Source organism: Escherichia sp. MAL-1 (genome assembly GCF_052948035.1).
On record NZ_CM129609.1, the window covers coordinates 2,809,750 to 2,863,570 of the forward strand.

Below are 53,821 nucleotides of genomic sequence, written 5' to 3' on the forward strand. Positions count from 1 at the left end.
GCCATAAAGCTGCTTGTCCCATGCCCAGCGACCGCCAGTGTCTGACAGGAACTCCTTCATCACATTCAACGAGGTTGTATCGTCGTAAGGGTTGATGATGAAATCGAATGTCCGATCCTGCAGGTTTGCCAGCGCGCCGGTAATATCCGGAGCCCCGACTCCGTTAGACATAGCAGTAATCGTCAGTTCCAGGCCTGCAGGTGTGGACTCGCCTCCAGGTAAGCCGAGGAAGTTCAGGCGAATGTCGATCCCATTACCCGTAGCACCAAGATTCTTCGCGGTCAGGGTTACGGTATCCGTAGTCGCACTGGCGGTTACAGGTAGCGTGGTTTTTGCGTTAATCGCCGCGGCCAGAGAGGTGGCGATCGCTGCCACCGTATCTGTTGCTACAACGGTCAACTGAATGCGCTCACCAGCAATATAAAGGGAGATCACTCCGGTTGCCGTCGGTGCGCTGCTCACTTTAATGGTGCCGGTTGCAGCCACCATGGAATCGGAGTCTTCCTCCAGCGGCAGGATCCAGACTTCGGCTGCGGTATCATTTTTCTGATACGCCGCCATCATGGCCTGCAGAATTCCCCCTTTTCCTGTCAGCTCACCGACGGTATCCGAAGAGGAAACTCGCTGCGGAATACCAGGGAGGGTTGAGCCGGTACTGAGCATCCCACCGATAAGCAGGGTGCGCTGCGTGGCAGTGGCGTTATTCGCCATTGAGTTATCAAACTCAACGAAGAAAAGCCCTACCCGCAGGTTATCGGGAACACGAGCGAAAGGTACGGTCATTCATTTTCTCCCGCTTTTTTAGGTAATGATTGTTTCTCTGGCGCGCCCTCATCCTTTTTAGAGAGGATCACGTCCCCATCGCTCAGACGGCGACGCCAGAAAATATTGTCAGGTACTTCAGCACCCTCTTTAGGCAATGGGATGCCCTTGACGGGGCAGCGAACGCTGAGCCCGTTGTTCGGCTTAACAAACATGGATTACTCCTGAAGATTGAGGCTGATACCCGGTTTAACTGTGCCGTCTGGCATATCGACCGCAATATCCATGCCCTCAAGGGGAACCGACTGGACAGGATAAAAATCTTCCGGCCCCTGGTAATGCTCTATGTCGATCTCGAAAAGAAGCTGCCCCATATGGGCCTCTCCTTCTGAATCAACATTGATGGTTGAACGAACTTCCGCGTATTTCTGAATATTCCGCGTCAGTTCGTAGCTGTTGATCACCGCGCGCTCCACCTGCTCGCGAAGGCTTTCAAGCGCCAGCTCTGCCCGCATGGCTCCATCATCCACTGTATCGCCGTCATACTCCTGAACGCGCCCAGTGATCCTGACAGTGGTGAGGGTGGTAAAAGCAGGGGTATTACGCCCCTGTGATTTTTTCTGTTCAAAAGGCGTCTGAACCAACAACACAGGATACATATCTGGTGAAGTTGACCAGTCGCGTGGAGAGAATACGCGGTCGCCCGCGCTGGTTGTCCCGGTTAGTGCAGTGACAACCATTTGCCGTATCGCTGCTGAATTCATCGCGGTTTTACCACATTGAGGACAAGACGAGATCCGCCATGACTGTCGGGTTCGACGTTTGACACAACAAATAACTGATTGATGATGTGACCACCGACCGTCTTTATAAATACCCGGTCAGATACAGCAGGTTGCGATTTACCCAGCTTGCGAAATTCAGCATCGCGCACACCCAACATCGGGCTGGAGGTGTTAATTTCTGAATCGCCATCAAGGTTTTCAGCAACCTGCGCATAACCACGGTCAAAAATCCCGTTAATTGTAAAAGGAGTACCGTTACGTGGACGGTACTCGTGCTCATCGCCAAAGACATCATGCAGCGGACTCAGAAGATGAGAATCCCAGTCCACGCCCATGTCATTACCCTGTCGTAACTGAAACTGATGGCTGAGAAGCAAGAACTCGCTTACGAAGCACATCAACATCAGCAATAACGCCGGACTGCAGAAGACGCTCAGCATCTTTGCCGGTTACAGGGATGCGCATATTTTCGCGGTACATCTCCCCGTCATGACGAATGCAATTCCCTTTCAACACCACATACTCCTGCGATTCAGTGTCTCCGGATTTTTCGTCACCACCATCGTCATCAACAGACAATTCGGCATCATCTGTTTTGCTCAAAGGCTGTTTTTCCTGGGTGTTATCGCCAGCATTCAGGTTGTCAACGCTCAGGCCGTCTTTGGCAGATCCTTCTGCATTCAGATCATCAGCCAGCCCGGTATTAGGTTGTTTTGCCATATCAGACCACCGTTGCGCAGAGGGATGCATTTACCCGGCTCGGAATAACCAGCGGGGAGGATTGCATCAGGATAAGACGCTGGGCTGGATCTTCTTTCACCCAGGATTTTGGCGCATAAGCCAGCGGACCGTAGTTGAAAGCCGGGTCCAGGATAACGCCAAAGGCGCGGGTACCCATCAGATCGGCACCACTCATAATGACAGCGCCATCGGGGATCATAGGCTTCTCGACGTTGTCCAGCGGGTCAATAAACCAGTCGTTATATAACCAGAGGTCAAAGTTACCCCAGCGCCCTTTATAAATTGCGCCCTTCATTACCTGTGGGCCGGCGTTAATCTGGTTACCAAACGGGCTCAGCGCCGGGAATGTAATGGCGTTATCCTTGATGGTGGTATCCAGTCGGAATGCACGCCATGACTTATTCGTAAAGACCAGATCCGTGGCGACAGAGCCGGACTCTTTCAGGAAAGTAGTCTGCCAGATTTCAATGTCATCTGATGGCTGGGTATTGGTAGCGCCAGCTGCAACGGTCAGTGGCCATTTATCCGAGCCGCTAAGAGTGATGGTCAGATCCGAAGCACGCCCGAAATCCACCACCTTAGTTTCATAGCCCTCCCCGGCGACGGTTACGGTCCCAGACACCAGCGCACTCGCCGCCATCCATTCCAGACGACGGTTGATCATGTCAATCTGGTCAGTCATTTCAAACTGAAGGTTCAGCATTTCGCGCTCGGCAGCGGTATATTCCCCGCCAATACGCTCACCAATCTGGCGGCGGATAGGTTTGCGCAGGTCCGGAGCGCGCTTATCTTTGATGTATGCCGGTTTGAAGGTATTGGTCTGGTATTTACGGGATTCGACCAGCTTACCTTCCACCAGCGGGGAGACGAACGGCGCCATACGACGCAGGCCGACATCAACATCAATCGCCACTTCTTCAGTCTCGTAAGTCACGACATTCGGGAAGAAGCGATCGAGCAGCCAGTTCTGACTGGTTTTCAGGTTAGGAACAACCTGCACCAGCACGCTGGTATCAAAAATATTTTCCATATTCAGTCTCTTGATAGTGCCAGCCGCAGCTGGCAAAAAATTTAAACGAGCCAGCCCCTGCCGGTTAAAGCATTCGTCAGGAGAGCCGTGGGGGAAATCAGGAGGTGGTTACAGGTGCCTGGTCACTGTCTTTCAGGAAGATAGCCAGCGGTCGGAGCGCTTTTTTCAGGTCAGCGGTCGTCCAGGAGTTATCAAAAATAATTCGGTGCTGGTTGAATTCCCCCATCAGATACAGGCCGCCGTTCTGATCGGAAGACGATGCATCAACATCATCAACCAGAATAGCAACGGGTAACTGACTGCCATCTTCAGCCGTTTTCACACATTGCGTGTATTTCCCGCTGGCAGCCACCAGGCCCAGGACAGTACCACGCTTAAAGGCACCGCCCGTAATGATCCCGGTGTCAGTCACCAGCTGGAGCGTGCCAGCGACAAGCTGATCCGGAACAAACAGCGCGCTCTTCATGCCAGGCGCAAACGCATTCTGACCAAACTGATCCATTATTTCTCTCCTCTTGTGGAGTTGTAGAGGCCGGTCATTTTACTTACCAGCGCAGACTTTCCGGTCTCTTTCTGTCCGCTATCCGGATTAAGCCGGACCTGGTGGCTTTCCTGCATACGCTGATCGAGAGAGCGTTTACGGGATGGCTGAGATGCGGCTGCGGCCGGAGCCGAAGAGGCTAGGACATTAATTGCTGCCGCAGAACTCATCCCGGTATTGAAAGCCAGTGACGCGGCCAGTGAAGGATTCGCAGCTGCATGCTTACTGCCGAAAATACGGGCGCAGCGTTTACGCTCAGCAGCGCGTGCATTTTTTACCGCCTTACTCTCTTTGCGATCGTCGTCGCCGTCGTCTTCAGAATCATCATCTTCTGACGCATCCGGATCATCGCCGTCATCTTCAGCATCATCGTCGCGTTCGTCTTCTTCCGCGTCGTCGTCGCGCTCATCATCATCGGCATCATCTTCGCGCTCGTCCTCTTCCGCGCGACGAGCTTTCGCTTTTTTGGCTTTTTTATCCTCTTCTTCCTCAGAAGCGGAAGGGCCAAGACCAATGAGGTGAGCAAAACTAAACGTCTTTTTCTTTGCCATTTCAGGCTCCTGTTTTTTCAAGTAAGTTTTTGAACGCAGCGTCAGGAGGACACACCTCATCAGCCAGTCCAATTTCAACGCCATCAGCAGCCATAAAACAGGCGGCCTGGGTACTTTTTATAACCTTTGCGCTAATCCCCCGGTTTCTGGCAACAGTGTTCACAAACAATTCGCCCATGGTGTTAATGTCCTGCTGGATGGCGGCCAGAGCTTCATCTGACAACTCTCTCAGCGGCGAACCTTCAGCCTTGCGGGATCCATAGGTGATGATCGTAACTTTAAGACCGTCATCTTTAATCCGCTGCGTCCAGTCAAGGTGCATGGTGATCACACCCACAGAACCCACTCCGCCGGTGCGCGGAACAGAAATCCGGTCCGCTGCACTGGCAATGGCATACGCAGCGGAATAAGCGCTTTCCGTCAGAATGGCATGGATAGGCTTTTTCCCCCGGGAGCCGTAAATGACATCAACCAGATCGAAGCATCCAGCGACCTCGCCGCCGGGTGAGTCGATATCCAGGCAAATGCCCGAAATGTCGGGATCTTCCATCGCAGTAAGAAACGCCTGACGAATGCCGTCATACCCTGTCATTCCACTGTACGGACGCAGACTGCCCAGTTTTTGCACCAGCGTTCCGCATATCGGGATGACGGCGACACCCAGCACATTGTCATAACCCGGATCACTACGGGATTCACGTCCCCGGTTATCGTCATATCCGTACCAGTCATCCTCCATGGCAAGAGAAGATTCGATTTTACTGATACCAAATCGGTCCATTACGGATGCCATGATGACTTCGGCTTTACTCGGGTGCAGCGCCAGCGGGGTGTTAAATAATCGCTGGGCCAGATGGGGTAGATTCACTTTTCCTCCGGATCGGTAATGGTCTGGCTCGCAAACTGGTCAGCCTGTGCCCAGCTCGGAAGCGGTAATCCGCGTTTAAGACATGACTCAATTTCTCTCTGGCGCTGATCAAGCACTTCTTCCCAGTCTTCACCGACGTTTTCACCCACCTCAATCTCGAGGGTGGAAAGTCCGGCATCCAGACCAAGAATGGCGCCTTTTTTCTCTGCAACCGGATCCACCCAGCCGCGCCCTGGCCCCATCCAGCGCGCGCGAGAATACGCGGCTCTGGCGTCAACAAAATCAGGTGCGCCTGCGGGCAGGGGTAAATCCTCATTGTCGTGAACTTCTTCAACAAAGGCGGTGAGAATGGGCTGAGCGAAGCCGGTAGAAAAATCGTCCCGGCGGCGAGTCAGTGTTTTCCATGCCTCCAGCAACGAGGAGCGTGCAGAACTGTAGTTAACGTCAGACCAGTCCTGGGTGACCTGCTGTGGGGACAACCCTGTTCCTGAAGAAAAATTACGGAGAACAGCAGATTCGAAGACTTCAAAATTGCTGTAGGGCCGCGCCGCGTTAACCGTCGTGATTTTCTCACCAGGATAAAGAATGGGCATTCGGGCACCATTCTGAAGTGTCAGACGCCGATCGTTATGGAACTCAACACGCCCGTCCTGATAAGTGCCTAACTCCGACTCGTCATAGGTCTCGCCCAGGGCAGACTGAACCATCGCAGGGTCATAGGGTGACTCAATGTAAGCGGCAAATATGGCATTAAGAATTGCTGCCTCAAGCTCACTCTGGTCATACTTCACCAGCATTTTCAGACGCTGAATAACCGGAGTCAGGATGCCGTTACCACGGTGCTGCGCGCCACGCTCATGATCAAAATCGTGAACCACATGCGGGCGGCCCCAGTCAGTTTCACGCGGGATACGCTGCCACGTCATGGTTTTAGCCCCGCTCCACCAGTCACCGATATGGGCCTCCCTGATGTGGTAAGCAACCGGCGCACCGTCCGCATCAATTTCAACGCCACCACGGACATTTGGCATATCGAAATTCTGCTGAGGATTACTGAGGCGGTCAGGATCGACAATCTGTACCGTGGTGGCGTAACGCCCTCTTCCGGGACCAAGCCTGTCAGTTCTGTACTGGAGAATGGCCAGAGCATCCCCGTCAATAAGCTTGTGACGAAATCCCAGGCGTAACATCTGCGACACGGTGAGTTTTCGTTCAACATCACAATACCGGCCAGGATCGTTACTCCAGGTCCGCCAGTGCCCGTCCAGTGCTTTTCCGTACTCTTCCGCCCAGGACGCATCAAACGCCTTGTTTCCGGTGATCATTCTGAGAACACGGTAATCGGGTTTCATGATGGGGCGGAAGTTGGCACCAACCGCATTATCCAGCAGACGTGTGACCGCACCGTTTGCCCAGCCGTCATTACGGACCAGATCGCGTGCGCGGGACACGATGCGATCCCGGTAAATGTTAATTTCATTGTCCGGGGACCACAGCGCGGGTTGCCAGTTCGCCAGTTGATCGCTGAAAGAGTCAGCTGCGTCATAAGGTACGCGGCTCCCCCCCACCAGCATAGAGGGACGCTGCTGTCGCAACGGCTGCCCATCAGAGCCCAGTATCTGTACTTTATTCATCAGAATCTAAACCTCGCTGGTTTCCGGGGACGAGAGATAATCCCCAGTTGCGCCTGCAGAAGTTGAATCAGGGCCAGCAGATCAGCCAGGGTGCTTTGCTGATAGGACACTGATCGCGTCCCGTCTCCCTGCGTATAGGAAAACGAAACACCGTGGCTCCCGGTTGCTAAATCAATGTACGCCTGCTGAGCTTTCGCAAGCGCATCCCTGAGCTGATCGTCAGTCATTGCGCCGGCAAGCAGGCTGGTGTTCCGGTTGAACATGATTTTCCTTATTTCGGCAGGAGTTGCGATATTCGCTTACGTTTGACCGGCGCTGGTTCTTCAATAACCGCACCCGGCAGCTCGTAATTGATTTTTTCTTCCTGTCCAACTGGCGCTGGCAGGAACTTATCCGGATCGGCTTCGAGGTTGGCGGCCCGGACGTTGAGTTTTAACCCCATATGTTTGAGACCGCACAGCGCGGCATAGCTGTAAACGAGGCAGTCAAGCGCTTCGTTAGCTCGTCCTGGTATTGCTTCCCAGATACTGTACCGCTGCCCGGAAATGACTTTGTAAACCAGTCGCTCCGCCAGCAGCTGATTGAAGTACCCGAGATCGCGATCGTCAGGAAAATGCATATAACCCGCAGCGGCGGCGCCAGGTTTGGGTGGCTCAAGATGCAGGCGACCGCGTATCACGTCTTTCGCTGAGTTAACCCCCAGAATGACAGGGCGGAAACTGGCTTTGCTTTTCGATGATGGTCGTTTGGTCGGCCAGACAGGATTGCGTTTGCCTCCCTGTGCAGACTCCCCCTTAATTGCCCAGACACGACGGCCAAGACGCTCTTTGGCGAATTCGTATACCTTCTGCGTATGGTGGCCGCCGGAGTCCATGCACGTTGCCATGATATTCAGGCCGCGCCCGTCACCACGTCGCCAGATCTGTTTCAGGTATGCATCCAGTCGCTTCCAGGGTTCTTCCGTCTCAAGGTCACCATAAATAACGTCATGCGCGACCGACCACGATTCTTCATCTCTCCCCCAGCCGGTGATCGTAATTTCGAAGCGATCGTCCTGGGTATCAACTCCAGCTGTTAACAATGCCACCCCGTCCGGAACGACGGCCGGAAATATTTCCCGGCGCGCCAGCAGAACATCAACAGGGAGCTGTTTCCCATGATTAGGTCGGTGCGGAAGCCCCATCTGGGTATTCCACCACGCCTGTTCCTTATCCGGATCGCCCTTCGCATCGATATATTTTTTCGCAATATCCGACGGCTTATCTTTTTGCCAGGGGCTGAAAAGCTTGGATGCCTGGTACCCCGCGTGGTGGTTATCGACTGCCTCCTTTCCACAGGAGGGGCAGATTGCGCGATAGACCGCATGCCGTTCCGACTCTGACCATTGCCAGACCTTTTCAACGCTGCCCTCGTCTGCCGCCCGCCAGGCAAGGTCATAATCCATCAGCGGTGAGTGCCGCTCCCCGCAGCACTCAAATGGGCGCGTCTGATGCCATCGAATAGTGTGCAGAGCTCTGAGGCGCTGTCCTTCGGACCAGCCACTACCACAGCATTCGCAATAGAGCATCGCCGATTTAGTCAGGTGTTTATCTCCCTCTTTCGGCCACTGAACGTGTTTGAAAAAGTCGGGGAACTGGCGGTGGCCACAGTGCGGGCAAACCACAGATGCCCGGCGCTGATCGGAGTCGGCGTAGCTGTCAGCAATGCGGCTCTCATCCTCCACCGTCGGCGAACAGGCGCGTACAGACAGCCAGGTCAGGCCAAATGTCGCTGTACGCTCTTCGGCCAGCGCAATTGGATCGCCTTCGCGGGTTATCGGGTACTTGTCCACTTCATCCGCCAGCAGGACACGAATCGGACGACGCGCAAGGTTATCAGGGCTACCAGCACCCGCCAGCGCCAGAAATCCGCCAGTGAACGCCTTGTAAAGAATGGTTTCTTTCGAGCTTTTCTGTTTCGAATCACCGATGATTTTACGCAGTACCGGCGTCACCCTTACCAGCGGGCTAATACGCTCTTTCGAAAACTGTTCAGCGGCTTCTTCTTTCGGCTGCAGCAGCAGTATCGGACAAGGATCGAGGTGGGCAAAATAGCCAAAAAGGTTTTCCAGCAGTGCTGTCTTCATCAACTGGGTACAGCACATTACAGTGATGATATGAACCCCGGACTCCGTCGCGGCAAGCATCGGTCCGCGGGCAATTTCTACCGTCGATGTTTCCCAGTTTCCCGAAGTGCTCCCAGCCTCTTTTGCCAGCTTACGATAGTCATCTGCCCACTGCGGCACACTGATACGCGGCGGGGGTGTCCAGCCTTTGCGGACGCTTAATTCAAGACGCTCAATCTTCTGCCGGGTTAAACTCTGGCTCTCCGAGGACTGAGATGTGTTTGTGGACATGTTCAATCAGCACCTCTGTCATCCTGTCCGCCGGTACATCCAGATCAGCAGCCATTAGCGGCGCCACCCTGGACGGCCAGTTAAGCCAGGCATCACGCTGTTGGCGAAAGGCGTTGAATAAAACCTCCTCGGCTGCTGTCAGCTCAATAAGCTGGCCGCTGTCTTTTTCATACTGCAGCTTTGCCTGCAGGGCCATGTAATTCTCGCGGATACGTCCCGCTTCCTCTCTCGAAAGATCTGCCCCTTCAGTGAGCATTATCTGGCGGACAGTTTTATTGATTTCATCACCGTCATCATCGTTATCGCTAACGACGGGAGTTTTCTTTTTCTTCGCGTTCGAGGCGCGCGGGTCTTTGCCATCGCGGTTTTTCTTCAATGCCGCATCGCTGGCCTCTACGTCAATCAGGTCTCCGTCCATCACAATGAAGCGCCCGGCTTTAATCCACCGACCAATTGTTTTGCGATCCACACCTGAATGTTGTGCGTACTGACTCTGGTTCATCGTGGTCATGGGACATCACCTGGGACATTTTCTGGGGTGGGACATTCGCCTGGGACATTTTTGCCATGTCCCACCAGAATGTCCCACTGGAATAAACTGGAATAGCCAGAGCTGGCGAGGTGTCCGTAATGATCGCCAGAGGTGGGACATGGGACACAAATCTGAAAGTTGTAGCTAGGAAAACACCGCGGCGCGCAATGCCCGTACCTTACAAAAGTCTCAGGAAGGACCCATTTTTTTAATGGCTTCGACCATTCGCTCCGACTATGATTATTCCTATTCAATACAAGGAGAATGTAATGGGTAACAATATAATCAAAATAACTTTCGTAGCCGCAGTGCTGGCATCACCAATTGCTCATGCCCAGTGGGTGACTAATACTGAAGATGACCTTTTCTCTGGTGGTAAGAAAGCAATGATGCTTGGCGAAGTTTCATCCGACAATGGCGCCATTGTGTTTGACTGCACTAAAGAAAAGCTATCGGCGGCATACGTTGAAATGGATAAAAGCACCGAATCACTATCAGAGGTACCAATGGACCTGATAATGAAGGTCGACGGGAATACCGCAGTGAAGCTCGATGCTACCCTTTCAAGACGTAATGTTCAGAGCCTCCAGATTCAATCGGATGACGCGGACCAACTAAAAACAGTGCTTAAGCAGCTTCAGGGGGCGAAATCCAAAGTGTTAGTTGGTGTGCAAACAAAGGATGGCGGAAACCAGCATTCCATGTCAGCCAATGTTTCTGGATCGACAACTGCAGTAAACAGCTTCATAAAAGCTTGCGAAATTAACTTATAAGTTACTGCTTTTATTTTGCCGTCCTGATGGCTTCTGCTATCGCCTGATTTAAAGCAGACGGTAGCAGTGCGTTCGCCATGGTACGGGCCCTATCCATATACCCCAGCACTGGAGTCACAGGTAGCGCATCACCAAACCGGATCAAAAGCTTTGGAGAACGCTGTTTACGTTTCGGCCTTCGCGTCCCATTAGCGGAGCGCTTGGCCCGTCGCTTCTTAGCTTTCATCGGCTTCTTACGCTGCCAGACAGCGTTAATGCCATCCACCTCACCTACGAATACATTTTCCTTTGCTTTAAGCTGTGAGAGCTTATTGCGCGGCATGTTGCCGTATTTGTTCAGTTTGACGTTCTTGGGGTTCAAAAGAGCCTGGCTATTGAGCTTGTGCTCTCCACCAAACTCGAATGGTTCCAGATAGCCAGCCGCAGTATCACGGACAAAAACCTTTGCGGTCAGGTTGTTCTTTCTCGCAGCAACCGAACCAACTGATTTAACAGTAAACGGTGTAGGGCTCTCCAGATGACGTTCAAACGCTGTTTTCTGTGCCGTCTCTATCTGGCGTACAACTTTGGTCATAGCCTGAGCTGTCGCAAATGGAATTTGCTTTTGCATTTGATTCAACTGCTGAATAAGGTTCTTAAGAGCAGCCATAATTTCTTCCCCATGCAGAAACAAAAAACCGCCCGGAGGCGGTTACAGTGTTTTATATGGCTTAGGCTTGGGATCGCAATGCTGGATGTGGGACTTAATCACATCATCGCTTGGCTTATTCCCATGGCAGCCAACCAGATAAATTTCATCACCCAGTTGATATTCGAAAACCTCAAACTCTGCATCCTCGAAGATCGGGGTACCCCCAGAGCTTTTAAGAAGTCGAAATGTCTGATCAGGAGCCTTAATAACGGGACTGTAACCCTCAAGATCCCAAACATCGCCTTCCCATCCAGCACCAAACAAAATTATTGTCAGCATATTAACCTCTCATCACCGGAACGAATTAATTATACCAACAACAAAATAACCTATGCAAATCAGTTAATTATGTCAACCACAATGAAATCGCAATTATTTTTCCATTATCAAGCCCACCCGTAGATGGGCTTTGTAATGGATAGCCGTTGCTCAGTTCTCGTAATGCTTTGATTTTTCCGATAACGCAGTTTTGCGTTTGCCATCAGCACGCGATATCGAGAGTCAACTGCAGTTGCTCGCGCCAGTACTCAACATTTGCTTCAATAACCGGCTTATCCCATCGCCAGCGAGCCATCTCTCTTGCCCCATTGCTGGCTTTTGATTTCCGGTCATCGCGAATGCGACATGCTTGCTCATATTTCTGCTGCTCAGTCAGTTCACCGCGAAGCAGACTATCAATGTGCAGGTCGCACCATACGGAGAATTTCGGATCGCACCATCTTGCAAAGGCAACTGATAACTTTGGATGCAGCCATGTTCCGCCGCCCCTGTCCTTTCGTGCCTTGCTTGTTTTTACATACCCGGAATCACGGGTATGTAGAATTTTCGATGGCTCACCTGAATAAACCTCATCCATAGCTCTAACGTATTCGAGAGTTTCAGCGTTGGACAACCAGTGATCCAGACGTTTCCCGAAACGTTTTGCAATATCAGTGGCATTAATCCAGCCATCAGTATTGAAGCGGATAGGTTCGCCTTTGTAATTTAGTGGAACGATATTCATAGCGTCTTACCTTTTAGAAAGATGAGCCTGTTCGCACAGAAAAGCCGCCCCGAGATGGTCGCCACCATATACGGCAGTTCTCAGGCTCAGCTTTCTGAAAGACTCGGGATTGTTACGCGCTGCGATGCGCGGTTTACTGCAGATGTAAAAAAGCCCCGCATAGGCGAGGCTGGAATCAGACAGGGGGGATTAAGACTGGATATTCCAAATCATTGCGTTACCGTTATGATTTTCAATGATTTTTGCCAGTGGTGCTCCACCAAAAGAATGCATGTAGCTGTGATGTATAGTCAAAACCAAATCTTGAAGTACTTGATCACTTTCAAGTTCGGTAACATTCAACCCAATTTTCTGCGCCTTATCAAAATGAATATGACGCGAGTGGGTATAGGTTGTGTGATGGTTGTTTAACTCTGAACAAACATGTGTTGCTTTTGATTCTGCCTCAGGATCATTATCAAACATGCCTGTCATAAGCCAATGCTTAACAATCTCATTTGCCCATTTGATTGCTTTCTCACACTCGCCGATGATCGTCGGGTTTAGCTTTTGAAGAATGAACTGCCACATCTGAACAGCTGCGGGATTTTGAAAAATTTCCGTCTGCGCACGATTCCATTCTTCAATGATGGCATGGGTGGAGAAACCGTTGAACTGAGGATCAATTGGGCCAATGTTGGACTGTTTACCCATGATGATTTCATTGGCACAACATGCAAGCATAGTTCCGCAGGACATTGAAATCATAGGAACAATTGCTCTGATGTTAGTTCCAAACTTCGACCTTAAGTAATGCCCGATTGATTCCAAAGCGGCAATATCACCACCTGGAGTATGAAGTATCAAATCCAACCCTTTTGATACATCTAAACCATTGATGGCTGTCATCAACCCGTTCTTATCATCATCAGTCATCTGAGTAAGATGGCGTACTTCTGCACCACCATGCTGTAACCACCCTGAGTAATATGTGATTACATTTCTTCCAGTATGATTCGAAAGTTGAGATAAGTATTTACGGCGAACCTCATCCATAGGACTTTTATGGGCGAGAGCCGTTATCTCGCCCAGTACGTCGCTCCAATTAGGCATAAATCAGTACGTGTAAAGTTGATGACTTGTAGTTTGGTTTTGCTTCGATTGTGTAGCGGTACCTTGTGAGTACCAAACACCTGTGTTTCCACTCGTACTAGTTTGCTGTGCCATTACACGAGAAGCGAAGTTGTTAACAGTTTCACCAGTCAACATTTCTGCCGGTTTGATATTGTAAACATCGTAGAACTCAGCTGGGGTCATAATGATAGCTCCTTTTATAGCGCTACATATAGTGCCTGTGCCAAGGGGGACATACTATATGTGCCATTGTTGTCATATCTAAATGTGCAAAAAGCCTCAAAAGAGGCTTGAAAAAGATGCAAAAATACTATCTATGACGTGACTATAGCTACTTACCCACAGTTTATACAAGCCAAAAATGCTAAATTCAGATAATCCTATTCGCTGAAAAACTACACAAAAGCTACGTTCATCTTGTCATTAGATAACGTCAGTAACTTTCACTGGATCTAAGCCATTGGTGAAAAAGCTAATTGCATGATGAAGCACTGTAATGTAGCAGTTGAGGTTGTTAAATGAGAATCACCCTAACAATGTCAACGGACATTATTCATTTTCGTAACTTCTCAATCTCTCGTATACCCGCCAGGTTATTGTTGCCCTTCTCAATAACAGCCAGCAAAGGTTCAATCCAGAGGACGGCCTGGCAATACGTCATTGAGCTGGCGGCAGCGGTACTATCATCGGTTGCGTTAGTGTTCCCGGTATCGGGGTGCATTGCGCTGGCACGTAAACGGTACGCGTATTTGAGCAGCCCACCAGCGACATCAGCAGGAACAGGCAGATCACAGGTCTTTTCACGTCGGAGAATCTCCCGGTATTCGATGACAGTTTTCTCAGTACCGGCATCGATCAGCGAGTTAAGGCGGTTGGCGTTCTCTGCTATCTGGTTAAACCGATTGAAGTTGAAAGCCTGTGTAGTTATCACCGTCGCCTGCAGCGCGTTATCATTACGTAATACCCGATTCTCACTCTGTTCTGTTTCAAGAGCTGAGCGGCTACGAACCAGTAATACGCTAAGCACTGCAATAATGATTACGACAGCCACCAGCAGAACCGCAACAATCGTAATTTTTCTGGGTTTCATCAGAATACCCCCGGAACTGATACCGGAATGCCAGGGTTAAGCGGCCCGAGTCCATCCCCCAGAACCTGAGGTTTCTCTGCCCACAGGCAAACTTCACGCTCAATCTCACGCCTCGTGATTAAACCCTTCCACTGTTTGTCACCAGCATAGATCCAGCGCCGCAGTTGTTCGCATGCGCCTTTCGAATCACCCTGGTTGATTTTTCGTAACAGTGTGGAGGTTTTGAAGTTTCCCGCGCCTACGTTATACGCAAATGAGTACAGCGCCCCTCTCATCGTTTCGGGGATCGGAGCATTGATATATGGGTTAATCTGTCGGGCGACAATATTCAGGTCTTTATCCAGCAGCGCCTGGCACTCTGCTTTGGTGTAGGTCTTGCCGAGGATAATATCTTTACCAGTATGGCCCCAGCATACAGTCCACACTCCAACAACATCCCGATAAGGCTGATAGCGTACACCTTCAAGGCCATCATTACCCGTTGGGCCAGTAATCAACGCCGCAGCGATAGCAATAGCGCCAGCGGGTATCGCTGCAATAACGCTATTCTTCAGCTTTGGTGGCATAGCCATTGCGCCGATCCTCCCGTTCTTTCCAGCGGAAATACCAGTTCACTGCACAGGTAATAACAGTGCATGCGATACCGACAATAATTGCCCAGTCGCTCAGGCTTAACCCCGCAATTCTGTCGGCCAACATCCAGGACACCTCTTTTGCTGTTTTAGCTGTTTCGGCATATGCCTTCGCTGATACACCGCAGCCGGTCAGCGTGGTTCCTGTTCCATATGAAAGTCTGCTGTAAATGGTGCTCATTCTGGTCATAGCCTCACCTCCGATTTTTCGGATGGCGCTGTGTGTGTGTGTTTGAAAAGGGTCAGGCTTCACGGGCTGGATTTATCAACAAAGCACGTAGCGGATGATTCCCGTGAGCCTGAAATTGATGAATATGTCTGAAATAACTAGACCATTAGTAAAACAACTCGATAAATGTGGTTAAATGAGACTACGTTCTCACAACTTAATTAGTACCAATGATTATCAAGCCCTGCCCCTACTGCGGAAAGTTAATTAACCCAGAATCACTTGTGTGTAGCCACTGCCGGATAGTGAATCCTTTTGTGAAGGCCAGCAGAAGAGAAAAAGCGAAGAATGTATTAGTAATCGCTCTCGTTGCTGCTTTTTTAATTTGGATGATTCTCTGAGTTGCCAGTTTTCAATGAAGATAATGCGGGCAAAAAAAGCCTGCTCGGACGAACAGGCATGAAAAATAACAATACCGTCAAGGAGGTGGCGCCGGGTGCCTCCCGGTGAGCATGTCCCAGTCGACATGGCCCGCGCTGCATTTACAGATCACTGTAAGTGACTGGTCGCCCCTCCGCATAGGGGGATTCACCACACTAAAAATTTAACATCTGATGAAACTCGTTTCAATGCTCTACGACGATGTGACAGGGGTATTGATGCAATGCAAATAGACCTACTCTCGGAGCAAGGATAACAACTTTTCCGTACTCTCTTCTGTAAGTTCGAAGTGGATCAATTCTTCGCCATTCTTGAGAATGTAGAGTTCTTTACTCCCTTTATCATCAGTAGTGATATCAAGGGCATAAATATCAGGCTTGCATAGCGTAATGCCGCCTGTCGTAACTAGCGTCTTATTAACGAGGTGACTCATGGGGATACTCTCCGAACTGGATTCTTTACTGGAAAAAATCCCACTGTGGAAAAGGTTAAAAACAGTACCCGACGAAGTGGATCGTCTCAAACAGCAGGTCGCCGAGCTTGAGGCATACATCAAATCCAGCGGTGGGGAGAAATGCCCCAGATGCTCACAGATGAGCTATAGCCTTGACCGAACCGTAGATGACCCCGATTTCATTGGGCTGGGAGTTCAGAGAGACTATTACAAATGCTCCAGCTGTGGGTACGAAACCTTTAAACAGCGCTGAGATTGCAGAAACGACAAAGCCCAAGGCGTTAACCTCGGGCTTGTATTTTTGCTCACTTTCGAGCCGTTACGTTGCTTTTAAAGACTGCCGCTGTCTAACTGCTTTTTACTGATGGCTTGCCGACCAACTTTTTTCAAACTTCATGCCGCCACTTAAAGTTAAGGCAGCATATCAAAGTAGACTCAAATATGACGCATTTAATCCAGTTTTGCAAGACTTGAGTCTAAATTTGTCGCCTTTTGTTGTGAACGTGATCGCGTTACCTGCAAAAGAGAATCGCTATCAAGGCGCCGCAAGGTGGTTTTCATCTCCTCCCACCGTTCTGTAAACGTTTCTGACCAGTTCTTCGGGGTCACTCCGACCATGGCGGCAAGCTTTTGGTATTCATACGTCTCACGCCCTGCCAGCTCTGCTTTCACGTCCTGAGCCGCGAGCCAGACAAGCTTCTTCAGGCGCTCCATCGTTTTGCCGGCCACCTTCTTCGCGCCGAGCTGCTCCCGGAACTCTGCCCACGCCCATTGAGTGATTTCCACCTGATAGCACCAGCGCACGTTCTCGCTATAGTTCCATAGCAGCCACGCTTTCTGGTGTTCTTCGAGTGACATCAGTGCGCGGCGCCACGATGCGCTGGAGTATTCAACCGGCTGCACCAGGGGAATATGCGAACCCTTGGCATGCGACTGCTTGCCCGGTATTGGCGGGTTATCCAGCGTAATCATTTCCCCGGTCACTTCATCCAGCACTCGAGGCTTTTTACGTTTAAACGTTCCCGTATCGAACTGCGCGTTTTCAAGCCACGCCATCAACTGCCCTTTCGTCGCACCACTTAAATCGGCGGTGGCCACCATCAACTGCTGGCGCACGTATTCGAGAAATTGAGTATTCATACTGCACCGCCTATGGTTTTGATGTAGTTCTTCAGTATCCGGTAGTCCGTTAGCACAGAGCCGGGAAAGTGGTATAAGCGAAGCCGCTGCCAGCGAACGCGGAGGTGATCGGAAAAACAGGATTCAAATGTCATACGGCCTCCAGCCCGGTGATTGTCAGTTCCAGCTTTCCACCTTTGGTAACGGGCATCTTCACAACGCGATAATCAACGACCTGAGCATCGTCCAGCCAGAAACCTGCTTTGGTGAGTGCGTCAAAAGCGGCCTTTTGCAGATTATCCAGGTCACGGCGACGGCGATCCGGCATGTGGCACTCAATGCGGATTTTCACAGGCATAGCCAGACCGATATCCAGCATTGCGTTTTTAATGATTCGGGCGACGTTATCGCGGTATGCCTGCCCTTCTGCGCTGATGTGCGTGCGCCCGCGATTATGGCGGTAGTAGCGGTTATTGCTCGGCGGCCAGGGCAATGTGATGTTGTAAGTATTCACGCCTTGATTACCCCCTCTTTCAGCCAGATAACCTGCGTTCTCGCCATACCTTCCAGCGCGCATTCTTTAGCATACTCAGCATCGACAAAATGTGTACGGCGGTCGATCTCGTCGTGACAGGCAGAGCATGCAATGGTGGCAATCAGATCAGGCGGTTTGATTCCGGTGCCACATAACCCGGCCAGGCGAATGTGCGCCAGTACAGACGTTTCCGGGTTACCGTTGCAGACGCCGGGAATTCGAACCTGACAATCACGACCACGAGCCTCTTTGCGTAAATTTGCCATGCTCACCCCCACGCCTTGCTTTGCCATACCCGGCTCGGGCGAGGCGCGTTATCGCCTTCCGGCAATTGCGCGCTGACGGTCCAGGTGATGTTGTCGCGATTCAGGCTGCGCTCTGTCTTTACACCGCGCGCCCGGTATTTCTCCACCAGCTCGTCGGCCTGATCGGTTGTGCATTCGTGATGGTGGAACCAGGAATATTTCATCGCCATCACCCCGCAAAGCTCATGAGCTGCGATGCGGCGTTTTCCGCTTCTCGCTGAGTCTTGAATGCCCGGGACAATACCCAGCGCCACAGAACATCGAGCGCGGCTTTGTACAGTTGCTGGAACTCGGTTTCGTCCATGTTAGCGAAGGCAATACTGCGGGGATGTTTGCGAAGTGTTCCGTCAGGAAGCTGAATAGCGTCATAGTGACCAGACTCGACAATTACCCAGGCACGGTACGCGTCAAAGGATTTACACAGGCTGATCCCATTGGTAATTCGGCGACTGGCTACCTGCTCCAGATACCGCTCGGCAGCATCCAGAAGTGCACCTTCGTTTCCACCAAATGCCGCGAGGAATTTAGCGTACCCGGTCACCAATTTTCGTTCGTTGGAAGAGATCGCCCCTCCAGTGGGTTCCCAATATTCAAACCCGAGATTCAGGAGCGCAAAGAAACGGCGATGGAATGCGGGATTCCTCACCTGCCGGAACTCGGCCACCAGCACGGCGCCGAGTTTGATTTTTGATTGCAGAATATCGCTGGTCTCCGGCGTCGCGGGGATCAGGATTCCTGAGGACTGCTTGATGAGTTGTAGTTCGTGCGCCATGGTTCCCCCGTGGCGCATCAAGTTGTCAGTTGTTCAGGCTGACACTGACATTATGTACAGCTGATAATGGAAAATCAAATGTTGCTTTTAGCTGAACTGATTAATATTTGTAGCGGTTTTCAGGAAGAAATGCGTATTCGTAAGTGAAGTTGAACGCCTCACTTTCAGTGTTAAATCGGCGCTCGGTGATATCACTCCAGTGTCCCCTGAAATACTTCTGAGCCCCCCACTTTCCCTCGAATGGGAATACAGCATACGCACCGACATACCGGTTATCAGCATGCGGATCTGGATATGACTCGCGTTCTGCCAGAACGTAAAACTTGATGCCGCTTACAATGAGGCAGCCCATCACTTCTTCTCGTTCTGCGCGGCCATATCCAGGTATCGCGGGTCGGATGATTTCGGTAGAGTCAGGCTTTGCTCTCGGTAGTAACGAACTCGCTCCATGAAGTATTCACGCAGATGATCTGGCTGCTCACGAGCTACCTGCTCAGCGATAACCGGCATGTTCAGGCGCTCTTTGTACGCTACGCCACTGGCAGCCAGGTCCACGTTAGCCTTGTCCTGCTCTTCTTTCGATTTTGCTGCGATATTAAAATGTGACATTAATCTGCTGTTCTCCCTCTTTTTTTCCTCGTTTCGTAAGGAGACCTGTAACCATCTACAGGGGCCACATCATCAGCCTCAAAGCGCTTAGCGTTTGCTATATCGGATTGAAGCCAGTGTTTTTTATATCGCTTCCTCGCCGCTTTGTATTTTTCGGCAGGTGTCATTTCTTCGTTTGACATAAAAAATCCCCTTGAGTTATGGAGGGGATTATAGGTCAGGCCGCGATTTGTTTCGACTGGCATAGTTCCGGCAGGTTAGCCCTCACCAGTGCTACAGCGAACGGGGGCACAGCCAAAAATAAAAACCACCTAACCTGGTTGAAATTCGTTCAATTTTATTTGCAGGTAAATTGCACTACATCACCCTGAGACATTTGAAAGAATCGGTAATCACCATCTCCACGTCTTTGTATAATATTGCCCTCTTTAGTCGCACCAGATGGGTATGTCTTTCCTTCCGGTTTTTCTGGCCTAATCTTGCTTGTGGTGTAAGAAATGGTCCCAAAGTTAACTGTTATTGAATTTCCGATGTCAGTTATATTTGCCTTTACTTCGCCGGATTTTACTTCATTTGAGGTCATACTCCTTGCTATTCCAGAGCATACATATTCCTTTGCTTCAACGGCATGGGGCATAAGAAAGCCAATTCCTAACAACGTGATCGCCAAATATTTCACTTTATCTTCTCCTTGATGAGTCCCCCTCGATACTTTGGGAGGGATTATACAAAAGAAAAGTGTGGTCATGGCTATTTTTGGTAATGTTATTCGATGATAATTCACTTTATTTTTTAAATCATAATGCTATATTTCTTTCACCCCTTGCTTGCAAGGTACAACGGAGGGTTGGCCGAGTGGTTGATGGCACCTCACTGATAATGAGGCGTACGGGCTATAAACCCGTACCGCGGGTTCGAACCCCGCACCCTATTTAAGGGGTCGACAAATGTCGGCCCCTTCTTCGTTTTATACATCAAATTTGGCTCTACCCGCACCGCATTCCTACCTGCTAAAACTTCATCAATCACCTGCCATTGCGTAGCCGAGATTACCGCCGTCGCTTTGTGCTGCTGCTTTTATGAGTATTTCCTGTATCTCGTGCAGACGATCGAGTGATACAGGACCGTTCACCGGGTGGTTGTTAATTGTCATGGTTAGTCCTTCACAAAGATAATCCAATGGGTTTTGTCGTTCTTCCCAGTACGCTGACCAATTGCAGGTTTCACGTCAGTAAGAGCTAAAATCTGGCTAACCGGGATCTGCGTTTCGTTCCATTTGAAAATAAGCACGCCGCGCGGCCACAGCACCCGAAACGCTTCTTTGAAACCGGCGCGTAAGTCAGAGCGCCACGTTTTTTTTGTTCAGTCGCCCGTATTTTTTACCCATCCAGGCAGACTGGCCCACGCGCTCGAGGTGCGGCGGGTCAAACACCACAACCGGAAAAGAAGAATCAGCGAACGGCAGTGAACGAAAGTCTGAAATCAGGTCTGGACTGATAACCAGGCGGCGACCGTCGCACAGTTCGTGCTCTTCGGCGCGAATATCAGTGAACACGGCGCGGGTGTCCTGCTTGTTGAACCAGAACATGCGGGAGCCGCAGCACATATCAAGAATCGTCGTGTTGTCGGTCATACTGATGCTCTCCCGTAAAACGCCAGTACACGCTGCATAGCCGGACTTGTGCGGCATACGGATGTGACCATGTTTTTTCTCACTTTCGATTTGAGTTGCTTGATATTCTGCTCGCCACCGGGCTGAAGCGAATAGACCGGGCGATGCGGCTCGCCAGTGCGGATTACTACCGTTTTGCGTACTAGGTGAAGCAGCAGGTTGTGTGCCTTCTTGCAGTCGCATCCCAGCAGGCTCTGAACCTGACGAGGGGTTATGGTCTGGTTAACCCGAAGGAAATCGACGATTGCCCACAGTGATTTGCTTGCCATAGTGATTTGCCCTCGAAGTTATTTAACGATCCGGAGATGGCTAACGTTCTTGCGATAGCTGCCCCAGTCAAAGTTCACCCACATTCCGCCATCCATCTGGAGACGGTCGATAACCCGCGCACCCAACGCCACGAGAAGCTCGTCGTGGTTCAGGTTTGTCAGGATCCCCACCGGACGCATCGACGACAGGCGACGGTCGATAACCTGATTCAGAATGACTTTCTCGCCGTTACTTCCACGCTGAATACCGACTTCATCCAGCACCAGCAGATCGACTTTGCAGAGGTCATCCAGCAATGCGGCCTCTGACTGACCACCGTCGTAGCACTCGCGAACGCGTAGCATCAGGTCAGGGATAGTGACGACCAGCACGCTATGCCCGCCAGAAAGCAAATGATTTCCGATTGCTGCAGCGAGATGGTTTTTCCCGGTACCAGGGCCACCGCTAAACACGAAGCTCGCGAACCCAGCACCGAAATTCTGTGCGTAGCTCTTTGCCATCGTGAAGGCTTTGCGCTGCCCTTCCCCGGATACATGGTAATTCTCGAAAGTGCAGCTGCGGTGCAGGCTTTGAATTCCTGAGCGACCGAAAATTTTCTCTGTCCGGGCTTTCTGATTCAGCCTGTCCAGTTCTTCACACCGCTTCAGGCCTTCTTCCCTCTGCCATGCCAGCAGCTCTTCCGCGCTGGTGAACTTCGGCTGAACTCCTGGCGGAATGAGTTTCTTCAGGCGCTCAAGAGCGCTGCCAGAATTAACAATGTTTTTCACCGTTACCCCCTGAACCCGGTCGGGATGGTTTTATCTGGCTCAGAAATTCGGTTGGGATCTCGCTGTCCAACATGGACGGTCCTTTGGCCGTGACCACGCGATTGCAACAGACTGTTGGCAAAGGTCTGCTCCCAAGCCAACTGGTGTTTAACCTTGCCGTCAGGTATCCAGTAATCACGGAATTGCTGAAGTTCTTCAGCGGTGTAACCCGGCTCAGTGCCGACGTTCTTACCCCAGAGCGCAGCCTGACGCACGAAGTCTGGAGACGGGGTCCATGAGTCAGTGATCGGAAATTTACCCAATGGGCCAAAATCCAGACCGGGCCCAAAATCCTCGTTCTGAGGTTTGGGAGGGATAGCTGGCAGAGGTGGGTGATTTCCAGAAATATCATCCCCAGAATGACTTCCGCCCGCGCGTTCTCTCTCTGGGTTTAGATCTTCTCTTCTCTTCTCTTCTCTGTGGTTACGCGTTACGTTATTAGTAACGTAACGAGTAACGTTACTTTCCTGGAGTTTTTTCCGCTCACGAAACTCCTTCTGGCGCTGCGCATTTGTCTTGGCCGTAGCTGAGCGCATATCACCTGACGTATTGTATTCATTGAAGTTTGGAAGAATGACGCAGTTATTCTCCGCATCATAAATGGCCCAGCCTACGGTTGATAATGCAGCCCCAAAACCGGGTACTCCGACAATATCATCAATATCAGACAGGTCTGCATTTTCAAATACACCGTTACGCGAGTGTTCATTTGCCGCAGACCAAAACGTTACTAGTAACGACACCGTAACGTTACGGGTTACGTTACGCGTTACAACGTCTGATAACGTGGTGTTATGCGAAAGTGTGAACATTTTTCCCACCTCCGGTGAACGCTCCAGTATTCGCGCAATTCCGTTCACCTTCGGGCTGGTGACCAGTGATGTACGCATCTTTATCCAGTCCCCGGCCATTAAGTCCTCCTGAAGAATAATTAAGGGAAGATTTATCCAGTCGCGGTCCGACACGCTGGCAAAACAATTTGTGGTTAGGCATACTTACCCCGCAATGATTTCGCAATGAATTGCACCAGAAAGCCGTTGGTGTTCGCGCACCGCGGCTTTCGCCATTTTTGAACCGGTCATATAGCCCCCAGCATCATCTGCACCATCTCCATCAGTGGACCGGTTAACCCAGGGTCAACGCGATACATCTCCACGATCCCCTCGCTCAACTCTTTCAGCTTTTGATGGCGTGGCGCATCCATTGCGACGGCAATCTTCGCTTCGCTGGTTTCTTTCTCCAGCCGAGCCAGGCGGGCCATAACGTTGTCTTCTGGTAGCAGACGGTTGCGGTATTCAATCGGCAGGACCGCCAGGATTGCCGGAGTCAGCTGGCGAACGTTCTCACGGTACCGTTCGCTGTTGAAATGGTTATCCAGGAAGCGGAAAAGCTTCTGCCGCTTTCGGCAGAGATCGTCAGGGAAAGTGATGTCATAACCACCCTGCGCCCGGTACTCTTCGACGATCAGAGCAGAAACGACATCCTGACCATCTACACCCGCCCATGAACGAACGGCATTTCGAATATCTTCGTGACACGGCCCCTTATAGGTTTGAGCGCGATTTATCACCGCTTGTTGCGGTACTCCTGTATCCTGGTAAAACGTAAGTAATTGCATAGTGCTTTCCCTTGATGGTTAGCGCCGCCGGTCAGGCGGCTGAATGTGGATGCGGAAACAATTCAGGAAGGTCGGGACGGAATTCATGAGCTTGAATCTGTCCTTCGCTTGCCTTTACCAAAACAGGAACATGGATCGGGGAGATTTGTTTTTTCCCATTTAACCAGTCACAGACCGTGGATTGGGCCTTACCACATCGCTTCGCTAGCTCTTTCTGACTACCGGCGATTGCAATCGCTTTTTCTACAGCAGGGTTTTTCATAATCGCTCCTTCTATCAATTTAGGTTGATTATGTTTATCGCTTTAACGAATGTCAATCGCCTATGCGATTTTTTGCTTATTAATCGCTGTGGCGATAATATTTATGAAGGTTATTAGGGGGTATCTTTAATGAGTTTTTCTGAGCGATTAGATCGCGCAATGAATGAGGCGGGTTATACACAGGGCAAGCTAGCTAAGGCAGTTGGCATGGCACAGTCAAGTGTTAACAAGCTGCTAAATGGTGCATCAAGCTCAAGAAAAACGGTCGAGATAGCTTCTGTTCTCAATGTTCGCCCTGAATGGCTTTCCACGGGATCCGGACCGATGCGTAACGATGGCCAGCTACCGCCTCCCATTACCGCGACAAAAAAAGACTCAAACATATTCAGAGTTGACGTACTTGACCTGACATTTAGCGCGGGGCCAGGTTCTTTCATGATTTCTGAGTTTGTTGAGGTTCTACACGCCATTGAGTTCACAACCGAACACGCTCGTTCACTCTTCGGAAATCGTTCTCAGGAAGACGTAAAAGTAATGACGGTCGATGGCGACAGCATGTGTCCAACTATACAGTCTGGTGACAGATTGTTTTTCGATATTTCTGTAAGAAACTTCAAGGTCGACGGTGTTTATGCGTTCGTTTTCGGACAACATTTCCATGTGAAGCGCTTGCAGATGCAGGGCGATAGGTTGGCAGTTTTGTCTGATAACTCAGCTTATGAGAAGTGGTACATTAACGAAGGTAATCAGGATCAACTCTACGTAATGGGTAAGGCATTGATTCATGAATCAATAAAGTATAACCGATTGTAAAACTGTACTTTTTATCTACTTTGGCCCAGAAAAGGATCATAATTATGAAATCGGAATTATTTCATAGTGAAGCAAACTCCGAGATTATCACAGCGGATGAGTTCATTGATTTCATAAATTCATTCAAAAAACCAATAACTTGCCAAATCTGCGGGAACCAGTCATGGTCTGTAGTTGGTGCCTTTGATCTTGATGTAGAAGAAAATCAGCCAAAACATCATGTGATCGAAACACTTAGTTATGCACAATACAAACCTGATACTGATAGTGCTGTGACATATCCTGGCGGTATGCCACTATTTCGAATCACGTGTGATCACTGCGCACATGTACTGCTTTTTTCTTATAAAAAAGCCAGGACACTGATTAATAAAAGAAAAGAAGATCAAGGAGAGGATGGGAAGTGATGGGCCCATCTCTCAAAGCTGTCCCAGACTGCGGTTCTGGCATTGATAAAGATGACCTGTACCCCAATGTTCAAAACAGACTACGCGTCGATAAAGAAGAAATGTATACTAACTTTATCAAATCAACAGATGAAGCTAATGAAACTGATGGGGGAAATGAAATGTCATCAGTTAGCCGTGAAGAAATGCAAGCACTTCTAGCTGCCAATAAGGCGGAGATGGAGTCCATTGCATCTTCGATTAGAGCTGAAATGGCTTTGTCACGCGAGAATATGAACGTTCAGCTGGCATCGCTCAATTCATCTATTAGCTCTATTTCTTCTAAAATTGAAGGGAAAATGGATAGCGTTGATGGGGATGTAAAAGCCATCAATGGCAAATTCGAAGGTATACAAGGGCAAATTACAGGAATAAACACTGCGATTGGCGGTATTCAATCAGGTATTTCCACTAGGCTTGCTATTTTTGGCGTTATCATTGCGGTTGTCGTTGCATTACCTAGTCTTGTTTCTGCCTTGAAGAGTGATCCGCCCGTAGTTCAACCAGTAGCGCAGCAACCTGTTATCATCCAATTACCTCAAGAACCAACTACTCCACGAGTACTTCACCAACAGGAAAAATCAAAGTAAACCGGCATTATGCCGGTTTTCATATTCCTTTTCTCACCATAGCAGTGACATCCCACAACACTCCTTTGTGAATCACATTTCCAACCGCGCGACGCTTAGTCTCCAAGCTATCTACTATCGCATCTCGACTTATCACCACACCGTTGATTATCTACTCGACAACTGCACCGCCAATCTCGCCAGCCATGAAAGCAGCGCGATCTTCCAGCTGCTCATCACGTGACATATCCATTCCTAAACCCATATCAATATCCCCACCTGGTGTTTTTTTGAGCATATCACGCATCTCATACAAAAATAAATCACTTTATAAATCAAATAATAATCGGCAAAATCACAATATTATCGTTTAAGCGATTGATAAAATAAATCGCCTTAGCTATCATCACCCCATCGAGAAACACTAAGCGCATCAAGTTCAAACGTTCCGCTGGCCTGGCGACAAGGGCAAACGAGGGGATTGAGATGAAAGGTAATACGAAGAAAACAGGCATGATCGGCTTTGGAGCATGCTGGGCACGTAAATTCTATTCACGCCAAAAGCCAATGCAACTCCCAAGTTCTCGATCGAATGGCGGGAAAGGTTCAAACAGCCCTGAAGCAAAACACCATCGCCGCGCCCAGCAGAGATTCAACAAAACAGGCGGCATTCCTCGCGGCAAAGCCTACGTGAAAATGTACCGCCTGGGATATCGCAGCGAGAGCCGAAAAGACCTTATGCGAGCGACTCAATAGGTTTCAGGGCTAACGGCTGATCCTGTTCCGGCACATATCGCTCTTTGACAATAACAGCCAGTTTTTGCTTAGCCGCAGGGTCGTCATTAGATGTGACGAGTCTGTTTATCTGTTCTGAAAGTGAAAACCATCCGTGAGTATCGCAAACGTAAACCACTGATGGAACTTCACGAATAGTTGGTGGTTTTACTTTGATGTTAACCAACTGATTTGTCTGGTTAAAAGACAAAGAATCTTCACCACAAATAGGACATGGCTTAGTTACTGATTTCATAGTTATTCCTTGCTGGCTGTGTGAGAACTACCAGCATACCACCGAGCCTGAAGTGGATAAAAGACAGGCACATAAGAGTGGGTTTCGCGGTGGTGAACTGCAGAGTTAAAACGCTCAACTGTGAAGATCAGCACCACGGCACCACCAGCGAAGTTCACTCAGCAATAGTGGAGAACATCATGGTTCATCAGCACTACGGTACACAGACAGTAAACCGCGGCGCAGTTCAGCCTGGAATGCTCGTCAAACACAAGGATTCAACCTGGACGGCATCAGCTAATGCTCGTGGTCGTTTGTATCTGCATCGCGGCGTTGAGATGACTTACACCAGGGATTTGCTGGTTGAAGTTTACCTGAACGGTCTGGGGCATGGACTCAGCCACTAGCGGAGGATGTCATGTTAGACAAGAAATGCGGATATTGCGGCAAGCCGGTTAAACCGGAAGAAGTAATCAAAAGCACCCTTCTCTATCGCAACGGCTCACAGCTGGCGCGTAAAGAGAAAGAGTATTGCTCCAGACGTTGCGCTTCGCACGACCAGATGGCTCACGAAGGCTAACGTAAAACCCGCGCAAGGCGGGATCTACGTCCGGTGCCACCGACCAAAGTTACACCGGAAACAACATTAAAACCAAAGTTAACCCAATGGGCGCTATCAATGGTCCGGGAATTCTAGCACCCAAAAAAGAGGATCTCACATGGAATTTCCATATGTAGTTAAAGCCACGCAAAAGTCGGGAAAGCCTGATGCTTTTGTCTGGTTCACTGCAAAAACAGAGGCTCGCGCCAACCTGATGCTGGATGTTGCGCTGGAAGATGCTGGCATCGAAACGGGCCGTGGCAAGGACTACGCCAAACCGATTCGCACTGATTTCCCGGTTGTTGACGACCTGCCAGAAGAAGGTGAGATTGATTTCACCTGGTGTGATCGCTACGAACTTCAGGACGATGGGCGCACCTGGCTGCCAAAAGCCGCTGGTGAGTCTACTGGCACCGTTGACGCCTCCTCCACACTTACTCCGACCGTAATCGTTGAAGACGCGACTGCGTCCGAAATTGTCCCGGTTGAAAACCGTACTCCAGCAGTCCGCTATGCCGTCCATCTGATGATTGATAAATACCAGACTCATATCACTAAAGAGCAGCAACTGGCTGCCAGCGAAATGTCAATGGATGAAGGAAATACATATCTCCAGAGCATGCTTGTGGCAAGGAACGATGTGCCCGCGACCGCCAAACTCAGCCTGAATGCTGAGTGGAAAATGATTCGGGCGGTTAAGGACATTTTCACACCAGACGAAGAGCACGAACCAAGATTGATCGCTGCATTCATGTCTGACTGGGTGAACACCGATGCCGGTGACCGCAATCAACTGGTAGAAGACTGGCGCAGTGGTAAGTTGCAGTTGCTCAAAACTGAAACCAGCAACGCTGCTGACGTTACAACGGGTCAAGATCTCACTGTTGAGGACGGTATCCAGGCCGACGAGCACGGCCGGGCAGAAGGTGGCGTCGTTGATAGTGAAGTCGATACCGAAGAGCAATCCCAGCAGATACAGCAACCGAACCTGATCGTTGTTGCCACCCTGCCTTTCCGCCAGCGCGTACTGGCTCAGTTCATCGGTGATGGTGAATATCTCTATCACGTCGATGCCGGGCAGAAAAACGATATTGTCCGTCTTGAGATGGACACTGATGACGCGTACGTCCAGAACCTCCTGCTGGCTGCTGAGAATGTAGAAGCATTCAAAAAAGCTATTGATCTCGACATCCATAGAGTCGTGAAAGCCGTTAAGCAAGTATTCTCTGTCGACGGGAAAAAACCTGATCTGGCAACAGTTATCCAGTTCCTGACGGTGTGGTTCAAAACTGATTACATTGACCGCGGCATCCTGGCACGCGAATGGGCCGCCGGTAACCGCATCAGTAATGTTCAGCGCACCGATTCTGGTACCAACGCTGATGGCGGATATGTCACTGACCGTGGACCTGACGCACACCACACCCTGGACACTCTCGATTTAGAGATTGCCTGTGCCCTTCTGCCTATGGACTTCAACCACTTCGAGATCCCAGGCAGCATTCTTCGTCGCGCCAAAGAAATCGTGACCAAAAAAGAAGAACCGTGGAAATCATGGAGCAGCATTCTGCGCAATCAGCCTGGCGCTCTTGGCGTTAACCGCACGGCTATTTTTAACCTGGTACGTATCGCACCGGAAAATATTCATTTAACTCCTGTCGCTCACCTGGAATTTGTTAACCAGACCATGACAGCCGCGTTCAATTCCGCGGTCGAGTTATTGCCGTTGCATGAGGCTGAACCCGCAGCACAGGAAATTCCCCAACCTGAAGGTAAGGAGTCTCCGCGCAAATCCTTCTGCACTCACGAAGAGAACCTGCAACGCGTGCGTGAAGAAGGAGCACGCCGCCGCGCAGAGGAAGCGGCAGCACAACCGCAGAAAGTCGAACAAGAACTGGTTAAAAATGTCGGCAACGGAATATTCGACGTTACGGCTTTGCTGCAGAACTCAGCAACTCATGGCACGAAAAAGGCTACGGAGACCACCAGCAATGTGCAGGTTCAAGAAACTGTCAGTGATGAAAAACAAGCTGGTGATGAAGTACAGCCAGGCGAAAGCAGTCTGGAGTCTGGTGAAGAGTCAGATACCAGCCAGAAGGACGATGTAAACCAGAATACGGATTCTGTCGCCAAAAATAGCGATTCTGTAAGCCAAACCGAACCAGTTGCAGCACAAACCGAGCCAGAAGCGCAATCTGACGAACCGGCTGTTGTTTATCCCGCTTATTTCGAGCCAGGCCGCTATGAAGGGCTGCCAAACGAGGTTTACCACGCCGCCAACGGCATCAGCTCAACCCAGGTGAAAGATGCGCGCGTTTCGCTGATGTACTTCAATGCGCGCCACGTAGAGAAAACCATCGTCAAAGAGCGCTCAGCGGTGCTGGACATGGGCAACTTGGTGCATGCGCTGGCGTTGCAGCCTGAACTACTGGACGCAGAATTCAGCGTTGAACCGGTGATCCCTGAAGGCGCATTCACAACGGCCGCGACCCTGCGCGCCTTTATCGATGAGCACAATGCCAGCCTGCCGGCGCTGCTGTCTGCCGACGACATCAAGGTGTTACTGGAAGAGTACAACGCCACCCTGCCGCCGCAGGTTCCGCTTGGCGCTAACCTGGAAGAAACGGCACAGAACTATATGGCGCTGCCAGCTGACTTCCAGCGTATTGATGGTGACCAGAAGCAGACGGCGACGGCAATGAAGGCATGCATTAAAGAGTACAACGCCACCCTGCCGCCGCCGGTTAAAACCAGCGGCAGCCGTGACGCGCTGCTGGAGCAGTTGGCAATCATCAACCCTGACCTTGTGGCTCAGGAAGCACAGAAACCGGCACCACTGAAAGTGTCCGGTACCAAAGCAGACATGATCCAGGCCGTGAAGGCAGTCAAACCAGATGCCGTATTTGCCGACGAACTGCTGGATGCCTGGCGCGATAACCCGGAAGGAAAAGTGCTGGTCACCCGCCAGCAGCTGAGCACCGCGCTGAATATTCAAAAAGCGCTTCTGGCACACCCGACCGCCGGCATGCTGCTGACCCACCCTAGCCGAGCCGTTGAGGTGAGCTACTTTGGTTTTGACGAGGAGACGGGCTTGGAAGTTCGTGTGCGCCCTGACCTTGAGATCGACCTGGATGGCGTGCGTATAGGTGCAGACCTGAAAACCATCAGCATGTGGAATGTTAAGCAGGAAAGCCTGCGCGCCAGGCTACACCGGGAAATTATTGAACGTGATTATCACCTGAGCGCGGCTATGTACTGCGAAACCGCAGCGCTGGATCAGTTCTTCTGGATTTTCGTCAACAAAGACGAGAACTACCACTGGATCGCCATCATCGAGGCATCCGCTGAACTACTGGAGCTGGGTATGCTCGAGTACCGCAAAGCGATGCGCAATATCGCAACCGGATTCGACACAGGTGAATGGCCAGCGCCAATCACTGCTGACTACACCGACGAACTGAACGACTTCGACCTGCGCCGCCTTGAAGCGCTGCGTACTCAGGCATAAGGGGAATGATGATGGAAAACACGAATATCGTAACCGCTGAACAGCAGACTCCAAACACGATCTCAGCCAGCAATGCCATTTTCAACGTGCAGGCTTTAACCCAGCTTCAGTCTGTCGCCGGGTTGATGGCACAGGCAGCCGTAACGGTGCCTGAGCACCTCCGCGGCAATCCGGCAGACTGCATGGCCATCATCATGCAGGCGATGCAGTGGGGTATGAACCCTTACGCCGTGGCGCAAAAGACGCACCTGGTTAACGGTGTCCTGGGATACGAAGCGCAACTGGTTAATGCGGTGATCTCCAGCTCAAACGCCATCGTTGGCCGCTTTCACTATGAGTACGAGGGCGACTGGTCGAAATGTGCCAGCAGCCGCGAGATAACCGTTAAAAAGCCTGCGAAAGGTGGCGGGACGTACGACAAGAAAGAAATGGTACGCGGTTGGGAAAGTGCTGATGAACAAGGACTGTCGGTACGGGTAGGTGCCGTTATTCGCGGTGAAAGTGATATCACCTGGGGAGAGCCTGTTTTCCTCTCCAGCGTAATCACACGTAATTCTCCACTTTGGGTATCAAACCCGAAACAGCAGATCGCTTATCTGGCACTCAAATACTGGGCGCGCCTGTATTGCCCTGCAGTTGTTCTTGGTGTGTACACCCCTGATGAGATTGAACAGCGCACAGAAAAAGAGATCAACCCAACGCCGCAACGCGTTAGCCTGGCTGATATCTCAGGTGACACCGTCACAACCACGCAAAGCGCACAGGAATCGTCGGTAAATGTCGACTCTCTTGCCGATGATTTCCGCGAACGCATCGAATCTGCTCAGGACGTGGATAGCGCCAAATCGCTGCGTGCCGACATTGAAACGGCGAAAGCTACGCTGGGATCCGCACTATTCACCGAGCTGAAAAACAAAGCCGTAAAGCGTTATTACCTAGTGGATGCACGCAACAAGGTTGAGGAGGCTATTAAATCCCTGCCCCAGCCCGACGAGCCGCATGCAGCCGAACGGTTCGCTGAAGCCGAGCGCATGCTTGCATCTTCAAAGCGTCACTTAGGCGATGAACTGCACGATCAATTCAGCATCACCCTGGCGGATATGAAACCGGAATACGTGGCCTGACGAGACCGGGAGGGGTAACCCTCCCTCAAGGAGATTATATGCGACTGATCAATCGAGGAAGTAAGCAATCACCTTTAGCTCGCCAAGCATGCGACATCGCGCTGGCAGCTCACTTGCAAACATATGGCGACTATGGGCGAAGCAAGATGAAAGAGACTTATACGGTGAAGGTTGAAGGCGTGAAAGTCTGGGTGGAGGTGGTGAACCGAAAGGCGAGCTACGTGGCCACAGCGATGACCGGCATGCGCCGTCTCCGCTCCCTGCCCGGGCAGGTTGGTTGAAAAAGATTTTGAATGGCCCGAACGGGCAACTGGAGAGAGCTATGGATGATATTTTGGTAACGTCAGACCTGACCAGTCGCTACAAAATTTCACGCAAAACCCTTTGGTCATGGCAAAGTGCAGACACAATGCCTCGGGGCTTCGTATGCCCGTTCCCACCCCCTGACTGGCCCGGCAACCCTAACCGCTGGCGCTCTGAGTCAATCAAAGAGTGGGAGGATAAAAAGAAGATAAATTAACTGAAGGGCTCTCCGATGATCTCTTCAAGATGGCTCTGCCAAACGCGGAGCCAGTGTTTCTGATCATCGATATAGTCATGAAGGTTGTAATGCGCCATAACCCCCACCATCTGATGCCCGAGCAGCTTTTCAATTACGTGCGGCGGGCAACCTAACTCAGAGAGATTTGTGGCTATCGTCCGCCTCATATCATGAAGCGACCACTCTGCCATACCTGTTCCATTCCAAATAGAACGGGCGTAATTGGATGCCACAGGTGAATGAACGGGCGAATCTTTGATCCCGCCATCAATTTTACGTTGTGAAGTCACCAGGTGATTGGTGTTTATTTTCTTGAGGTGATTTCTGACCAGGTTAACGGCGGCGTCTGAGAGTCCCCTTCTAATATGTACCCGAGTTTTATAACTGCCCGCAGGCACGACCCACTCATTATCATCCAATCGAAACCATGATCTCTCACTAAGTCGAATCTCAGCCGTACGGCATCCGGTAAGCATAATAAATTTCACCAGGAAAACGGACTCTATCGACATATGGCTTTTCAACCACTGATAGATTTTGCGCAGATCGTCATCGTCCATCCTGCGAGTTCTCTTTTTAGGCTTTTGCCCGACATCAGATGGCAGTAATCCCTCGAGTGGGTTTGAGGCGATCACACTTCTGTTAACGCAGAACCTAAACGCCCGTTTGCACAGCGAAAGCATGTAATGAGCCATCACCCTGCTTTCTATAGAATCGAAGACGTTGATCCAGTGCATTTTCGCTGTGTTATCGACTTTGACATTCTTCATCGGTTCGGCGATATGTTTCTCAAACACCTGGCGATAGTAATCGACTTTAACTAGCCCGTTAGCGATACAGTGCCTTTCAATCCAGTAATTGAACGCTTCGGCAACGGACATCGCTTCCTGTCGGGTCTGCTTATCCAGCTTCACCTGCTCTCGCGGATCCAGTCCCTCAGTTAACCAGTTTCTGAATTGTTGGCGACGCTCTCTTGCCTGGGTGATACTCATTGCAGGATAATCACCAACATTGAGTTTTACCGCTTTACCGGCCCAGCGATACCGATAGAAAAATGATATTTTTCCGGCCTGGCTGATTCTGGCGTTGAGCCCGTGCGAATCAGAAATAATCTCGATATCATCTCTTTTCTTGCCGAGCGCCTTCCTGAGCTTTGTGTCGGTGATCATTGAATGGGTACACATTTTTGTTTTTGGGTACACAAAAGTGTACACAAAGTTGCCCACTCAAAGCTACACGCAATGTAACACTAGTTCGCAGAGTGTTATGGTTTACATCCTTGAAAGCCTGCTGGATAAGGGTTTAGCGTAACAGAACGTTTTTACGCGGAATTGTTCGTAATATGCCAAATGACAATTTAAGAAAGTGTTCTGAATAGAGATTCAATATTTAAGGGCACGGTTTTTGCAACCGTGTTCTTGTTTGGCCTTTCCTTATAGCCGGTCAGTGCATTCACCACCACAAGCAGATAATAACTTTATCTGTATTTCTTTATATGATGTGAGCATATTCAGGAAAAATGACCTTTCCTGAGGTACAGTTGCTCGCTCAAATCCTTTGATTACTGCGGATAAAGTCATCTACTATTGTTTAACACATTCACGCGCTGCATGTATGTTCAGAAAATGTGCACGCTAAGATAATTAAACAAAATTGTGGTTACAGAGGTATCAGTGAGTCACTGGGCTACATTCAAACAAACAGCAACAAATTTATGGGTGACCCTTCGGCACGACATTCTCGCGCTGGCCGTCTTTTTAAATGGTTTGCTTATTTTTAAAACAATCTATGGTATGTCGGTCAATTTGCTTGATATTTTCCATATCAAAGCATTTTCAGAGTTGGATCTCTCCTTGCTGGCAAACGCCCCACTCTTTATGCTCGGCGTCTTTCTTGTCCTGAACTCCATTGGCTTACTGTTCCGGGCAAAGCTCGCATGGGCAATCAGTATCATTTTGTTGTTGATAGCGCTAATTTACACCCTGCATTTTTATCCCTGGCTGAAATTTAGTATTGGATTTTGCATTTTTACGCTGGTGTTTTTGCTGATACTGCGCAAAGACTTCTCCCACAGTAGCGCCGCAGCCGGGACAATTTTTGCATTTATTAGTTTCACGACATTACTGTTTTACTCAACCTACGGTGCGCTTTATTTAAGCGAAGGTTTTAATCCGCGAATAGAAAGTTTGATGACCGCGTTCTATTTTTCGATAGAAACCATGTCAACCGTCGGCTATGGCGATATTGTCCCTGTTTCTGAATCAGCACGATTGTTCACTATTTCGGTCATTATTTCCGGCATTACCGTTTTTGCCACATCTATGACCTCAATTTTTGGTCCGCTTATCCGCGGGGGATTCAACAAACTTGTAAAAGGAAACAATCATACAATGCATCGTAAAGATCATTTTATTGTTTGCGGACATTCGATTCTCGCCATCAATACGATCCTGCAACTGAATCAACGCGGACAAAACGTAACGGTTATCAGCAACTTGCCTGAAGATGATATCAAGCAACTTGAGCAACGCTTAGGCGATAATGCTGATGTTATCCCCGGTGACAGTAATGACAGTTCTGTATTAAAGAAAGCGGGAATCGATCGTTGCCGGGCCATTCTGGCGCTGAGTGATAACGATGCAGATAACGCGTTTATTGTACTCTCGGCAAAAGATATGAGCAGTGATGTCAAAACAGTTCTCGCCGTCAGTGATAGCAAAAACCTGAATAAGATTAAGATGGTACATCCGGATATCATTCTCTCACCGCAACTGTTTGGCAGCGAAATTCTGGCGCGAGTTTTAAATGGTGAAGAGATTAATAATGATATGCTCGTTTCAATGTTGTTGAACTCAGGTCATGGTATTTTCAGCGATAACGATGAACTAGAAACGAAAGCTGACAGTAAAGAATCGGCGCAAAAATAGAGTTTAAAGACGGAAGAGTAAACTTATTGGGCACCGCAATGGTGCCCAGTACATTTAGATATTGTAGATCGCAAACAATAACGAGTTACGCTGTTTGTTTAGAATGCACTTCCTGATGCTGTGGATACGCATATTTCGGCGCGATTGCCCCTCAAGCCAACGCGATTTACGTCGGCTAGCCTGACGCTGCATGCGCCAGCGCCCCACTTCCGTTCTACTCCGCTTCATGTTAACTACTCTATGCAATAACAGAATGGTCATTATACCCCCACCCCCGACGCTGACCAGTGCTTTTCCCGCGTTTTTATTTGCCAGATGAATCCATATGCGTAAACTCATAACAATGCGCTTTCAAAAGGATTTCTAATCTATGACAACCGTTTATACGTTGGTGAGTTGGTTGGCCATTCTGGGATACTGGTTGCTCATTGCAGGCGTAACTTTACGCATTCTAATGAAACGACGCGCAGTTCCCTCCGCGATGGCCTGGCTGTTGATTATTTACATTCTGCCGTTAGTCGGAATTATTGCCTATCTTGCCGTTGGCGAGCTCCATTTAGGCAAACGCCGCGCTGAGCGCGCCAGAGCGATGTGGCCTTCCACCGCAAAATGGCTTAACGACCTTAAAGCCTGTAAGCATATCTTCGCCGAAGAAAATAGCAGTGTCGCTGCGCCATTATTCAAGCTTTGCGAGCGTCGTCAGGGGATCGCTGGGGTCAAAGGGAATCAGCTACAACTGATGACCGAGTCAGATGATGTGATGCAGGCGTTAATCCGCGACATCCAGCTCGCGCGCCATAATATTGAGATGGTGTTTTATATCTGGCAGCCCGGCGGCATGGCGGACCAGGTGGCTGAATCATTAATGGCGGCTGCGCGACGCGGCATTCATTGCCGATTGATGCTCGACTCCGCCGGGAGTGTGGCTTTTTTCCGCAGCCCGTGGCCCGAGCTAATGCGTAATGCCGGTATTGAAGTGGTCGAAGCCTTAAAGGTCAATCTGATGCGTGTGTTTTTACGCCGTATGGACCTGCGCCAACATCGCAAGATGATCATGATCGATAATTACATCGCGTACACCGGCAGCATGAATATGGTCGATCCTCGCTACTTCAAACAAGATGCGGGCGTAGGGCAATGGATTGATCTGATGGCGCGTATGGAAGGCCCTATCGCCACCGCGATGGGGATTATTTATTCCTGCGACTGGGAGATTGAAACCGGAAAACGTATTCTGCCGCCACCACCAGATGTCAATATTATGCCGTTTGAACAGGCCAGCGGTCACACCATTCACACAATTGCTTCTGGCCCCGGCTTTCCGGAAGATCTCATTCACCAGGCATTATTGACTGCGGCTTATTCGGCGCGTGAATATTTGATCATGACCACGCCCTACTTTGTGCCAAGCGATGATTTACTTCATGCGATTTGCACGGCGGCGCAGCGCGGGGTGGATGTCAGTATTATCCTTCCGCGAAAAAATGACTCGATGCTGGTCGGCTGGGCCAGTCGCGCATTCTTTACGGAACTGCTGGCTGCTGGGGTTAAAATTTATCAGTTTGAAGGCGGGTTACTGCATACCAAGAGCGTGCTGGTCGATGGCGAACTAAGTCTGGTTGGCACAGTTAACCTTGATATGCGTAGTCTGTGGCTAAATTTCGAGATTACCCTGGCAATCGACGATAAAGGTTTTGGTGCTGACCTCGCCGCCGTTCAGGACGATTATATTTCGCGTTCACGTCTGCTCGATGCCCGTTTATGGCTAAAACGTCCATTATGGCAACGTGTCGCCGAGCGACTGTTTTACTTCTTCAGTCCGTTGCTGTAAAACGTCGCCAACAGAGGTTAAACAGGTAGTAACTATGGATATGGATCTAAACAATCGCCTGACTGAAGATGAAACGCTTGAACAGGCCTACGATATTTTTCTCGAACTGGCTGCCGACAATCTCGATCCAGCTGATGTTCTGCTGTTCAATCTTCAGTTTGAAGAGCGCGGCGGCGCGGAGTTATTCGATCCGGCGGAAGACTGGCAGGAACATGTTGATTTCGACTTGAACCCGGACTTTTTTGCCGAAGTGGTGATTGGTCTGGCGGACAGTGAAGATGGTGAAATCAACGATGTTTTTGCCCGCATTCTGTTATGCCGCGAAAAAGATCACAAACTTTGCCATATCATCTGGCGGGAATAAATAATCGCTTTTAGCGTGAAAAAGGGCTGACAACTGTCAGCCCTTATTGTTTTTAAAGCGGATCGACTTTCAGGCAAGAAACGGCGTGTCTGAAACTCCCCTCCAGAACAGGACGTGTTTTGGCGCACTCTGGACCGGCAATCGGGCAACGGGTACGGAAAACACAACCGGAAGGCGGGTTGATCGGCGACGGTAATTCCCCTTCCAGTAACTGGATGGTTTTGTTCTTCTCCAGATCCGGATCAGGTATGGGGACTGCCGACATCAATGCCCTGGTGTAAGGATGTAGTGGATTGTGGTAGACCTCATCATAGGTCCCCAGTTCTACCGCATGGCCGAGATACATCACCAACACACGATCGGAAATGTGTTTTACCACGGCCAGGTCATGAGCGATAAAAATTAATGACAATCCCATCTCACGTTGCAATTGCTGGAGCAGGTTGACCACCTGTGCCTGAATTGACACGTCCAGCGCCGATACCGGCTCATCACAGATAATCAGCTTCGGTTCAAGAATAAGAGCACGCGCAATCCCGATACGCTGGCACTGCCCACCAGAGAACTCATGCGGATAGCGGTTAATCAGGTTAGGCAATAACCCGACTTTCAGCATCATCGCCTTCACGCGCTCGCGAACTTCCTGGCGTGACATTTTCGGATGATAAGTACGCAGTGGTTCAGCGATGATCTCGCCGATGGTCATACGCGGGTTTAGCGATGCCAACGGATCCTGGAAAATCATCTGAATATCACTGCGAACGGCACGCCATTCATCGGGTTTCATGCCCAGCAACTCTTTACCTAACCAGGCAACATGACCGTCGGTCGCCTTGACCAAACCGATGATGGCGCGAGCAAAGGTGGACTTACCGCATCCCGATTCCCCTACCACACCTAATGTTTCCCCTTCATACAGGCGAAGAGTGACACCATCGACGGCTTTGAGCGTTTTCGGCGGTTGCCAGAACCACTGTTTGCCATCTTTGATTTCAAAGTGCACTTTAAGATCGGCGATTTCAAGGAGGACTTTTCTTCCTTCAGTTACAGCATTCATAACAGTTCCTCCACCGGTTTAAAGCAAGCACGCAGACGGCCAGGCGTAAACTCTTCCAGCGGCGGTGCGCTACTACAAATTTCCATCGCATGCGGACAACGTGGCTGGAACGGGCAACCTTTCGGTAATCGCAGCAGGTTTGGCGGATTACCCGGGATGGTCAACATTGTTTCACCTTCCGCATCGAGACGCGGCACCGCGTTGAGCAAACCGATAGAATAAGGATGAACGGGTTGATAAAAGACATCGCGCGCGTTGCCATATTCCATCGTGCGCCCGGCGTACATTACCAGCACTTTGTCGCAGATCCCCGCCACCACGCCAAGATCGTGGGTGATCATAATGATGGCGGTATTAAATTCCCGCTTCAGTTCATTTAATAGCGTCATGATCTGCGCCTGTACGGTGACGTCCAGCGCAGTTGTTGGTTCATCCGCAATCAGCAGCTTAGGTCGACATAACAAGGCCATCGCAATCATGACTCGCTGACGCATGCCGCCAGAAAATTCGTGCGGGTACATTTTCATGCGTTTACGCGCTTCCGGCATTTTTACCGCATCGAGCATCCGCACCGACTCTTCAAACGCCTCAGCTTTGCTCATGTTCTTATGCAGCATCAGCACTTCCATCAACTGCTCACCGACGCGCATATAGGGATTCAACGAAGTCATTGGGTCCTGAAAAATCATTGAGATTTGTTCAGCGCGCAGTTTATTGAGTTCATGCTCTGGCAAATTGAGGATTTCACGCCCATTGAAGGTTGCCGATCCGCCAATACGTCCGTTGGCAGCCAACAGGCCCATCAACGCAAATGCAGTTTGCGATTTACCCGAACCAGACTCACCTACAATACCCAGCGTTTCTCCGGCACGTAGGGAAAAATTCAAATCATTGACCGCCGTGACGTCGCCGTCCGGGGTACTAAAGGTGACACGCAAATCTTTCACGTTCAGCAGTGCGTCAGCCTGTTGTTGTGCGAGCGGCACAGTTGCAGTTTCAATTACGCTCATGGCTGCACTCCTTAACGATCTTTCGGGTCGAGGGCATCACGCAAGCCATCGCCGATAAAGTTGAAACAAAACAGCGTCACCACGAGGAATCCCGCTGGGAACAACAATAACCATGGAGAGACTTCCATCGAGTTCGCGCCATCACTCAGCAATGCACCCCAGCTGCTTAACGGCTCTTGCGTACCCAACCCCAGGAAGCTAAGGAAAGATTCAAAGAGGATCATGCTGGGCACCAGAAGTGATGCGTAGACCACCACCACACCGAGTACATTCGGCACAATGTGGCGAATAACAATGCCCGATGTCGATACACCGCCAACTTGTGCCGCCTCAATAAACTCTTTGCGCTTCAGACTCAGGGTTTGTCCACGCACAATACGAGCCATATCCAGCCAGGAAACCATGCCAATCGCCACGAAAATCAGCAGGATGTTTTGACCGAAAAAGGTCACAAGCAAAATGACGAAGAACATGAATGGGAAGGAGTTGAGGATTTCCAGCAGACGCATCATTACCGAATCCACTTTACCGCCCAGATAACCGGAAAGCGAACCATAAAGTGTCCCCACGACCACTGCCACCAGTGCCGCAGCAACACCGACCATGAGTGAGATACGCCCGCCAATCGCAACGCGCACAAGCAGGTCGCGACCGGATGAGTCAGTACCAAAGTAGTGACCGGACTCCATATCCGGGGCGCTGGACATCATCGCCCAGTCAGTATCGTCATAGGCAAACTGCGAAAGCATCGGTGCCAGGATTACAAATAACGCGATCAGCACCAGCACTATCAGACTGGCAACCGCCGCACGGTTATGCATAAAACGTCGACGTGCGTCCTGCCACAAGCTGCGCCCTTCGACCTCCAGCTTTTCACTGAAATTTTCCAGCGTCTCGCTGTTTTTCTTACTTAACATCATCGCGAGCTCCAGTATCAGTAACGGATTTTCGGGTCGATAACCGCATATAGCACATCGACAATGGCATTAAACAAAATGGTTAACGCACCAACCAGGATGGTCAGGCTTAACACTAAGGAATAGTCACGGTTCAATGCGCCATTAACGAACAGTTGCCCAATCCCCGGCAAACCATAAATGGTTTCGATGACCATAGAACCGGTAATAATGCCGACAAATGCGGGGCCCATATAGGAGAGCACGGGTAACAGAGCAGGTTTTAATGCGTGGCGTAAAATGATCCGCCGCATAGGTAACCCTTTCGCCCGGGCAGTACGAATAAAGTTGGAGTGTAATACTTCAATCATAGAGCCACGGGTAATACGCGCAATACTGGCGATATAAGCGAGTGACAACGCCACCATCGGCAATATCATGAATTTAAGCGCCCCACCATTCCAGCCACCGCCCGGCAGCCAATGCAAAATGATCGCAAATATCATGACTAATAATGGTGCAACCACAAAACTGGGGATAACAACCCCGGTCATTGCCAGGCCCATCACGGTATAGTCCCATTTGGTGTTTTGTTTTAATGCGGCAATAACGCCAGCACTAACACCCAGTATTACCGCAAGGAAAAATGCTGCGGCTCCCAATTTGGCAGAAACGGGAAAACTGGATGCAACCAGGTCATTGACCGAATAATCTTTATATTTAAACGATGGACCGAAATCACCGTGCGCCAGTTGTTTCAGGTAGCTGAAATACTGTGTCATGATCGGATCATTAAGATGATATTTCGCTTCGATATTGGCCATCACTTCTGGCGGTAAAGTACGTTCGCCGGTAAAAGGGCTTCCCGGCGCGAGGCGCATCATAAAGAACGAAATAGTAATAAGAATAAATAGCGTCGGAATCGCTTCCAGACAGCGACGTAGAATAAATTTTAACATTGCCCTACCTTCTGGCCTGTGCCTTCTGTAATGCGATAAAAATCAGACACCGTGGAGCAGGACACTCCTGCCCCACGCATTGCCATTAGTGCTTCACAATGTACATATTCCGGGTATAGGTATTATCCAGCGGATCTTTGCCGGTATAGCCACCAACCCACGGTTTCACCAGACGCGCATTCACGTAGTAATAAACAGGAACAATGGCCGAATCCTTATCCAGCTGTTGTTCTGCTTTAGTGTACAGAGCTGTGCGCTGCGCCTCGTCAGTCACTTTCAGCGTTTCCGCCATAATGCTGTCAAAGGCCGGGCTCTTATAATGCGCGGTATTCATCGAGCTGTTCGAAAGCATGGTGTTCAGGAAGGAAGTTGGTTCGTTGTAGTCAGCACACCAGCCTGCACGGGCCACATCAAAAGTGCCCTGGTGACGGGTGTCGAGGAACGTTTTCCACTCCTGGTTAACCAGTTTGACGTTTACACCAATGTTTTTCTTCCACAATGAAGAGGCAGCAATCGCCAGCTTTTTATGCAGATCGGAGGTGTTATACAGCAGGTTGATGGTCAACGGTTTGTCTGCGGTATAACCCGCTTCAGCCAGCAGTTTTTTCGCTTCTTCGTTACGTTTTTCCTGGCTCCAGCCAAACCATTCTGGCTGAGTCAATTTTGCGCCATCAGTATACGGTGGAGTGTAACCATAGGCGGGCATGTCGCCCTGCGCTTTCACTTTATTAACAATGATATCGCGGTCCATACCTAGTTTCAGTGCGGTACGCACACGCACATCGTTGAATGGCGGTTTCTGGTTGTTAATTTCGTAATAGTAAGTGCACAGGTATGGATCAACGTGAACTTCGTCCGGGATCTCTTTTTTCAGCTTCTGGAACAATTCGATCGGCATGTTGTTATACGTCATGTCGATTTCACCACTACGGTAGCGGTTGACATCGGTAACTTCAGAAGCAATAGGCAAATAGGTTACCTGGTTAATAACGGTTTTCGCGTTGTTCCAGTAGGTCGGGCTGCGTTCAAGAACGATTCGTTCGTTTACGACCCAATCTTTTAAGGTATAGGCACCGTTGGTGACGATATTACCAGGCTGGGTCCATTTTTCGCCGAATTTCTCGATAGCGGCTTTTGGCACCGGTGAAGTTGATGGGTGAACAAGTAATTTATAGAAGTACGGAACGGGTTCACTTAAGGTGACTTCTAATGTGTGATCATCAATAGCTTTCACGCCGAGATCGGTAATCGGTTTTTTCCCTTCAAGAATTTCATCAATACCGGCGATATGCCCATATTGCAGATAACTGGCATACGGAGAAGCAGTGTTCGGATCAACAGAACGTTGCCAGCTATACACAAAGTCTTGTGCTGTGACTGGCGTGCCATCAGACCATTTCGCATCTTTACGCAAATGGAAGGTCCAGACTTTCGCGTCTTTATTATCCCAGGATTCAGCGACGCCAGGTGCTGGATGACCGTCAAGATCGCTGACCAGTAAGCCTTCAAACAGGTCTCGGCTGATATTAGACTCCGGAACACCTTCAATTTTGTGCGGATCTAATGACTGAACTTCTGAACCATTGTTACGTACCAGTGTTTGTTTTTCCGCCAGTGTGACGCCTGCGGGTACATCAGCTGCCAGCGCGACATTCCCTGCCATTAGCGCAGCCAGAACGCCAGCTGCTACTAAACTTCTCTTGGTGATGTTGGTCATTGTTTTTTGGACTCCCTCATTATAATTACTGGTATTAACCAGCATGTGTAATCCCGGATTGGGACCCTGCACAGGCTCGGAGACTTTCTGCTGTCAGGTTACTTTATCGTTACGTATTACTATCACCGACTTTATTTATTCTGGTGATTCAGACGATCACCTTATGTCGATTCGTACTGTGTCTCCCCTGTCGAGACACATTATTCTTTCGCGACGCTCTTTAATTGTTAATTATTCTCATTACCAATAAAGAATCGTCTGGCGGTTGCCCGGAAAGTACCAAATGCGGTTCTTACTCGCCAATACATTTTGCAAAATTGTTAAGCAATTCTCTTTTATTGACCGTATCAGAGTCTATAGCTTGCATCAATGCCTTAACAAACATCTTTCAATTCAATCAAATAGAGATTGGCTAAGCATGTCTATCTTTTCTGATTACAGTTCCAGTAGTGAAATGCACAATAATTTAACAATTGATTATTATTTAGCACTTTCCTCTACCAAAGGCAGTGGAATTACTAATATCATTTCAATTATTCTTCAGCAAGCCCAGGATTATGATGTGGCGAAAATAACATGATGGTGAGGAGAAGCAGTTAAGGAAATCCTTATAACTAACTGTAATTTTAGAAGAATATTTTTACCTATTCCTTTTGCTTTTGATAACTGCGCGGGAACAAAGTAAAAATAATGACGAAGTAAACGGAGCATGGCAGCTCCGTTTCATTTGAAAGGAATTAATTAAGCAGGCCGGGGAAAATCCCCTTAATACCAGTAACGATAAATTCAATCCCCAATGCCATCAGCAATAGCCCCATAATACGCGTAATCACGTTGATGCCGGTCTGGCGTAAAACCCGTACCAGCCACGGTGCCATGCGGAACAATCCCCAGCAACATAAAGCGAACAATGCAATAGCCACAAAGAAACCAAACAGATAGCTAATGCTGTGATAACGCGTACCCCAGACGATGGTAGAACTGATCGCCCCTGGCCCCGCCATCAACGGCAACGCCAATGGCACCACACCAATGCTTTCACGTACCGCGGTTTCTGATTTTTCTTGCTTGTTCTGTTTATCCTCGCCAAGCTTGCCGCTGATCATCGACATCGCTATCGTCACCACCAGGATGCCCCCGGCGATACGGAACGAATCAATTGATATACCAAAAAGTTGCAGAATCGTGTCGCCGAGAAAAAGCGAGATCCACAAGATAATGGCCACAGACAGGTTGGCTGTAAGGTTAGTTTTGTTTCGCGCTGCCGCTGTCTGATAACTGGTCATGCTGATAAAGACGGGAATAATCCCTACCGGGTTGACCAGCGCAAATAACCCGATGAAAAATTTGAAGTAAACGGGAAAATCAAAAAAGGTCTGAATCACGGTTAGCTCCGAAGCAAAAGCCGGATAATGTTAGCCATAAATAAGGTTGAAAAGACGCGCTGACAATACGCCTTTTGACAGCATTTTTCACCTCCTAACTACTTAAAATTGCTATCATTCGTTATTGTTATCTAGTTGTGCAAAACATGCTAATGTAGCCACCAAATCATACTACAATTTATTAACTGTTAGCTATAATGGCGAAAAGCGATGCTGAAAGGTGTCAGCTTTGCAAAAATTTGATTTGGATCACGTAATCAGTACCCAGAAGTGAGTAATCTTGCTTACGCCACCTGGAAGTGACGCATTAGAGATAATAACTCTAATGTTTAAACTCTTTTAGTAAATCACAGTGAGTGTGAGCGCGAGTAAGCTTTTGATTTTCATCGGTTAAGCAAATCATCACCGCACTGACTATACTCTCGTATTCGAGCAGATGATTTACTAAAAAAGTTTAACATTATCAGGAGAGCATTATGGCTGTTACTAATGTCGCTGAACTTAACGCACTCGTAGAGCGTGTAAAAAAAGCCCAGCGTGAATATGCCAGTTTCACTCAAGAGCAAGTAGACAAAATCTTCCGCGCCGCCGCTCTGGCTGCTGCAGATGCTCGAATCCCACTCGCGAAAATGGCCGTTGCCGAATCCGGCATGGGTATCGTCGAAGATAAAGTGATCAAAAACCACTTTGCTTCTGAATATATCTACAACGCCTATAAAGATGAAAAAACCTGTGGTGTTCTGTCTGAAGACGACACTTTTGGTACCATCACTATCGCTGAACCAATCGGTATTATTTGCGGTATCGTTCCGACCACTAACCCGACTTCAACTGCTATCTTCAAATCGCTGATCAGTCTGAAGACCCGTAACGCCATTATCTTCTCCCCGCACCCGCGTGCAAAAGATGCCACCAACAAAGCGGCTGATATCGTTCTGCAGGCTGCTATCGCTGCCGGTGCTCCGAAAGATCTGATCGGCTGGATCGATCAACCTTCTGTTGAACTGTCTAACGCACTGATGCACCACCCAGACATCAACCTGATCCTCGCGACTGGTGGTCCGGGCATGGTTAAAGCCGCATACAGCTCCGGTAAACCAGCTATCGGTGTAGGCGCGGGCAACACTCCAGTTGTTATCGATGAAACTGCTGATATCAAACGTGCAGTTGCATCTGTACTGATGTCCAAAACCTTCGACAACGGCGTAATCTGTGCTTCTGAACAGTCTGTTGTTGTTGTTGACTCTGTTTATGACGCTGTACGTGAACGTTTTGCAACCCACGGCGGCTATCTGTTGCAGGGTAAAGAGCTGAAAGCTGTTCAGGATGTTATCCTGAAAAACGGTGCGCTGAACGCGGCTATCGTTGGTCAGCCAGCCTATAAAATTGCTGAACTGGCAGGCTTCTCTGTACCAGAAAACACCAAGATTCTGATCGGTGAAGTGACCGTTGTTGATGAAAGCGAACCGTTCGCACATGAAAAACTGTCCCCGACTCTGGCAATGTACCGCGCTAAAGATTTCGAAGACGCGGTAGAAAAAGCAGAGAAACTGGTTGCTATGGGCGGTATCGGTCATACCTCTTGCCTGTACACTGACCAGGATAACCAACCGGCTCGCGTTTCTTACTTCGGTCAGAAAATGAAAACGGCTCGTATCCTGATTAACACCCCAGCGTCTCAGGGTGGTATCGGTGACCTGTATAACTTCAAACTCGCACCTTCCCTGACTCTGGGTTGTGGTTCCTGGGGTGGTAACTCCATCTCTGAAAACGTTGGTCCGAAACACCTGATCAACAAGAAAACCGTTGCTAAGCGAGCTGAAAACATGTTGTGGCACAAACTTCCGAAATCTATCTACTTCCGCCGTGGCTCCCTGCCAATCGCGCTGGATGAAGTGATTACTGATGGCCACAAACGTGCGCTCATCGTGACTGACCGCTTCCTGTTCAACAATGGTTATGCTGATCAGATCACTTCCGTACTGAAAGCAGCAGGCGTTGAAACTGAAGTCTTCTTCGAAGTAGAAGCGGACCCGACCCTGAGCATCGTTCGCAAAGGTGCAGAACTGGCAAACTCCTTCAAACCAGACGTGATTATCGCGTTGGGTGGTGGTTCCCCGATGGACGCCGCGAAGATCATGTGGGTTATGTACGAACATCCGGAAACTCACTTCGAAGAGCTGGCGCTGCGCTTTATGGATATCCGTAAACGTATCTACAAGTTCCCGAAAATGGGCGTGAAAGCGAAAATGATCGCTGTCACCACCACTTCTGGTACAGGTTCTGAAGTCACTCCGTTTGCGGTTGTAACTGACGACGCTACTGGTCAGAAATATCCGCTGGCAGACTATGCGCTGACTCCGGATATGGCGATTGTCGACGCCAACCTGGTTATGGACATGCCGAAGTCCCTGTGTGCTTTCGGTGGTCTGGACGCAGTAACTCACGCCATGGAAGCTTATGTTTCTGTACTGGCATCTGAGTTCTCTGATGGTCAGGCTCTGCAGGCACTGAAACTGCTGAAAGAATATCTGCCAGCGTCCTACCACGAAGGGTCTAAAAATCCGGTAGCCCGTGAACGTGTTCACAGTGCAGCGACTATCGCGGGTATCGCGTTTGCGAACGCCTTCCTGGGTGTATGTCACTCAATGGCGCACAAACTGGGTTCCCAGTTCCATATTCCGCACGGTCTGGCAAACGCCCTGCTGATTTGTAACGTTATTCGCTACAACGCGAACGACAACCCGACCAAGCAGACTGCATTCAGCCAGTATGACCGTCCGCAGGCTCGCCGTCGTTATGCTGAAATTGCTGACCACCTGGGTCTGAGCGCACCGGGCGACCGTACTGCTGCTAAGATCGAGAAACTGCTGGCATGGCTGGAAACGCTGAAAGCTGAACTGGGTATTCCGAAATCTATCCGTGAAGCTGGCGTTCAGGAAGCAGACTTCCTGGCGAACGTGGATAAACTGTCTGAAGATGCATTCGATGACCAGTGCACCGGCGCTAACCCGCGTTACCCGCTGATCTCCGAGCTGAAACAGATTCTGCTGGATACCTACTACGGTCGTGATTATGTAGAAGGTGAAACTGCAGCGAAAAAAGAAGCCGCTCCGGCTAAAGCTGAGAAAAAAGCGAAAAAATCCGCTTAATCAGTAGCGCTGTCTGGCAACATAAACGGCCCCTTCTGGGGCCGTTTTTTTGTTTCCTAAAGCAACTATTCCATAAACCGACAGCATTAGCCTTCATCATATTTGCGACGATGTATAACGCCTAAACACAGGGATATTGTACTTTACAGGTCACAAGTCAACGTCGGTGCTTAAGCGTCCTGTGAGGCGTATAGCGGCGTTAAAAAACTGCCGAGAAGGGTGTATAGCCCGGAAGAAGTGAGTAAAACGAACTGACAGGATAAAAGCGCCCTGCTCACCCTGTCAGTAAAGAAATTCTTATTAATCGTGGCGATGCCTTTCCTGAATAGCCGTTAATGAGCCGACTTGTAACGCCTCTTTATAGTGTTTACGGCATACAGAAACGTATCGTTCATTACCACCAATAACCACCTGCTCACCTTCGTTATAAGGTCTGCCTGCTTGATCAAGACGCAGCACCATGCTTGCTTTACGGCCACAAAAACAGATGGTTTTTAATTCAACCAGTTTGTCGGACCATGCCAGTAAGTATTGGCTGCCAATAAATAATTCACCTCGAAAATCGGTACGTAAACCATAACAAAGTACGGGTATATCGAGTTGATCGACAACCTCCGATAATTCATATACTTGTTGTCTGGTTAAAAACTGGCATTCATCAACCAGTACGCAATGAATTGCCTGCTGTTCATGTTCCGAACGAATCTCATCAAATAATGATGAATTTTGGTTAAATAATTTTGCAGGCGATGACAAACCTATACGCGAACTGACTTTCCCGGCACCAAAGCGATCATCAATTTCTGCCGTATATACGACAGTGCGCATGCCGCGTTCCTGGTAATTGTATGAAGATTGCAACAATGCTGTAGACTTACCCGCATTCATTGCGGAATAGTAGAAATATAGCTGTGCCATCAGCCACAGGCCCTCAATGATATGAAATAAAGTTGGCTGGAGTTTATCATAATTCGTCAGTTTTTCAGCTCAACAGTATGCACAGAAGTGGTATATGCGTTCTCCCTTACGAAGCCTTGCATAATCCTTCTGAGCTATCATTACAACTGCCTCGCTTGTTATAAGCGGGTAAATGACTGCTGGTAACTATTCACAATCTTTAATCTGTTGCGCAAGTAATAGCCCTCTGTTGACCTCCAGGAGATAGTGCAATACTAAGTCCCTGCTCTTATTGCGACTGTTCTACTTTTCATCATTCGCTTAATAGGGAATTCTCGTAAACACGACTAATACAGAAGACTGAAAGGTCGTCAGCCTACGATAATCTCCCCATAAAATGTGACATGAATCAGGAAGTTTTAACCTCACGAGCTGCGAAATCATCGGTACAAATAGGGCTATATGCCGCGTCTTTTCTGGCTAATTTTATGAAAAGATATTTATTGGCGGCACAAAATAAAGAACAATTTTGAATTCCTTACATTCCTGGCTATTGCACAACTGAATTTAAGGCTCTATTATTACCTCAACAAACCACCCCAATATAAGTTTGAGATTACTACAATGAGCGAAGCACTTAAAATTCTGAACAACATCCGTACTCTTCGTGCGCAGGCAAGAGAATGTACACTTGAAACGCTGGAAGAAATGCTGGAAAAATTAGAAGTTGTTGTTAACGAACGTCGCGAAGAAGAAAGCGCGGCTGCTGCTGAAGTTGAAGAGCGCACTCGTAAACTGCAGCAATATCGCGAAATGCTGATCGCTGACGGTATTGACCCGAACGAACTGCTGAATAGCCTTGCTGCCGTTAAATCTGGCACCAAAGCTAAACGTGCTCAGCGTCCGGCAAAATATAGCTACGTTGACGAAAACGGCGAAACTAAAACCTGGACTGGCCAGGGCCGTACTCCAGCTGTAATCAAAAAAGCAATGGATGAGCAAGGTAAATCCCTCGACGATTTCCTGATCAAGCAATAATCTTTTGTAGATTGCACTTGCTTAAAATCCCGCCATCGGCGGGATTTTTTATTGTCCGGTTTAAGACAATTTAATAAGAATAAGCTATAAAAAAACGGCGTCGATTGCTCAACGCCGTTTCGTGGATAACACCGATACGGATGTTACTTCTTAATGCCCATCTCTTCTTCAAGCCAGGCTTTAAATTCCGTGCCAAGGGTGTTATGACGAATACCGTATTCAACGAAGGCCTGCATGTAACCTAATTTATTACCGCAGTCATGGCTCTTCCCTTTCATATGATAGGCTTCAACCGTTTCTTTTTCGATTAGCATATCAATTGCGTCGGTGAGCTGAATTTCATCACCAGCTCCCGGAGGGGTTTTTGCCAGCAACGGCCAAATATCCGCACTAAGTACGTAACGACCCACAATAGCGAGATTAGACGGCGCAACATCCGCTTTTGGTTTTTCAACCACGCCAACCATCGGTACGCTTTCACCCGGCGCTAATTCAACGCCTTTGCAATCCACAACGCCATATGCGGTCACATCAGCAACCGGTTCAACCATGATCTGGCTATGACCCGTTTCATCAAAGCGGCGGATCATCTCTGCCAGGTTATCCTGTGACAAATCGGATTCATATTCATCCAGAATAACGTCAGGCAAAATAACAGCCACAGGTTCATCACCCACTACCGGGTGAGCACACAATACCGCGTGTCCCAGACCTTTCGCCAGCCCCTGACGAACTTGCATAATAGTCACGTGCGGCGGACAAATAGACTGCACTTCATCAAGCAGTTGACGTTTTACACGTTTTTCCAGCATTGCTTCCAGTTCAAAACTGGTATCAAAGTGGTTTTCAATAGAGTTTTTAGATGAGTGTGTAACCAGCACAATTTCAGTAATGCCAGCCGCAATACATTCATTCACGACGTATTGAATTAATGGCTTATCGACAAGTGGCAGCATCTCTTTCGGGATGGCTTTCGTCGCCGGCAACATCCTGGTTCCTAATCCCGCAACGGGGATAACGGCTTTTTTGACTTTCGTATTAATGGCAGCCATTTAAATTCTCCTGGACTGTTCGTGTTTTGAACGTGTTCATATTTCTGTATCGCATCCCAGTATATCAGCACCCCGAAGGGGCTAAGTTCTGAAAAGGAGGCGAGTTAGTATAATTAAGACAATTACTTATACGAATGGCGACGATAGTACCACCAGCCGACATTAGCAGGTAATGCAAATTTAGCCCGCGTTATCGTTTGCTCATTCTGCAGACAACATCAAGCGCAGTCGACCACCGGTTCCCCATATTTGGCATTGCCAGGCATCGCATCGCTGGCTCAATTGATTCAAATAAGCGTTACCTAATGTGCCTAACGGAACACCATTACTGATTTGCACCTGGTGTTCGCCGGTATTTAACGTCGCATTCAGACCCGCAGAAACCAGAATGAGATTTTTCAGTTCGCGATGATAATAGCCAACTAATAGCGGAAACTGCCCCGGCAGATTGGCCTGACGGAGTAAATGGTTTACCTGCTTCAATAACGCGCCCAACTCTGGCAACCGTTGATTTTGGTGTGCAAGCTGTTCCTGTAATAATCCGTTAAACAATGCGCGTAATAACAAGGCAGCAAGTACGCCATTATGTCCAGCTCGGGTGACATCAAGGCAATAAAATGCCAGATCGTTTTCCGAAAGTGCGGCAATATCAAGCACCAGGCCGGGTTTGTCCGCGGCAACCAATTGACGATAATTAACCCGGCAATGGGAAATCACCTGCTGAACCGGCGGTTGTAGTTCCTGTAATAATTTCGCCGCTGCGGCAGGGTTATCAACCATTGCATCCCAGTCGCGAAAAAGCCTTTCCTCTTCCTCAACGCGCGAATTAAACATGCTGGGATAGAGACAGGCAAAAACCATCTCGCGCAAGCGATTCAGATCTTTAACTGGTTTCAGCAAAACATCTTCAACGCCCAGACGTAACGCTTTGGCAATATCTGCCATATTTTCAGTGGCAGATATCACCAGAACTGGGGTCTGGTCGCCTCTGTTACGTATATGCTCCAGCAGTTTAAGCCCGTTCATTCGTGGCATCGCGATATCACATATCATCAGGTCTGGAGTGAAACCTCCCAGCAACTCAAGGGCATCCACCCCATCAGCCGCCAGTACCGTTGTCGCTCCCAATGAGGAAAACCATGAATCCAGAAGCGAGCGAAATACCTGCTCATCTTCAACAATGAGAATCTGTTTTCCGACCAATGGCTGCGTCATGTTCTCTCCCCTGACTGGCTTTACTCAATAGTGGCATGCTATTGCCACCTGCGCCTGTCAGAATTAACTTAAGTGTAGATAAAAATTCTGGTCAAATGTTGGTGCGTACCAACGGCAAAAGTTCGTCCATTTTCCTTTCCACTGCCAGCTGTCCGGCCGCAATGGCAGCGTGCGCGCGATGGAAATCAAGCGTAGATATTTGCGGGCAAACAGGTTGAATCAGAATATCGGGCGGATCACCTGCCATGCGGTTCCTTTTAAGGCGGTTCTCCAACACCTGGATAGACGTGGTCATAATCTCTGTTGCCGTTGGCGCTGTCACCGCCCGACGTGTCGTTATGCTGCCTAACCTTTCTTTCAGACGCGCATGCCACGGTAGAGAATCACCATTCTCGCTATTTTCTTCACTGACATTAAAGGAGAGCAAATCTTGTTGCATCAAATGAGCATCGTGCTGCAGGTCGACCGCTATCACAATATCAGCACCCAATGCACGCGTGAGGGAAATAGGAATTGGGTTAACGACTGCCCCATCAACCAGCCAGTAGCCGTTATGCGCGACTGGTGCCATGAGTCCTGGAATACTGCATGATGCGCGAATAGCAAGATGGAGATCGCCTTCAGTAAACCATAATTCACGCCCAGTACTTAAATTGGTGGCAACAGCCGCGAAGCGACGGGAACAATTTTCGATCTCTGTTTCCGGCATTATTTCGCGGTATTGATTGAAGACACGCTCGCCGCGCAGTAACCCACCGCGCTGCCAGGAGAGATCCATCAGGCGTAAAACATCCCAATAACTGAAAGAGGTCACCCAATCTTCCAGCGCAGATAATCGATCGCATGCATAGGCAGCGCCCACCAGCGAACCAATTGAACATCCTGCAACGATATCAATTTCAATACCCACTTTTTTTAGCGCATTAATAACGCCAATATGCGACCAACCTCTCGCCGCGCCAGATCCCAGCGCCAGCCCTATTTTTATCTTTCTCATTATTCCCGCAAGATTCCCCTGGAATGCAATCGTAGCCACATCGCTACTGCTCGGTTAACATAGTGCTACTCAGGCGGTTAATACGCCGTTATTGTTTCCAGGGAGATTATTTGTGTCTCAGCTTTGTCCCTGTGGTAGTGCTGTCGAGTATAGCCTATGTTGCCACCCTTATGTGTCTGGTGAAAAGGTTGCACCTGATCCAGAACATCTCATGCGTTCGCGTTACTGCGCTTTTGTGATGCAAGACGCAGATTATTTAATAAAGACCTGGCATCCATCTTGTGGAGCAGCGGCGTTACGTGCCGAATTGATTGCCGGATTTGCGCATACTGAATGGTTGGGATTGACCGTATTTGAACATTGTTGGCAGGACGCCGACAATATCGGATTTGTCAGTTTTGTTGCTCGATTTACCGAAGGTGGCAAAACAGGTGCAATAATTGAACGTTCGCGATTTTTGAAAGAAAACGGTCAATGGTACTATATTGACGGTACACGTCCGCAGTTTGGCCGCAACGATCCCTGCCCTTGTGGTTCAGG

At 49.4% G+C, this 53,821-nt stretch carries 67 protein-coding genes, 1 tRNA gene and 2 pseudogenes (2 of these 70 running past the window's edge); 18 read left to right on the top strand and 52 right to left on the bottom strand.

Going from position 1 to position 53,821, the window contains the following annotated elements; genetic code table 11:
- The 13 genes from ACU8XX_RS13965 to ACU8XX_RS14025 form a co-directional block, all read right to left on the bottom strand.
- Window positions 1-783: the 5' portion of a phage tail sheath subtilisin-like domain-containing protein gene (locus tag ACU8XX_RS13965; protein WP_001568795.1), read on the bottom strand. It extends 720 nt beyond the left edge of the window; only the first 783 of its 1,503 coding nucleotides appear in the window; it begins with the start codon at window positions 781-783; its stop codon lies off the left edge, out of view.
- Window positions 780-977 (bottom strand): DUF2635 domain-containing protein, encoded by a 198-nt coding sequence (locus ACU8XX_RS13970; RefSeq protein ID WP_000497745.1) that lies wholly within the window; start codon window positions 975-977, stop codon window positions 780-782. Before ACU8XX_RS13970 ends, ACU8XX_RS13965 begins: the two co-directional genes overlap by 4 nt.
- A gap of 3 nt (window positions 978-980) precedes the next feature.
- Window positions 981-1,526, bottom strand: coding sequence for a hypothetical protein (locus ACU8XX_RS13975; protein ID WP_001083242.1), 546 nt, complete (start codon window positions 1,524-1,526; stop codon window positions 981-983).
- Complete coding sequence (locus ACU8XX_RS13980) at window positions 1,523-1,882, bottom strand: head-tail joining protein (protein WP_000537794.1); 360 nt, start codon at window positions 1,880-1,882, stop codon at window positions 1,523-1,525. The genes ACU8XX_RS13975 and ACU8XX_RS13980 overlap by 4 nt, the downstream gene beginning before the upstream one ends.
- A 4-nt stretch (window positions 1,883-1,886) precedes the next feature.
- The gene (locus tag ACU8XX_RS13985; protein WP_225380986.1) at window positions 1,887-2,267 is read right to left on the bottom strand and encodes a hypothetical protein; all 381 of its coding nucleotides are present in this window, start codon (window positions 2,265-2,267) and stop codon (window positions 1,887-1,889) included.
- Between the two features lies 1 nt (window position 2,268).
- The gene (locus ACU8XX_RS13990; protein ID WP_001472190.1) at window positions 2,269-3,318 is read right to left on the bottom strand and encodes a major capsid protein; all 1,050 of its coding nucleotides are present in this window, start codon (window positions 3,316-3,318) and stop codon (window positions 2,269-2,271) included.
- Window positions 3,319-3,415: 97 nt separating this feature from the next.
- Entirely contained in the window at window positions 3,416-3,820 is a 405-nt protein-coding gene (locus ACU8XX_RS13995; RefSeq protein WP_001472189.1) for a head decoration protein, read from the bottom strand.
- Window positions 3,820-4,410 (bottom strand): hypothetical protein, encoded by a 591-nt coding sequence (locus ACU8XX_RS14000; protein WP_001472856.1) that lies wholly within the window; start codon window positions 4,408-4,410, stop codon window positions 3,820-3,822. Before ACU8XX_RS14000 ends, ACU8XX_RS13995 begins: the two co-directional genes overlap by 1 nt.
- 1 nt (window position 4,411) lies before the next feature.
- Window positions 4,412-5,278: a S49 family peptidase gene (locus ACU8XX_RS14005; protein WP_001052909.1), complete on the bottom strand. Its 867-nt coding sequence runs from the start codon at window positions 5,276-5,278 to the stop codon at window positions 4,412-4,414.
- Entirely contained in the window at window positions 5,275-6,912 is a 1,638-nt protein-coding gene (locus ACU8XX_RS14010) for a phage portal protein (RefSeq protein WP_001045359.1), read from the bottom strand. The genes ACU8XX_RS14005 and ACU8XX_RS14010 overlap by 4 nt, the downstream gene beginning before the upstream one ends.
- Window positions 6,912-7,175, bottom strand: a complete 264-nt coding sequence (gene gpW / locus ACU8XX_RS14015) for a gpW family head-tail joining protein (RefSeq protein WP_000483309.1) — start codon at window positions 7,173-7,175, stop codon at window positions 6,912-6,914. Before gpW ends, ACU8XX_RS14010 begins: the two co-directional genes overlap by 1 nt.
- An 8-nt stretch (window positions 7,176-7,183) precedes the next feature.
- Window positions 7,184-9,307: a phage terminase large subunit family protein gene (locus tag ACU8XX_RS14020; RefSeq protein ID WP_001515591.1), complete on the bottom strand. Its 2,124-nt coding sequence runs from the start codon at window positions 9,305-9,307 to the stop codon at window positions 7,184-7,186.
- The gene (locus tag ACU8XX_RS14025) at window positions 9,249-9,818 is read right to left on the bottom strand and encodes a hypothetical protein (RefSeq protein ID WP_000210383.1); all 570 of its coding nucleotides are present in this window, start codon (window positions 9,816-9,818) and stop codon (window positions 9,249-9,251) included. The genes ACU8XX_RS14020 and ACU8XX_RS14025 overlap by 59 nt, the downstream gene beginning before the upstream one ends.
- Window positions 9,819-10,108: 290 nt before the next feature.
- Between ACU8XX_RS14025 and ACU8XX_RS14030 the strand changes: the two genes are divergently transcribed.
- Window positions 10,109-10,612, top strand: coding sequence for a hypothetical protein (locus ACU8XX_RS14030; protein ID WP_001472855.1), 504 nt, complete (start codon window positions 10,109-10,111; stop codon window positions 10,610-10,612).
- Between the two features lie 10 nt (window positions 10,613-10,622).
- On the opposite strand, the gene ACU8XX_RS14035 is transcribed toward ACU8XX_RS14030, so the two are convergent.
- The 17 genes from ACU8XX_RS14035 to ACU8XX_RS14115 all read right to left on the bottom strand — a co-directional run bounded on the left by ACU8XX_RS14035 (window position 10,623) and on the right by ACU8XX_RS14115 (window position 20,224).
- Window positions 10,623-11,261: a hypothetical protein gene (locus ACU8XX_RS14035; RefSeq protein WP_016241762.1), complete on the bottom strand. Its 639-nt coding sequence runs from the start codon at window positions 11,259-11,261 to the stop codon at window positions 10,623-10,625.
- A gap of 42 nt (window positions 11,262-11,303) precedes the next feature.
- Window positions 11,304-11,582: a hypothetical protein gene (locus ACU8XX_RS14040; protein WP_074404517.1), complete on the bottom strand. Its 279-nt coding sequence runs from the start codon at window positions 11,580-11,582 to the stop codon at window positions 11,304-11,306.
- 202 nt (window positions 11,583-11,784) lie between these two features.
- Window positions 11,785-12,306, bottom strand: coding sequence for a KilA-N domain-containing protein (locus tag ACU8XX_RS14045; protein WP_097463816.1), 522 nt, complete (start codon window positions 12,304-12,306; stop codon window positions 11,785-11,787).
- Window positions 12,307-12,495: 189 nt separating this feature from the next.
- Window positions 12,496-13,398: an SDH family Clp fold serine proteinase gene (locus ACU8XX_RS14050; RefSeq protein ID WP_001568787.1), complete on the bottom strand. Its 903-nt coding sequence runs from the start codon at window positions 13,396-13,398 to the stop codon at window positions 12,496-12,498.
- A gap of 574 nt (window positions 13,399-13,972) precedes the next feature.
- Window positions 13,973-14,509 (bottom strand): hypothetical protein, encoded by a 537-nt coding sequence (locus tag ACU8XX_RS14055; protein WP_001568785.1) that lies wholly within the window; start codon window positions 14,507-14,509, stop codon window positions 13,973-13,975.
- Window positions 14,509-15,075 (bottom strand): lysozyme, encoded by a 567-nt coding sequence (locus tag ACU8XX_RS14060; RefSeq protein WP_024192364.1) that lies wholly within the window; start codon window positions 15,073-15,075, stop codon window positions 14,509-14,511. Before ACU8XX_RS14060 ends, ACU8XX_RS14055 begins: the two co-directional genes overlap by 1 nt.
- The gene (locus ACU8XX_RS14065) at window positions 15,053-15,331 is read right to left on the bottom strand and encodes a phage holin (protein WP_001568784.1); all 279 of its coding nucleotides are present in this window, start codon (window positions 15,329-15,331) and stop codon (window positions 15,053-15,055) included. The genes ACU8XX_RS14060 and ACU8XX_RS14065 overlap by 23 nt, the downstream gene beginning before the upstream one ends.
- Window positions 15,332-16,655: 1,324 nt before the next feature.
- A complete protein-coding gene (locus ACU8XX_RS14070; protein ID WP_119913172.1) occupies window positions 16,656-17,345 on the bottom strand; it encodes a bacteriophage antitermination protein Q in 690 nt (229 codons plus the stop codon).
- On the bottom strand, window positions 17,342-17,479 hold the full coding sequence (locus tag ACU8XX_RS14075; protein WP_016245902.1) for a YlcG family protein: 138 nt from the start codon (window positions 17,477-17,479) through the stop codon (window positions 17,342-17,344). The genes ACU8XX_RS14070 and ACU8XX_RS14075 overlap by 4 nt, the downstream gene beginning before the upstream one ends.
- On the bottom strand, window positions 17,476-17,838 hold the full coding sequence (gene rusA, locus ACU8XX_RS14080; protein WP_001472176.1) for a crossover junction endodeoxyribonuclease RusA: 363 nt from the start codon (window positions 17,836-17,838) through the stop codon (window positions 17,476-17,478). The genes ACU8XX_RS14075 and rusA overlap by 4 nt, the downstream gene beginning before the upstream one ends.
- Window positions 17,835-18,125, bottom strand: coding sequence for a DUF1364 domain-containing protein (locus ACU8XX_RS14085; RefSeq protein ID WP_001472175.1), 291 nt, complete (start codon window positions 18,123-18,125; stop codon window positions 17,835-17,837). The genes rusA and ACU8XX_RS14085 overlap by 4 nt, the downstream gene beginning before the upstream one ends.
- Window positions 18,126-18,127: 2 nt before the next feature.
- A complete protein-coding gene (locus ACU8XX_RS14090) occupies window positions 18,128-18,334 on the bottom strand; it encodes a hypothetical protein (protein ID WP_039022272.1) in 207 nt (68 codons plus the stop codon).
- Window positions 18,334-18,936 carry a DUF1367 family protein gene (locus ACU8XX_RS14095; RefSeq protein WP_039022273.1) on the bottom strand — a complete coding sequence of 201 codons (603 nt, stop codon included), beginning with the start codon at window positions 18,934-18,936 and terminating at the stop codon, window positions 18,334-18,336. The genes ACU8XX_RS14090 and ACU8XX_RS14095 overlap by 1 nt, the downstream gene beginning before the upstream one ends.
- A gap of 100 nt (window positions 18,937-19,036) precedes the next feature.
- A complete protein-coding gene (locus ACU8XX_RS14100) occupies window positions 19,037-19,288 on the bottom strand; it encodes a hypothetical protein (protein ID WP_039022274.1) in 252 nt (83 codons plus the stop codon).
- Entirely contained in the window at window positions 19,288-19,545 is a 258-nt protein-coding gene (locus ACU8XX_RS14105) for a DNA polymerase III subunit theta (protein WP_061360100.1), read from the bottom strand. Before ACU8XX_RS14105 ends, ACU8XX_RS14100 begins: the two co-directional genes overlap by 1 nt.
- The gene (locus tag ACU8XX_RS14110; RefSeq protein ID WP_039022276.1) at window positions 19,545-19,727 is read right to left on the bottom strand and encodes a hypothetical protein; all 183 of its coding nucleotides are present in this window, start codon (window positions 19,725-19,727) and stop codon (window positions 19,545-19,547) included. Before ACU8XX_RS14110 ends, ACU8XX_RS14105 begins: the two co-directional genes overlap by 1 nt.
- 155 nt (window positions 19,728-19,882) lie before the next feature.
- A complete protein-coding gene (locus ACU8XX_RS14115) occupies window positions 19,883-20,224 on the bottom strand; it encodes a hypothetical protein (protein WP_039022277.1) in 342 nt (113 codons plus the stop codon).
- 162 nt (window positions 20,225-20,386) lie between these two features.
- Here ACU8XX_RS14115 and ACU8XX_RS14120 point away from each other — a divergent pair.
- Window positions 20,387-20,478 (top strand) — tRNA-Ile (locus ACU8XX_RS14120).
- An 88-nt stretch (window positions 20,479-20,566) separates the two neighbouring features.
- On the opposite strand, the gene ACU8XX_RS14125 is transcribed toward ACU8XX_RS14120, so the two are convergent.
- From ACU8XX_RS14125 to ACU8XX_RS14155, 7 genes and pseudogenes are all read right to left on the bottom strand, one after another.
- Window positions 20,567-20,698 carry a hypothetical protein gene (locus ACU8XX_RS14125; protein WP_262221437.1) on the bottom strand — a complete coding sequence of 44 codons (132 nt, stop codon included), beginning with the start codon at window positions 20,696-20,698 and terminating at the stop codon, window positions 20,567-20,569.
- A 2-nt stretch (window positions 20,699-20,700) separates the two neighbouring features.
- A pseudogene (locus ACU8XX_RS14130) lies at window positions 20,701-21,178 on the bottom strand (class I SAM-dependent methyltransferase).
- On the bottom strand, window positions 21,175-21,486 hold the full coding sequence (locus ACU8XX_RS14135; RefSeq protein ID WP_039022278.1) for a hypothetical protein: 312 nt from the start codon (window positions 21,484-21,486) through the stop codon (window positions 21,175-21,177). The pseudogene ACU8XX_RS14130 and the gene ACU8XX_RS14135 overlap by 4 nt, the downstream one beginning before the upstream one ends.
- Window positions 21,487-21,504: 18 nt before the next feature.
- Window positions 21,505-22,254, bottom strand: a complete 750-nt coding sequence (locus ACU8XX_RS14140; protein WP_039022279.1) for an ATP-binding protein — start codon at window positions 22,252-22,254, stop codon at window positions 21,505-21,507.
- Window positions 22,255-22,256: 2 nt separating this feature from the next.
- Window positions 22,257-23,204: a DnaT-like ssDNA-binding domain-containing protein gene (locus tag ACU8XX_RS14145; protein WP_061360102.1), complete on the bottom strand. Its 948-nt coding sequence runs from the start codon at window positions 23,202-23,204 to the stop codon at window positions 22,257-22,259.
- 167 nt (window positions 23,205-23,371) lie between these two features.
- Complete coding sequence (locus tag ACU8XX_RS14150) at window positions 23,372-23,911, bottom strand: toxin YdaT domain-containing protein (protein ID WP_061360103.1); 540 nt, start codon at window positions 23,909-23,911, stop codon at window positions 23,372-23,374.
- Between the two features lie 31 nt (window positions 23,912-23,942).
- Window positions 23,943-24,173 (bottom strand): transcriptional regulator, encoded by a 231-nt coding sequence (locus ACU8XX_RS14155; RefSeq protein WP_016156233.1) that lies wholly within the window; start codon window positions 24,171-24,173, stop codon window positions 23,943-23,945.
- A gap of 129 nt (window positions 24,174-24,302) precedes the next feature.
- On the opposite strand from ACU8XX_RS14155, the gene ACU8XX_RS14160 reads away from it, so the two are divergent.
- From ACU8XX_RS14160 to ACU8XX_RS14170, 3 genes are read left to right on the top strand one after another with little or no spacing between them, the layout of a single operon-like run.
- Window positions 24,303-24,986, top strand: a complete 684-nt coding sequence (locus ACU8XX_RS14160; protein ID WP_016247091.1) for a LexA family transcriptional regulator — start codon at window positions 24,303-24,305, stop codon at window positions 24,984-24,986.
- 44 nt (window positions 24,987-25,030) lie between these two features.
- Entirely contained in the window at window positions 25,031-25,393 is a 363-nt protein-coding gene (locus tag ACU8XX_RS14165) for a hypothetical protein (protein WP_016247090.1), read from the top strand.
- Window positions 25,393-26,022, top strand: a complete 630-nt coding sequence (locus ACU8XX_RS14170) for a hypothetical protein (protein WP_016247089.1) — start codon at window positions 25,393-25,395, stop codon at window positions 26,020-26,022. The genes ACU8XX_RS14165 and ACU8XX_RS14170 overlap by 1 nt, the downstream gene beginning before the upstream one ends.
- Before the next feature lie 19 nt (window positions 26,023-26,041).
- Here the strand turns inward: ACU8XX_RS14170 and ACU8XX_RS14175 are convergent.
- A pseudogene (locus tag ACU8XX_RS14175) lies at window positions 26,042-26,248 on the bottom strand (hypothetical protein).
- Between the two features lie 239 nt (window positions 26,249-26,487).
- Here ACU8XX_RS14175 and ACU8XX_RS14180 point away from each other — a divergent pair.
- On the top strand, window positions 26,488-26,757 hold the full coding sequence (locus ACU8XX_RS14180) for a hypothetical protein (protein ID WP_016247087.1): 270 nt from the start codon (window positions 26,488-26,490) through the stop codon (window positions 26,755-26,757).
- Here the strand turns inward: ACU8XX_RS14180 and ACU8XX_RS14185 are convergent.
- Window positions 26,738-27,031: a hypothetical protein gene (locus tag ACU8XX_RS14185; protein WP_016247086.1), complete on the bottom strand. Its 294-nt coding sequence runs from the start codon at window positions 27,029-27,031 to the stop codon at window positions 26,738-26,740. The two genes, ACU8XX_RS14180 and ACU8XX_RS14185, sit on opposite strands and share 20 nt — an antisense overlap.
- 179 nt (window positions 27,032-27,210) lie before the next feature.
- Here ACU8XX_RS14185 and ACU8XX_RS14190 point away from each other — a divergent pair, with 179 nt between their 5' ends.
- The 5 genes from ACU8XX_RS14190 to ACU8XX_RS14210 all read left to right on the top strand — a co-directional run bounded on the left by ACU8XX_RS14190 (window position 27,211) and on the right by ACU8XX_RS14210 (window position 32,524).
- Window positions 27,211-27,417, top strand: a complete 207-nt coding sequence (locus ACU8XX_RS14190; RefSeq protein ID WP_032935469.1) for a phage encoded cell division inhibitor protein — start codon at window positions 27,211-27,213, stop codon at window positions 27,415-27,417.
- Window positions 27,418-27,428: 11 nt separating this feature from the next.
- A complete protein-coding gene (locus tag ACU8XX_RS14195) occupies window positions 27,429-27,590 on the top strand; it encodes a YdaE family protein (protein ID WP_061360104.1) in 162 nt (53 codons plus the stop codon).
- Window positions 27,591-27,729: 139 nt separating this feature from the next.
- Window positions 27,730-31,119 (top strand): RecE family exodeoxyribonuclease, encoded by a 3,390-nt coding sequence (locus ACU8XX_RS14200; RefSeq protein ID WP_446908304.1) that lies wholly within the window; start codon window positions 27,730-27,732, stop codon window positions 31,117-31,119.
- A gap of 11 nt (window positions 31,120-31,130) precedes the next feature.
- Window positions 31,131-32,243, top strand: a complete 1,113-nt coding sequence (locus ACU8XX_RS14205; protein WP_000432226.1) for a RecT family recombinase — start codon at window positions 31,131-31,133, stop codon at window positions 32,241-32,243.
- Window positions 32,244-32,281: 38 nt separating this feature from the next.
- A complete protein-coding gene (locus ACU8XX_RS14210) occupies window positions 32,282-32,524 on the top strand; it encodes a DUF4060 family protein (RefSeq protein WP_001237029.1) in 243 nt (80 codons plus the stop codon).
- Window positions 32,525-32,759: 235 nt separating this feature from the next.
- On the opposite strand, the gene ACU8XX_RS14215 is transcribed toward ACU8XX_RS14210, so the two are convergent.
- Window positions 32,760-33,953, bottom strand: a complete 1,194-nt coding sequence (locus ACU8XX_RS14215) for a tyrosine-type recombinase/integrase (protein ID WP_000627155.1) — start codon at window positions 33,951-33,953, stop codon at window positions 32,760-32,762.
- 504 nt (window positions 33,954-34,457) lie between these two features.
- Here ACU8XX_RS14215 and kch point away from each other — a divergent pair.
- The gene (kch, locus tag ACU8XX_RS14220) at window positions 34,458-35,711 is read left to right on the top strand and encodes a voltage-gated potassium channel protein (protein WP_032173987.1); all 1,254 of its coding nucleotides are present in this window, start codon (window positions 34,458-34,460) and stop codon (window positions 35,709-35,711) included.
- Between the two features lie 54 nt (window positions 35,712-35,765).
- On the opposite strand, the gene ACU8XX_RS14225 is transcribed toward kch, so the two are convergent.
- Window positions 35,766-35,939, bottom strand: coding sequence for a YciY family protein (locus ACU8XX_RS14225; RefSeq protein ID WP_001309467.1), 174 nt, complete (start codon window positions 35,937-35,939; stop codon window positions 35,766-35,768).
- A 142-nt stretch (window positions 35,940-36,081) separates the two neighbouring features.
- Between ACU8XX_RS14225 and cls the strand changes: the two genes are divergently transcribed.
- Window positions 36,082-37,542 (top strand): cardiolipin synthase, encoded by a 1,461-nt coding sequence (gene cls, locus ACU8XX_RS14230; protein WP_000214516.1) that lies wholly within the window; start codon window positions 36,082-36,084, stop codon window positions 37,540-37,542.
- Between the two features lie 34 nt (window positions 37,543-37,576).
- Window positions 37,577-37,906, top strand: coding sequence for an HI1450 family dsDNA-mimic protein (locus ACU8XX_RS14235; protein ID WP_000366959.1), 330 nt, complete (start codon window positions 37,577-37,579; stop codon window positions 37,904-37,906).
- Between the two features lie 52 nt (window positions 37,907-37,958).
- On the opposite strand, the gene oppF is transcribed toward ACU8XX_RS14235, so the two are convergent.
- The 5 genes from oppF to oppA form a co-directional block, all read right to left on the bottom strand.
- Window positions 37,959-38,963, bottom strand: coding sequence for a murein tripeptide/oligopeptide ABC transporter ATP-binding protein OppF (gene oppF / locus ACU8XX_RS14240; RefSeq protein ID WP_000994905.1), 1,005 nt, complete (start codon window positions 38,961-38,963; stop codon window positions 37,959-37,961).
- Window positions 38,960-39,973 (bottom strand): murein tripeptide/oligopeptide ABC transporter ATP-binding protein OppD, encoded by a 1,014-nt coding sequence (gene oppD / locus ACU8XX_RS14245; protein WP_000110945.1) that lies wholly within the window; start codon window positions 39,971-39,973, stop codon window positions 38,960-38,962. The genes oppF and oppD overlap by 4 nt, the downstream gene beginning before the upstream one ends.
- 11 nt (window positions 39,974-39,984) lie before the next feature.
- Window positions 39,985-40,893 (bottom strand): oligopeptide ABC transporter permease OppC, encoded by a 909-nt coding sequence (gene oppC / locus ACU8XX_RS14250; protein ID WP_000979661.1) that lies wholly within the window; start codon window positions 40,891-40,893, stop codon window positions 39,985-39,987.
- Between the two features lie 14 nt (window positions 40,894-40,907).
- Window positions 40,908-41,828 carry an oligopeptide ABC transporter permease OppB gene (gene oppB, locus ACU8XX_RS14255; RefSeq protein WP_000911112.1) on the bottom strand — a complete coding sequence of 307 codons (921 nt, stop codon included), beginning with the start codon at window positions 41,826-41,828 and terminating at the stop codon, window positions 40,908-40,910.
- Between the two features lie 85 nt (window positions 41,829-41,913).
- Entirely contained in the window at window positions 41,914-43,545 is a 1,632-nt protein-coding gene (gene oppA, locus ACU8XX_RS14260) for an oligopeptide ABC transporter substrate-binding protein OppA (protein ID WP_001297114.1), read from the bottom strand.
- A gap of 283 nt (window positions 43,546-43,828) precedes the next feature.
- On the opposite strand from oppA, the gene ACU8XX_RS14265 reads away from it, so the two are divergent.
- On the top strand, window positions 43,829-44,125 hold the full coding sequence (locus ACU8XX_RS14265) for a hypothetical protein (protein WP_016242064.1): 297 nt from the start codon (window positions 43,829-43,831) through the stop codon (window positions 44,123-44,125).
- Window positions 44,126-44,282: 157 nt separating this feature from the next.
- Here ACU8XX_RS14265 and ychE (ACU8XX_RS14270) read toward each other — a convergent pair whose 3' ends face one another.
- Both ychE (ACU8XX_RS14270) and ychE (ACU8XX_RS14275) read right to left on the bottom strand, forming a co-directional pair.
- On the bottom strand, window positions 44,283-44,930 hold the full coding sequence (gene ychE, locus ACU8XX_RS14270) for an NAAT family transporter YchE (RefSeq protein ID WP_000616554.1): 648 nt from the start codon (window positions 44,928-44,930) through the stop codon (window positions 44,283-44,285).
- 30 nt (window positions 44,931-44,960) lie between these two features.
- A complete protein-coding gene (gene ychE, locus ACU8XX_RS14275) occupies window positions 44,961-45,014 on the bottom strand; it encodes a protein YchT (protein ID WP_211180492.1) in 54 nt (17 codons plus the stop codon).
- A gap of 392 nt (window positions 45,015-45,406) precedes the next feature.
- Here ychE (ACU8XX_RS14275) and adhE point away from each other — a divergent pair, with 392 nt between their 5' ends.
- A complete protein-coding gene (adhE, locus tag ACU8XX_RS14280; protein WP_000301651.1) occupies window positions 45,407-48,082 on the top strand; it encodes a bifunctional acetaldehyde-CoA/alcohol dehydrogenase in 2,676 nt (891 codons plus the stop codon).
- A 300-nt stretch (window positions 48,083-48,382) separates the two neighbouring features.
- Here the strand turns inward: adhE and tdk are convergent, their stop codons facing one another.
- Window positions 48,383-49,000, bottom strand: a complete 618-nt coding sequence (gene tdk / locus ACU8XX_RS14285; protein WP_000068089.1) for a thymidine kinase — start codon at window positions 48,998-49,000, stop codon at window positions 48,383-48,385.
- 603 nt (window positions 49,001-49,603) lie between these two features.
- Between tdk and hns the strand changes: the two genes are divergently transcribed.
- On the top strand, window positions 49,604-50,017 hold the full coding sequence (gene hns, locus ACU8XX_RS14290; protein WP_001287378.1) for a histone-like nucleoid-structuring protein H-NS: 414 nt from the start codon (window positions 49,604-49,606) through the stop codon (window positions 50,015-50,017).
- Window positions 50,018-50,160: 143 nt separating this feature from the next.
- Here hns and galU read toward each other — a convergent pair whose 3' ends face one another.
- The 3 genes from galU to rssA form a co-directional block, all read right to left on the bottom strand.
- Window positions 50,161-51,069, bottom strand: a complete 909-nt coding sequence (galU, locus tag ACU8XX_RS14295; protein WP_000718995.1) for a UTP--glucose-1-phosphate uridylyltransferase GalU — start codon at window positions 51,067-51,069, stop codon at window positions 50,161-50,163.
- A gap of 201 nt (window positions 51,070-51,270) precedes the next feature.
- Window positions 51,271-52,284, bottom strand: a complete 1,014-nt coding sequence (gene rssB, locus ACU8XX_RS14300) for a two-component system response regulator RssB (protein ID WP_000193447.1) — start codon at window positions 52,282-52,284, stop codon at window positions 51,271-51,273.
- 91 nt (window positions 52,285-52,375) lie between these two features.
- Window positions 52,376-53,281: a patatin-like phospholipase RssA gene (gene rssA / locus ACU8XX_RS14305; protein ID WP_001295622.1), complete on the bottom strand. Its 906-nt coding sequence runs from the start codon at window positions 53,279-53,281 to the stop codon at window positions 52,376-52,378.
- 112 nt (window positions 53,282-53,393) lie between these two features.
- Here rssA and ACU8XX_RS14310 point away from each other — a divergent pair, with 112 nt between their 5' ends.
- Window positions 53,394-53,821, top strand: the 5' portion of a protein-coding gene (locus tag ACU8XX_RS14310; RefSeq protein WP_001362540.1) for a YchJ family protein. It continues 31 nt past the right edge of the window; 428 of the gene's 459 nt are visible here — the first part of the coding sequence; it begins with the start codon at window positions 53,394-53,396; its stop codon lies off the right edge, out of view.

Excerpts from the sequence above, each read along its gene's own strand:
- ACU8XX_RS14075 (WP_016245902.1), bottom strand. The coding sequence starts at position 17,479 with ATGACATTTGAATCCTGTTTTTCCGATCACCTCCGCGTTCGCTGGCAG.
- ACU8XX_RS14065 (WP_001568784.1), bottom strand. The coding sequence starts at position 15,331 with ATGACCAGAATGAGCACCATTTACAGCAGACTTTCATATGGAACAGGA.
- oppB (WP_000911112.1), bottom strand. The coding sequence starts at position 41,828 with ATGTTAAAATTTATTCTACGTCGCTGTCTGGAAGCGATTCCGACGCTA.
- ACU8XX_RS14040 (WP_074404517.1), bottom strand. The coding sequence starts at position 11,582 with ATGCTGACAATAATTTTGTTTGGTGCTGGATGGGAAGGCGATGTTTGG.
- ACU8XX_RS14185 (WP_016247086.1), bottom strand. The coding sequence starts at position 27,031 with ATGAAATCAGTAACTAAGCCATGTCCTATTTGTGGTGAAGATTCTTTG.
- ACU8XX_RS14100 (WP_039022274.1), bottom strand. The coding sequence starts at position 19,288 with ATGGGCTGCCTCATTGTAAGCGGCATCAAGTTTTACGTTCTGGCAGAA.
- ACU8XX_RS14235 (WP_000366959.1), top strand. The coding sequence starts at position 37,577 with ATGGATATGGATCTAAACAATCGCCTGACTGAAGATGAAACGCTTGAA.
- oppA (WP_001297114.1), bottom strand. The coding sequence starts at position 43,545 with ATGACCAACATCACCAAGAGAAGTTTAGTAGCAGCTGGCGTTCTGGCT.
- ACU8XX_RS13975 (WP_001083242.1), bottom strand. The coding sequence starts at position 1,526 with ATGAATTCAGCAGCGATACGGCAAATGGTTGTCACTGCACTAACCGGG.
- ACU8XX_RS14085 (WP_001472175.1), bottom strand. The coding sequence starts at position 18,125 with ATGGCAAATTTACGCAAAGAGGCTCGTGGTCGTGATTGTCAGGTTCGA.
- ACU8XX_RS13980 (WP_000537794.1), bottom strand. The coding sequence starts at position 1,882 with ATGGGCGTGGACTGGGATTCTCATCTTCTGAGTCCGCTGCATGATGTC.
- oppD (WP_000110945.1), bottom strand. The coding sequence starts at position 39,973 with ATGAGCGTAATTGAAACTGCAACTGTGCCGCTCGCACAACAACAGGCT.
- ACU8XX_RS14225 (WP_001309467.1), bottom strand. The coding sequence starts at position 35,939 with ATGAAGCGGAGTAGAACGGAAGTGGGGCGCTGGCGCATGCAGCGTCAG.
- ACU8XX_RS14095 (WP_039022273.1), bottom strand. The coding sequence starts at position 18,936 with ATGGCGCACGAACTACAACTCATCAAGCAGTCCTCAGGAATCCTGATC.
- ACU8XX_RS14165 (WP_016247090.1), top strand. The coding sequence starts at position 25,031 with ATGAAATCGGAATTATTTCATAGTGAAGCAAACTCCGAGATTATCACA.
- oppC (WP_000979661.1), bottom strand. The coding sequence starts at position 40,893 with ATGATGTTAAGTAAGAAAAACAGCGAGACGCTGGAAAATTTCAGTGAA.
- ACU8XX_RS14195 (WP_061360104.1), top strand. The coding sequence starts at position 27,429 with ATGTTAGACAAGAAATGCGGATATTGCGGCAAGCCGGTTAAACCGGAA.
- ACU8XX_RS14210 (WP_001237029.1), top strand. The coding sequence starts at position 32,282 with ATGCGACTGATCAATCGAGGAAGTAAGCAATCACCTTTAGCTCGCCAA.
- ACU8XX_RS14055 (WP_001568785.1), bottom strand. The coding sequence starts at position 14,509 with ATGAAACCCAGAAAAATTACGATTGTTGCGGTTCTGCTGGTGGCTGTC.
- ACU8XX_RS14110 (WP_039022276.1), bottom strand. The coding sequence starts at position 19,727 with ATGTCAAACGAAGAAATGACACCTGCCGAAAAATACAAAGCGGCGAGG.
- ACU8XX_RS14200 (WP_446908304.1), top strand. The coding sequence starts at position 27,730 with ATGGAATTTCCATATGTAGTTAAAGCCACGCAAAAGTCGGGAAAGCCT.
- ACU8XX_RS14090 (WP_039022272.1), bottom strand. The coding sequence starts at position 18,334 with ATGGCGATGAAATATTCCTGGTTCCACCATCACGAATGCACAACCGAT.
- ACU8XX_RS13995 (WP_001472189.1), bottom strand. The coding sequence starts at position 3,820 with ATGGATCAGTTTGGTCAGAATGCGTTTGCGCCTGGCATGAAGAGCGCG.
- ACU8XX_RS14180 (WP_016247087.1), top strand. The coding sequence starts at position 26,488 with ATGAAAGGTAATACGAAGAAAACAGGCATGATCGGCTTTGGAGCATGC.
- oppF (WP_000994905.1), bottom strand. The coding sequence starts at position 38,963 with ATGAATGCTGTAACTGAAGGAAGAAAAGTCCTCCTTGAAATCGCCGAT.
- ACU8XX_RS13970 (WP_000497745.1), bottom strand. The coding sequence starts at position 977 with ATGTTTGTTAAGCCGAACAACGGGCTCAGCGTTCGCTGCCCCGTCAAG.
- ACU8XX_RS14050 (WP_001568787.1), bottom strand. The coding sequence starts at position 13,398 with ATGCCTAATTGGAGCGACGTACTGGGCGAGATAACGGCTCTCGCCCAT.
- ACU8XX_RS14060 (WP_024192364.1), bottom strand. The coding sequence starts at position 15,075 with ATGCCACCAAAGCTGAAGAATAGCGTTATTGCAGCGATACCCGCTGGC.
- ACU8XX_RS14105 (WP_061360100.1), bottom strand. The coding sequence starts at position 19,545 with ATGTCACATTTTAATATCGCAGCAAAATCGAAAGAAGAGCAGGACAAG.
- ACU8XX_RS14170 (WP_016247089.1), top strand. The coding sequence starts at position 25,393 with ATGGGCCCATCTCTCAAAGCTGTCCCAGACTGCGGTTCTGGCATTGAT.
- ACU8XX_RS14145 (WP_061360102.1), bottom strand. The coding sequence starts at position 23,204 with ATGGCCGGGGACTGGATAAAGATGCGTACATCACTGGTCACCAGCCCG.
- ACU8XX_RS14150 (WP_061360103.1), bottom strand. The coding sequence starts at position 23,911 with ATGCAATTACTTACGTTTTACCAGGATACAGGAGTACCGCAACAAGCG.
- ACU8XX_RS14265 (WP_016242064.1), top strand. The coding sequence starts at position 43,829 with ATGCGGTTCTTACTCGCCAATACATTTTGCAAAATTGTTAAGCAATTC.
- ACU8XX_RS14035 (WP_016241762.1), bottom strand. The coding sequence starts at position 11,261 with ATGGCTGCTCTTAAGAACCTTATTCAGCAGTTGAATCAAATGCAAAAG.
- galU (WP_000718995.1), bottom strand. The coding sequence starts at position 51,069 with ATGGCTGCCATTAATACGAAAGTCAAAAAAGCCGTTATCCCCGTTGCG.
- ACU8XX_RS14160 (WP_016247091.1), top strand. The coding sequence starts at position 24,303 with ATGAGTTTTTCTGAGCGATTAGATCGCGCAATGAATGAGGCGGGTTAT.
- ACU8XX_RS14070 (WP_119913172.1), bottom strand. The coding sequence starts at position 17,345 with ATGAATACTCAATTTCTCGAATACGTGCGCCAGCAGTTGATGGTGGCC.
- ACU8XX_RS14010 (WP_001045359.1), bottom strand. The coding sequence starts at position 6,912 with ATGAATAAAGTACAGATACTGGGCTCTGATGGGCAGCCGTTGCGACAG.
- ACU8XX_RS14155 (WP_016156233.1), bottom strand. The coding sequence starts at position 24,173 with ATGAAAAACCCTGCTGTAGAAAAAGCGATTGCAATCGCCGGTAGTCAG.
- rssB (WP_000193447.1), bottom strand. The coding sequence starts at position 52,284 with ATGACGCAGCCATTGGTCGGAAAACAGATTCTCATTGTTGAAGATGAG.
- rssA (WP_001295622.1), bottom strand. The coding sequence starts at position 53,281 with ATGAGAAAGATAAAAATAGGGCTGGCGCTGGGATCTGGCGCGGCGAGA.
- ACU8XX_RS14020 (WP_001515591.1), bottom strand. The coding sequence starts at position 9,307 with ATGTCCACAAACACATCTCAGTCCTCGGAGAGCCAGAGTTTAACCCGG.
- ACU8XX_RS14000 (WP_001472856.1), bottom strand. The coding sequence starts at position 4,410 with ATGGCAAAGAAAAAGACGTTTAGTTTTGCTCACCTCATTGGTCTTGGC.
- ACU8XX_RS14025 (WP_000210383.1), bottom strand. The coding sequence starts at position 9,818 with ATGACCACGATGAACCAGAGTCAGTACGCACAACATTCAGGTGTGGAT.
- ACU8XX_RS13985 (WP_225380986.1), bottom strand. The coding sequence starts at position 2,267 with ATGGCAAAACAACCTAATACCGGGCTGGCTGATGATCTGAATGCAGAA.
- ACU8XX_RS14030 (WP_001472855.1), top strand. The coding sequence starts at position 10,109 with ATGGGTAACAATATAATCAAAATAACTTTCGTAGCCGCAGTGCTGGCA.
- ACU8XX_RS14205 (WP_000432226.1), top strand. The coding sequence starts at position 31,131 with ATGGAAAACACGAATATCGTAACCGCTGAACAGCAGACTCCAAACACG.
- ACU8XX_RS14135 (WP_039022278.1), bottom strand. The coding sequence starts at position 21,486 with ATGGCAAGCAAATCACTGTGGGCAATCGTCGATTTCCTTCGGGTTAAC.
- ACU8XX_RS14045 (WP_097463816.1), bottom strand. The coding sequence starts at position 12,306 with ATGAATATCGTTCCACTAAATTACAAAGGCGAACCTATCCGCTTCAAT.
- adhE (WP_000301651.1), top strand. The coding sequence starts at position 45,407 with ATGGCTGTTACTAATGTCGCTGAACTTAACGCACTCGTAGAGCGTGTA.
- hns (WP_001287378.1), top strand. The coding sequence starts at position 49,604 with ATGAGCGAAGCACTTAAAATTCTGAACAACATCCGTACTCTTCGTGCG.
- ACU8XX_RS14125 (WP_262221437.1), bottom strand. The coding sequence starts at position 20,698 with ATGACAATTAACAACCACCCGGTGAACGGTCCTGTATCACTCGATCGT.
- gpW (WP_000483309.1), bottom strand. The coding sequence starts at position 7,175 with ATGTTCAACCGGAACACCAGCCTGCTTGCCGGCGCAATGACTGACGAT.
- ACU8XX_RS13990 (WP_001472190.1), bottom strand. The coding sequence starts at position 3,318 with ATGGAAAATATTTTTGATACCAGCGTGCTGGTGCAGGTTGTTCCTAAC.
- ACU8XX_RS14215 (WP_000627155.1), bottom strand. The coding sequence starts at position 33,953 with ATGATCACCGACACAAAGCTCAGGAAGGCGCTCGGCAAGAAAAGAGAT.
- cls (WP_000214516.1), top strand. The coding sequence starts at position 36,082 with ATGACAACCGTTTATACGTTGGTGAGTTGGTTGGCCATTCTGGGATAC.
- tdk (WP_000068089.1), bottom strand. The coding sequence starts at position 49,000 with ATGGCACAGCTATATTTCTACTATTCCGCAATGAATGCGGGTAAGTCT.
- ACU8XX_RS14190 (WP_032935469.1), top strand. The coding sequence starts at position 27,211 with ATGGTTCATCAGCACTACGGTACACAGACAGTAAACCGCGGCGCAGTT.